This is a genomic window from Streptococcus oralis (assembly GCF_023611505.1).
GTDB classification, from domain to species: Bacteria; Bacillota; Bacilli; order Lactobacillales; family Streptococcaceae; genus Streptococcus; species Streptococcus oralis_CT.
Genome location: NZ_CP097843.1, coordinates 1,612,582 through 1,670,252, shown reverse-complemented (window position 1 = coordinate 1,670,252; position 57,671 = coordinate 1,612,582). Strand labels below are relative to the sequence as shown.

Annotated in this window: 40 protein-coding genes (2 of these 40 only partly in view); 35 read left to right on the top strand and 5 right to left on the bottom strand. The window is 40.1% G+C overall.

The genetic code is table 11. The features are described 5' to 3' along the window. Both M9H69_RS08445 and M9H69_RS08440 read left to right on the top strand, forming a co-directional pair. A protein-coding gene (locus tag M9H69_RS08445; protein ID WP_250315385.1) for a DUF2207 domain-containing protein crosses the window boundary here: on the top strand, positions 1-227 show its 3' portion. Its footprint begins 1,663 nt before the window's first position; 227 of the gene's 1,890 nt are visible here — the last part of the coding sequence; the start codon falls outside the window, past its left edge; the stop codon is at positions 225-227. 59 nt (positions 228-286) lie between these two features. Further along, positions 287-1,132, top strand: a complete 846-nt coding sequence (locus M9H69_RS08440) for an undecaprenyl-diphosphate phosphatase (RefSeq protein ID WP_250315384.1) — start codon at positions 287-289, stop codon at positions 1,130-1,132. Between the two features lie 33 nt (positions 1,133-1,165). Here the strand turns inward: M9H69_RS08440 and dinB are convergent, their stop codons facing one another. Further along, positions 1,166-2,227, bottom strand: coding sequence for a DNA polymerase IV (gene dinB, locus M9H69_RS08435; protein ID WP_195216119.1), 1,062 nt, complete (start codon positions 2,225-2,227; stop codon positions 1,166-1,168). A gap of 236 nt (positions 2,228-2,463) precedes the next feature. Here dinB and pflB point away from each other — a divergent pair, with 236 nt between their 5' ends. Both pflB and M9H69_RS08425 read left to right on the top strand, forming a co-directional pair. Then, positions 2,464-4,779 (top strand): formate C-acetyltransferase, encoded by a 2,316-nt coding sequence (gene pflB, locus M9H69_RS08430; RefSeq protein WP_000260614.1) that lies wholly within the window; start codon positions 2,464-2,466, stop codon positions 4,777-4,779. Between the two features lie 392 nt (positions 4,780-5,171). Next, entirely contained in the window at positions 5,172-7,277 is a 2,106-nt protein-coding gene (locus tag M9H69_RS08425) for an ATP-dependent Clp protease ATP-binding subunit (RefSeq protein WP_250315383.1), read from the top strand. Between the two features lie 59 nt (positions 7,278-7,336). On the opposite strand, the gene M9H69_RS08420 is transcribed toward M9H69_RS08425, so the two are convergent. Continuing rightward, a complete protein-coding gene (locus tag M9H69_RS08420) occupies positions 7,337-7,819 on the bottom strand; it encodes an S-ribosylhomocysteine lyase (RefSeq protein WP_250315382.1) in 483 nt (160 codons plus the stop codon). A 296-nt stretch (positions 7,820-8,115) separates the two neighbouring features. Here M9H69_RS08420 and M9H69_RS08415 point away from each other — a divergent pair, with 296 nt between their 5' ends. From M9H69_RS08415 to M9H69_RS08395, 5 genes are read left to right on the top strand one after another with little or no spacing between them, the layout of a single operon-like run. Beyond that, positions 8,116-8,823 (top strand): ABC transporter ATP-binding protein, encoded by a 708-nt coding sequence (locus M9H69_RS08415; RefSeq protein ID WP_084872489.1) that lies wholly within the window; start codon positions 8,116-8,118, stop codon positions 8,821-8,823. Between the two features lies 1 nt (position 8,824). Beyond that, the gene (locus M9H69_RS08410) at positions 8,825-9,613 is read left to right on the top strand and encodes an ABC transporter permease (protein WP_250315381.1); all 789 of its coding nucleotides are present in this window, start codon (positions 8,825-8,827) and stop codon (positions 9,611-9,613) included. Next, positions 9,613-10,335, top strand: coding sequence for a lantibiotic ABC transporter permease (locus tag M9H69_RS08405; protein ID WP_250315380.1), 723 nt, complete (start codon positions 9,613-9,615; stop codon positions 10,333-10,335). Before M9H69_RS08410 ends, M9H69_RS08405 begins: the two co-directional genes overlap by 1 nt. Positions 10,336-10,347: 12 nt before the next feature. Next, complete coding sequence (locus tag M9H69_RS08400) at positions 10,348-11,046, top strand: response regulator transcription factor (protein ID WP_250315379.1); 699 nt, start codon at positions 10,348-10,350, stop codon at positions 11,044-11,046. Beyond that, positions 11,013-12,044, top strand: a complete 1,032-nt coding sequence (locus M9H69_RS08395; RefSeq protein ID WP_250315378.1) for a sensor histidine kinase — start codon at positions 11,013-11,015, stop codon at positions 12,042-12,044. The genes M9H69_RS08400 and M9H69_RS08395 overlap by 34 nt, the downstream gene beginning before the upstream one ends. 134 nt (positions 12,045-12,178) lie before the next feature. On the opposite strand, the gene M9H69_RS08390 is transcribed toward M9H69_RS08395, so the two are convergent. After that, on the bottom strand, positions 12,179-13,663 hold the full coding sequence (locus M9H69_RS08390) for a DUF1846 domain-containing protein (RefSeq protein ID WP_250315377.1): 1,485 nt from the start codon (positions 13,661-13,663) through the stop codon (positions 12,179-12,181). 152 nt (positions 13,664-13,815) lie between these two features. Between M9H69_RS08390 and M9H69_RS08385 the strand changes: the two genes are divergently transcribed. From M9H69_RS08385 to rfbB, 23 genes are all read left to right on the top strand, one after another. After that, a complete protein-coding gene (locus tag M9H69_RS08385) occupies positions 13,816-15,426 on the top strand; it encodes a glycoside hydrolase family 13 protein (RefSeq protein WP_250315376.1) in 1,611 nt (536 codons plus the stop codon). A gap of 169 nt (positions 15,427-15,595) precedes the next feature. Further along, positions 15,596-17,563 carry a peptide ABC transporter substrate-binding protein gene (locus M9H69_RS08380; RefSeq protein WP_250315375.1) on the top strand — a complete coding sequence of 656 codons (1,968 nt, stop codon included), beginning with the start codon at positions 15,596-15,598 and terminating at the stop codon, positions 17,561-17,563. Between the two features lie 149 nt (positions 17,564-17,712). After that, entirely contained in the window at positions 17,713-19,674 is a 1,962-nt protein-coding gene (locus tag M9H69_RS08375; protein ID WP_250315374.1) for a peptide ABC transporter substrate-binding protein, read from the top strand. A gap of 191 nt (positions 19,675-19,865) precedes the next feature. Beyond that, on the top strand, positions 19,866-21,311 hold the full coding sequence (locus M9H69_RS08370) for an LCP family protein (RefSeq protein ID WP_250315373.1): 1,446 nt from the start codon (positions 19,866-19,868) through the stop codon (positions 21,309-21,311). Position 21,312: 1 nt separating this feature from the next. Next, positions 21,313-22,044, top strand: coding sequence for a capsular polysaccharide biosynthesis protein Cps4B (cps4B, locus tag M9H69_RS08365; protein ID WP_250315372.1), 732 nt, complete (start codon positions 21,313-21,315; stop codon positions 22,042-22,044). An 8-nt stretch (positions 22,045-22,052) separates the two neighbouring features. Beyond that, positions 22,053-22,745 (top strand): capsular polysaccharide biosynthesis protein CpsC, encoded by a 693-nt coding sequence (cpsC, locus tag M9H69_RS08360; protein WP_000664131.1) that lies wholly within the window; start codon positions 22,053-22,055, stop codon positions 22,743-22,745. A gap of 9 nt (positions 22,746-22,754) precedes the next feature. Further along, positions 22,755-23,438, top strand: a complete 684-nt coding sequence (locus M9H69_RS08355) for a tyrosine-protein kinase (RefSeq protein WP_250315371.1) — start codon at positions 22,755-22,757, stop codon at positions 23,436-23,438. Between the two features lie 22 nt (positions 23,439-23,460). Continuing rightward, complete coding sequence (locus M9H69_RS08350) at positions 23,461-24,828, top strand: sugar transferase (RefSeq protein WP_250315370.1); 1,368 nt, start codon at positions 23,461-23,463, stop codon at positions 24,826-24,828. Between the two features lie 3 nt (positions 24,829-24,831). Further along, a complete protein-coding gene (gene tagD / locus M9H69_RS08345; RefSeq protein ID WP_000756020.1) occupies positions 24,832-25,233 on the top strand; it encodes a glycerol-3-phosphate cytidylyltransferase in 402 nt (133 codons plus the stop codon). 22 nt (positions 25,234-25,255) lie between these two features. Further along, on the top strand, positions 25,256-26,077 hold the full coding sequence (locus M9H69_RS08340; RefSeq protein ID WP_000129020.1) for a LicD family protein: 822 nt from the start codon (positions 25,256-25,258) through the stop codon (positions 26,075-26,077). Positions 26,078-26,106: 29 nt separating this feature from the next. Then, on the top strand, positions 26,107-26,556 hold the full coding sequence (gene pssD, locus M9H69_RS08335) for a PssD/Cps14F family polysaccharide biosynthesis glycosyltransferase (protein WP_025172328.1): 450 nt from the start codon (positions 26,107-26,109) through the stop codon (positions 26,554-26,556). Beyond that, positions 26,556-27,035: a glycosyltransferase gene (locus M9H69_RS08330; protein WP_000578431.1), complete on the top strand. Its 480-nt coding sequence runs from the start codon at positions 26,556-26,558 to the stop codon at positions 27,033-27,035. Before pssD ends, M9H69_RS08330 begins: the two co-directional genes overlap by 1 nt. A 31-nt stretch (positions 27,036-27,066) precedes the next feature. Beyond that, positions 27,067-28,158 (top strand): glycosyltransferase family 1 protein, encoded by a 1,092-nt coding sequence (locus M9H69_RS08325; protein WP_049479870.1) that lies wholly within the window; start codon positions 27,067-27,069, stop codon positions 28,156-28,158. A 7-nt stretch (positions 28,159-28,165) separates the two neighbouring features. Further along, on the top strand, positions 28,166-29,092 hold the full coding sequence (locus M9H69_RS08320; protein ID WP_049479869.1) for a glycosyltransferase: 927 nt from the start codon (positions 28,166-28,168) through the stop codon (positions 29,090-29,092). A 24-nt stretch (positions 29,093-29,116) separates the two neighbouring features. Beyond that, positions 29,117-30,316: a hypothetical protein gene (locus tag M9H69_RS08315; protein WP_033583824.1), complete on the top strand. Its 1,200-nt coding sequence runs from the start codon at positions 29,117-29,119 to the stop codon at positions 30,314-30,316. Further along, entirely contained in the window at positions 30,288-31,016 is a 729-nt protein-coding gene (locus M9H69_RS08310; protein WP_250315369.1) for a glycosyltransferase family 2 protein, read from the top strand. Before M9H69_RS08315 ends, M9H69_RS08310 begins: the two co-directional genes overlap by 29 nt. Further along, positions 31,016-31,771, top strand: a complete 756-nt coding sequence (locus tag M9H69_RS08305; protein WP_250315368.1) for a DUF4422 domain-containing protein — start codon at positions 31,016-31,018, stop codon at positions 31,769-31,771. Before M9H69_RS08310 ends, M9H69_RS08305 begins: the two co-directional genes overlap by 1 nt. 119 nt (positions 31,772-31,890) lie before the next feature. Continuing rightward, on the top strand, positions 31,891-33,306 hold the full coding sequence (locus M9H69_RS08300) for a flippase (RefSeq protein ID WP_250315367.1): 1,416 nt from the start codon (positions 31,891-31,893) through the stop codon (positions 33,304-33,306). A 1-nt stretch (position 33,307) separates the two neighbouring features. Further along, complete coding sequence (locus M9H69_RS08295) at positions 33,308-34,306, top strand: acyltransferase (protein ID WP_250315366.1); 999 nt, start codon at positions 33,308-33,310, stop codon at positions 34,304-34,306. Between the two features lie 13 nt (positions 34,307-34,319). Then, positions 34,320-35,420 carry a UDP-galactopyranose mutase gene (glf, locus tag M9H69_RS08290; protein WP_250315365.1) on the top strand — a complete coding sequence of 367 codons (1,101 nt, stop codon included), beginning with the start codon at positions 34,320-34,322 and terminating at the stop codon, positions 35,418-35,420. Positions 35,421-35,447: 27 nt separating this feature from the next. Beyond that, positions 35,448-36,317, top strand: a complete 870-nt coding sequence (rfbA, locus tag M9H69_RS08285; protein ID WP_000676129.1) for a glucose-1-phosphate thymidylyltransferase RfbA — start codon at positions 35,448-35,450, stop codon at positions 36,315-36,317. Beyond that, entirely contained in the window at positions 36,318-36,911 is a 594-nt protein-coding gene (locus M9H69_RS08280; RefSeq protein ID WP_000131474.1) for a dTDP-4-dehydrorhamnose 3,5-epimerase family protein, read from the top strand. Between the two features lie 18 nt (positions 36,912-36,929). Next, positions 36,930-37,976, top strand: coding sequence for a dTDP-glucose 4,6-dehydratase (rfbB, locus tag M9H69_RS08275; RefSeq protein ID WP_250315364.1), 1,047 nt, complete (start codon positions 36,930-36,932; stop codon positions 37,974-37,976). Between the two features lie 60 nt (positions 37,977-38,036). Here the strand turns inward: rfbB and rfbD are convergent, their stop codons facing one another. After that, positions 38,037-38,891, bottom strand: a complete 855-nt coding sequence (gene rfbD, locus M9H69_RS08270; protein WP_250315363.1) for a dTDP-4-dehydrorhamnose reductase — start codon at positions 38,889-38,891, stop codon at positions 38,037-38,039. A gap of 249 nt (positions 38,892-39,140) precedes the next feature. Between rfbD and M9H69_RS08265 the strand changes: the two genes are divergently transcribed. From M9H69_RS08265 to M9H69_RS08255, 3 genes are all read left to right on the top strand, one after another. Next, entirely contained in the window at positions 39,141-41,123 is a 1,983-nt protein-coding gene (locus tag M9H69_RS08265) for a peptide ABC transporter substrate-binding protein (RefSeq protein WP_250315362.1), read from the top strand. A 267-nt stretch (positions 41,124-41,390) separates the two neighbouring features. Continuing rightward, positions 41,391-47,858 (top strand): SpGH101 family endo-alpha-N-acetylgalactosaminidase, encoded by a 6,468-nt coding sequence (locus M9H69_RS08260; RefSeq protein ID WP_250315361.1) that lies wholly within the window; start codon positions 41,391-41,393, stop codon positions 47,856-47,858. A 140-nt stretch (positions 47,859-47,998) separates the two neighbouring features. Further along, positions 47,999-56,248 carry an SIALI-17 repeat-containing surface protein gene (locus M9H69_RS08255; RefSeq protein ID WP_250315360.1) on the top strand — a complete coding sequence of 2,750 codons (8,250 nt, stop codon included), beginning with the start codon at positions 47,999-48,001 and terminating at the stop codon, positions 56,246-56,248. 167 nt (positions 56,249-56,415) lie between these two features. Here the strand turns inward: M9H69_RS08255 and pbp1a are convergent, their stop codons facing one another. After that, positions 56,416-57,671 carry the 3' portion of a penicillin-binding protein PBP1A gene (gene pbp1a / locus M9H69_RS08250; RefSeq protein ID WP_250315359.1) on the bottom strand. 919 nt of this gene lie beyond the right edge of the window, so only the last 1,256 of its 2,175 coding nucleotides appear in the window; its start codon lies beyond the right edge, outside the window; it ends in the stop codon at positions 56,416-56,418.

The following is a 57,671-nucleotide window of genomic DNA, read 5'->3' as shown; positions in this document are numbered from 1 at the left end:
AGGTGAGTCATTTGATGAAATCTTATCAGATTCAAGTTGAGAATCCAGATATCAATCTTTATGTAGCTTATGGCTGGCACAGCATGTTTTATCATTCAACTGCTCAAATGAGTCACTATGCTAGTATTGCAAACACAGCAAGCAACTACTCCGTATCTTCTGGAAGTGGTTCTTCAGGTGGAGGATTCTCAGGAGGCGGAGGTGGTGGTAGCATCGGTGCCTTCTAAAAAACCTATCGCAGAATCCGAAATTATGCTATAATAGAGGACAGAAAAAGGAGTAATACATGTATCTTATTGAAATTTTGAAGTCGATCTTTTTTGGGATTGTTGAAGGAATTACAGAATGGTTGCCCATTTCAAGTACGGGTCACTTGATCTTGGTTGAAGAATTTGTACAATACAAGGACCAAAATGAAGCCTTCATGTCCATGTTTAATGTTGTCATTCAGCTCGGTGCTATCTTAGCGGTTATGGTGATTTACTTTAACAAGCTCAATCCCTTCAAACCTGGTAAAACTAAGGTCGAAGTTCGTAGAACTTGGCAATTATGGTCGAAAGTCTTGGTTGCGACCTTGCCATTGCTATTGGTCTTTAAATTAGATGATTGGTTTGATGCCAACTTCCATAACATGGTTTCGGTTGCGATTATGTTGATTATCTATGGTGTTGCCTTTATCTATCTTGAAAAACGAAATAAGGCGCAAGCCATTGAACCAACAGTAACAGAGCTAGACAAGTTGCCTTATAAAACAGCTCTTTACATCGGGCTATTCCAAGTCCTCGCCCTCTTCCCAGGAACGAGCCGTTCAGGTGCGACTATCGTTGGTGGTTTGTTGAATGGAACAAGTCGATCTGTCGTAACAGAGTTTACCTTCTACCTCGGAATTCCTGTTATGTTTGGGGCTAGTGCTTTAAAGATTTTCAAATTTATAAAAGCAGGTCAACTCTTGAGTTTTGGACAACTGTTCTTGCTTTTGGTTGCTATGGGAATAGCCTTCGCGGTCAGCATGGTTGCTATTCGCTTCTTGACTGGCTATGTGAAGAAGCACGACTTTACCCTCTTTGGTAAATACCGTATCGTACTCGGTAGTGTCTTGTTGCTCTATAGTTTTGTGCGTTTATTTGTATAAGAAAAAGCTTGAGGGAATCTTCCTTCAAGCTTTTTAAAATCCTGTTACTGTGACTCCTAGCAAACGAATGCCTTTTTCTTTTTCAGCTAGTTCTTCGTAGAGTTGAAGGGCAGTTTGAGAAATCTGACTAGCATCCTGTGTTGCTTGTGGGAGGCTTTTTCGTCTAGTTAGAGTAGAGAAGTCAGCATATCGTATTTTTAGGATAATGATTTTTCCAGCTTTGCCTTGTTGGCTGAGATTGTGAGCTACCTTTTCTGAGAGAAGAGTCAGCTCTTTTCTGATGTCTTCTTCTACTTGCAGGATTTTTCCGTAGGTTTTTTCCTTGCCAATGGACTTGCGAATACGATTGGCCTTGACCGGTGAATTATGAATGCCCCTAGCCTTTCGATAAAGATCAAAACCGAGTCTGCCAAACCGATCGATTAAAGTGACTTCTGAGACATCCAATAAGTCTGCGCCAGTATAAATGCCCATTTCATGAAGGCGTTCAACTGTTTTTTTGCCTACGCCATGGAATTTAGCAATGTCCATTTGTTTGAGAAAGTCTTGGGCCTGATCTGGGAGGATAACTGTTAAACCATGTGGTTTTTGATAGTCACTAGCCATTTTAGCTAAGAATTTGTTATAAGAGATGCCTGCAGAAGCAGTCAGGCGTAGTTCCTGCCAGATATCCTGTTGGATGAGGCGGGCTATTTTGACTGCCGATTTGATACCAAGTTTATTTTCGGTTACATCCAAGTAGGCTTCGTCAATACTCATAGGTTCAATCAAATCAGTATAGCGTTTAAAAATAGCTCGAATCTGAAGTCCCACAGTTTTGTATTTTTCATAATTTCCGGAGATAAAGATGGCTTGAGGACAACGCTCATAAGCTTCTTTAGAACTCATGGCAGAGTGAATGCCAAAGGCTCGCGCCTCGTAGCTACAGGTAGAAACGACACCACGCCCACCTGTTTGTCTGGGGTCGCTCCCAATGATGACAGGTTTTCCTTTTAACTTAGGATTGTCTCTTATTTCCACCGCAGCAAAAAAGGCATCCATGTCGATATGGATGATTTTTCTGGACAAATCATTTATCAATGGAAATATGAGCATTCCAATCCCTTTCTAGAGTCATTTTCTATTTATTATACCCTTTTTTCTGAAAAAATGGGAAAGTTCAACCTGACTTTCAAAAATATAATACAGATTAGAGCAAAAAAGAGGCTGTAGTATAAAAGAAAGCGCCTAAAATGCCGGTTTTCTCTTGTTGAAATCGGTTACTGTGTGGTATACTTGATTTATGAATGTAACAGATAGTTGTTACTAGAAAGAAAAATGAGGACATTAACATGGTTGTTAAGACAGTTGTTGAAGCGCAAGATATTTTTGATAAAGCTTGGGAAGGCTTCAAAGGCGTAGATTGGAAAGAAAAAGCAAGTATTTCTCGCTTCGTTCAAGCTAACTACACACCTTACGATGGAGATGAAAGTTTCCTTGCTGGCCCAACAGAACGTTCGCTTCACATCAAAAAAATCGTAGAAGAAACGAAGGCTCACTACGAAGAAACTCGTTTCCCAATGGACACTCGTCCAACATCTATTGCTGATATTCCTGCTGGATTTATTGACAAAGAAAACGAATTGATCTTCGGTATCCAAAACGATGAACTCTTCAAATTGAATTTCATGCCAAAAGGTGGTATCCGTATGGCTGAAACTACTTTGAAAGAAAATGGATACGAACCAGATCCAGCTGTTCATGAAATCTTCACAAAATACGTAACAACAGTTAACGACGGTATCTTCCGTGCTTACACTTCAAACATCCGTCGTGCTCGTCACGCTCACACTGTAACTGGCCTTCCAGATGCTTACTCACGTGGACGTATCATCGGTGTTTACGCACGTCTTGCTCTTTACGGTGCAGACTACTTGATGCAAGAAAAAGTAAACGACTGGAATGCAATTAAAGAAATTGATGAAGAAACAATCCGTCTTCGCGAAGAAGTAAACCTTCAATACCAAGCATTGCAACAAGTTGTTCGCTTGGGTGACCTTTACGGTGTTGACGTTCGCAAACCAGCGATGAACGTCAAAGAAGCTATCCAATGGGTGAACATCGCCTTCATGGCTGTCTGCCGTGTTATCAACGGTGCTGCAACATCACTAGGACGTGTGCCAATCGTATTGGATATCTTTGCAGAACGTGACCTTGCTCGTGGTACATTTACTGAATCAGAAATCCAAGAGTTTGTTGATGATTTCGTTATGAAACTTCGTACAGTTAAATTTGCTCGTACAAAAGCTTATGACCAATTGTACTCAGGTGACCCAACTTTCATCACAACTTCTATGGCTGGTATGGGTAACGACGGTCGTCACCGTGTTACTAAGATGGACTACCGTTTCTTGAACACTCTTGACAACATCGGTAACTCTCCAGAGCCAAACTTGACAGTTCTTTGGACTGACAAATTACCATACAACTTCCGTCGCTACTGTATGCATATGAGCCACAAACACTCTTCTATCCAATATGAAGGTGTAACAACAATGGCTAAAGACGGATACGGAGAAATGAGCTGTATCTCATGCTGTGTGTCACCACTTGACCCAGAAAACGAAGATCAACGCCACAACATCCAGTACTTCGGTGCTCGTGTAAATGTTCTTAAAGCCCTTCTTACTGGTTTGAACGGTGGTTACGACGATGTTCACAAAGACTACAAAGTATTTGATATTGATCCTATCCGTGACGAAGTTCTTGAATTCGAATCAGTTAAAGCCAACTTTGAAAAATCTCTTGACTGGTTGACTGACACTTACGTAGATGCTTTGAACATCATCCACTACATGACTGACAAGTACAACTACGAAGCTGTTCAAATGGCCTTCTTGCCAACTAAACAACGTGCCAACATGGGATTCGGTATCTGTGGATTTGCTAACACTGTTGATACATTGTCAGCGATTAAATACGCTACCGTTAAACCAATCCGTGATGAAGATGGCTACATCTACGATTACGAAACAATCGGTGAATACCCACGTTGGGGTGAAGATGACCCACGTTCAAACGAATTGGCAGAATGGTTGATCGAAGCTTACACAACTCGTTTACGTAGCCACAAACTTTACAAAGACGCAGAAGCTACAGTATCACTTTTGACAATCACATCTAACGTTGCTTACTCTAAACAAACTGGTAACTCACCAGTCCACAAAGGTGTATACCTCAACGAAGATGGTTCTGTGAACTTGTCTAAACTTGAATTCTTCTCACCAGGTGCTAACCCTTCTAACAAAGCTAAAGGTGGATGGTTGCAAAACTTGAACTCACTTGCTAGCCTAGACTTTGGTTACGCAGCTGACGGTATCTCATTGACAACTCAAGTTTCTCCACGTGCTCTTGGTAAGACTCGTGATGAGCAAGTTGATAACTTGGTAACAATCCTTGATGGTTACTTCGAAAACGGTGGACAACACGTTAACTTGAACGTTATGGACTTGAACGATGTTTACGAAAAGATCATGTCAGGTGAAGATGTTATCGTGCGTATCTCTGGATACTGTGTAAACACTAAATACCTCACTCCAGAACAAAAAACTGAATTGACACAACGTGTCTTCCACGAAGTTCTTTCAATGGATGACGCATTGAGCTAAGATTTTAAATTAAATAGAAAAGGCCAGTTGGAAACGACTGGCTTTTTGCGTCCTTGAAAAATTTTTAAAAATAGTCAAATTTGGTCAAAAAGTTATTGACTTTTACTGACTAAAGTGATATAGTAGAAACATAAGGAAAATGAATTCCTTAAAAAGCTCATTTTCAACGAATTAGTCTTTGAGAATGAGGTATAGAATCCCGAGAAAGGGGTGAGGCCTATGTTGAATCTAACAGAATTTGAAAAGAAGATTATAAAAGGCTTATTTAAAAAAGAAAAACCAGAAATTATACGTAGAGTAGCGATTTAGCTAGTCTAAATTTTTTAAAAAAAAGGTCAAAGATAGTCAATATCAGAGATCGCATATAATTAAGAATAAACGAGGTAAAGAATATGAACAACAACTTTAATAACTTTAACAACATGGATGATTTATTTAACCAATTGATGGGTGGTATGCGAGGATACAGTTCTGAAAACCGTCGCTACTTGATTAATGGACGTGAAGTGACACCTGAGGAATTTGCTCACTATCGTGCAACTGGTCAATTGCCAGGAAATGCAGAAGTTGATGGACAAATGCAACAACAAGCTTCAGGTATGAAACAAGACGGTGTCCTTGCTAAACTAGGTCGTAACTTGACCGCAGAAGCTCGTGAGGGCAAGTTGGATCCTGTTATCGGACGAAACAAGGAAATTCAAGAAACATCTGAAATCCTCTCACGTCGTACGAAAAATAATCCTGTTCTGGTCGGAGATGCAGGTGTTGGTAAGACAGCCGTTGTCGAAGGCTTAGCACAAGCTATTGTGAATGGAGATGTTCCAGCTGCCATCAAGAATAAGGAAATTATTTCTATTGATATCTCAGGTCTTGAAGCTGGTACTCAATACCGTGGCAGCTTTGAAGAAAACGTTCAAAACCTAGTCAATGAAGTGAAAGAAGCAGGGAATATTATCCTCTTCTTTGATGAAATTCACCAAATCCTTGGTGCTGGTTCAATCGGTGGAGACAGTGGTTCTAAAGGTCTTGCAGATATTCTCAAGCCAGCTCTCTCTCGTGGTGAATTGACCGTTATTGGAGCGACAACTCAAGACGAATACCGTAACACCATCTTGAAAAATGCAGCTCTTGCTCGTCGTTTCAACGAAGTGAAGGTCAATGCTCCTTCAGCAGAGGATACCTTTAAAATCCTTCAAGGGATTCGTGACCTCTATCAACAACACCACAATGTCATCTTGCCAGACGAAGTCTTGAAAGCAGCAGTGGATTATTCTGTCCAATACATTCCTCAACGCAGCTTGCCAGATAAGGCTATTGACCTTGTCGATGTAACGGCAGCTCACTTGGCAGCTCAACATCCAGTAACAGATGTTCATGCTGTCGAACGGGAAATCGAGGCAGAAAAGGACAAGCAAGAAAAAGCAGTTGAGGCAGAAGATTTCGAAGCAGCTCTTAATGCTAAAACACGCATTGCAGAATTAGAAAAGAAAATCGAAAACCACACAGAAGATATGAAGGTGACTGCGAGTGTCAACGATGTGGCTGAATCTGTAGAACGTATGACTGGTATTCCGGTATCACAAATGGGAGCATCAGACATCGAACGTTTGAAAGATATGGCTCATCGTTTGGAACACAAGGTTATCGGCCAAGATAAGGCAGTAGAAGCAGTGGCTCGTGCTATCCGTCGTAACCGTGCAGGATTTGATGAAGGCAATCGCCCAATCGGTAGCTTCCTCTTTGTAGGGCCTACTGGGGTTGGGAAGACCGAGCTTGCTAAGCAATTGGCGCTCGATATGTTTGGAACCAAGGATGCGATCATCCGCTTGGATATGTCTGAATACAGTGACCGCACAGCCGTTTCTAAGTTAATCGGTACAACAGCAGGTTATGTGGGTTATGATGACAATAGCAATACCTTGACAGAACGTGTTCGTCGCAATCCTTACTCTATCATTCTCTTGGACGAAATTGAAAAGGCTGATCCTCAAGTCATTACCCTTCTCCTCCAAGTCTTGGATGACGGCCGTTTAACTGATGGTCAAGGAAATACCGTGAACTTCAAAAACACTGTCATTATCGCAACATCAAATGCTGGATTTGGCTATGAAGCTAACTTGACGGAAGATGCAGACAAACCAGAATTGATGGATCGTTTGAAACCATACTTCCGTCCAGAATTCCTCAATCGCTTTAATGCAGTTATCGAGTTCTCACACTTGAATAAGGAAGACCTTTCTAAGATTGTGGACTTGATGTTGGCTGAAGTCAACCAAACCTTGGCTAAGAAAGGAATCGACCTTGAAGTTAGCCAAGCAGCTAAGGACTTTATCACAGAAGAAGGCTATGACGAAGTTATGGGTGTTCGTCCTCTCCGTCGCGTGGTTGAACAACAAATTCGTGATAAGGTGACAGACTTCCACTTGGATCATCTAGATGCCAAACATCTGGAAGCAGATATGGAAGATGGCGTTTTGGTCATTCGTGAAAAAGCCTAACTCGCGATTTTGAGAATAAAAAAAGAAGGAACTAGCTAAAAAGCTGGTTCCTTTTGTGTTTAGATGACATGACGCTCAAAGGCATCATCTGAGATTCCTTGTTCCAGGATGAGCTTCGCCCATTCCTTAGCAGAAAAGAGGCTGTGGTCCTTGTAGTTTCCGCAAGATTCGATGGTTGTTCCTGGGACATCTTCCCAAGTAGTAGTTTCAGCGATTTCCTTGAGCGAATCCTTGATAACAGCTGCAATCTCGGCGCTAGCATGGCGTCCCCACATAATCATGTGGAAGCCTGTACGGCAACCAAATGGTGAACAGTCAATCATTCCGTCAATGCGGGTACGGATAAGTTTGGCCAAGAGGTGCTCGATAGTGTGAAGGCCAGCAGTAGGGATAGAGTCTTCGTTTGGCTGCACCAAGCGAATATCAAAGTTGGAGATGATATCTCCCTTTGGCCCTGTTTCTTCCCCAATCAAGCGAACATAGGGTGCTTTAACGATAGTGTGGTCAAGCTCAAAACTTTCAACAATAACTTCTTTTGACATGGTAAATCCTTTCAGTTTTCTTCTTTCATTATATCATAAAGGGTGCTGTTGATGGAGTTTGATAAATAACTTTTTGAGACTAGAATGATAATAAAGTCTCTATACATAAACCTCAGAATTATAAAGAAAGAATGAAGAGAAGAATACCTTGTGAAAGAAAAGTTTAGTTTTTTCTAGTGGAACTAAGGTGATTTTTGAAAAGTGGATCAACTTTTTCTGAAATTTCTGTTTAATCTCTGAACTAATTCTGAACTAGATTGGGTATACTGGAGAAAATAAAGATAAAGGAGTTCAGTATGGAACATATGGTGAAAATAGAAGGCGTCTGCAAAAAGCATGGCAGCAAGCAGATTTTAGAAGATATTTCTTTTACAGCTAGAAGCGGTCGGATTACAGCTTTTCTAGGCCCAAATGGTGCAGGAAAAAGTTCGACCTTGAGGATTCTCTTGGGATTAGATTGGGCGACAGCAGGGACTGCAACTTTTGATGGGCAAACCTATCAATCAATGACCTATCCGCTCAGAACGGTAGGTGCAGCCTTTGATGGCATTGGCGGTCTGCCAAATCGAAAGGTCTATGACCACTTGAGGATTATTGCGGCGAGTAATGCTATTCCCAAGTCTCGGATCGATGAGGTTTTGGAGATGACGGGAATCGCTCATAAGAGGAAGGACCTCTTGTCAAGTCTGTCTCTGGGGGAAGGTCAACGCTTGGGTTTGGCAGCAGCTTTGCTGGGTGATCCTCAGTTTCTTATATTAGATGAGCCGACTAATGGGCTGGATCCAAGTGGGATTAAGTGGTTTAGAAAGTTTATCCGTCAGCAGGCTGATTTAGGGAAAACGGTACTTCTATCTTCCCATATCCTATCAGAGGTGCAAATGGTGACAGATGATGTAGTCTTGATTCATCATGGGCGAATTATTGAGCAAGGACGATTGGAAGAGGTGCTGCAAGATTCAGACAGTCTAGAAGATCTCTTCTTTGATTTGACAGAGGAGGTTTAAGATGAAAGAAACGATGTCTTTATTGCATTCAGAATGGTTGAAAATCCGATCAATCAAGGCTTTCAAAGTGAGTGTGGCCTTCATGCTACTATTGGTGCCTGTCGTATCCTGGTTGGAGGGCCGACAGTATCTGTCTATCGGCTTGGATGCTACACCTGAGACGGTTCCTAATCTGATAAACGCCATTGATCCGCTGGAATATCTAGGTCTCAACGGGGCTTCTATGGCGGTCATGGTTTTGGTCATTTTAGCTGGAATTTTGGGAGCTATGGAATTTCAGTCTCATAGCTTGAGAACCAGTCTCTTGACCTGTAATAACCGCCTGAAGTTGCTTGTGGGGAAACTCATGACCTTTGCTTGCTTTTCTCTTGCCACTAGCTTTTTATCAATCTACTTTAGTTATATGGTCATGCATCTGGCTTTAGGAAAGGAAGGGCTTGATCCGATTTTGCTCAATCAGGCAGCTTGGAGTTTGATTTTGTGGAAAACCTTATCTCTAACCTTATTAGGAATCCTTTCATTTTTGTTAGGTTTATTGGCTCGGACCATGCTAGTTCCTCTGCTTTTTCTCGTACCCCAAATCTATAATTTAGGAAACTACCTAGCTGCTCACACGAGTTGGGGAGCTTATTTGCCACAGCCAGCAGGAGAGTTGTTTGCTGCAACGCCAACTTCCCAATATGCTAACAATCCCTTGCAAGGGCTGTTGATACTTGGTGCATGGTTGCTAGTCATCGGCGGTATGGCTTCTCTGCGCTTTTTGAAGACGGATTTAGGAGGGCACTACTGATGATAAAAGCTCTGCTTAGAAGTGAATGGATTAAGTTCCGTTCTTACTATCTCGCTCTTGGTGCAGCCTTAGTGGCTCTGGTAGCTGTTCCATTTTTTCTGATGAATCTTGACTACAGTCAGACAGCAGTTGGTCAGACGAAGGCTCTGAGCGAGGTTTTGCATGCCCTCTATCTGGCGCAGCCTGTCATCGTCATCTTTACTTCTCTCTATTTTGCCCAGGAGTTTGTCAAGTCTGGGATGCGAACGAATTTTCTAACCGTATCAAATAGAAAGGCTTGGTTGGCTGGGAAATTCCTTTTTCTGGACTTGCTGCTCTTGGTTCTCTACAGTGTCATGATAGGCAGCTGTTTCCTTGTTATGCTGGCTCGTTTTGACCTAAGCTTTAGCTGGTCCTTACTAGAGAAATTCCTCTATTACAGCTCTTTTGGTCTTCTCAGCAATATTTTTCTGGCTTTTTTAACTGCTGGCCTCGCTTTGCTATTTCAATCTTGGGTTGTGCCGGTGTCGGTGCTCTTTCCTCTCTTGGTTGGCCTCAGCCGTTTATTGGCGACTTTCATCAAAGAAGCAAAATACCTGCCCGATCTGGCTACGCTAAATCTTTTTGAGTATGAAGGACTTCAGCATTCAATAGATCTCTCAGGGCTGGGAATACAGCTGTTATGGTTAGCTTTGGTTTGGAGCTCTGCTATATTCTTAACCTTGAAACGAGATGTTCGCTAGAGGTATGCTATAATGGAAATCATGAGACAGTATCGTATTTTGGTGGTTGATGACGACCAGAGCATTTTGAAGCTGGTGAAAAACGTCCTAGAGCTAGATGCTTATGATGTGACGACGCTTGATCGGATAGAAGACCTAGAGCTGACGTATTTTGTCGGATATGACTTGATTCTGCTGGATGTGATGATGGAGCCTGTTAATGGTTTTGAGCTGTGTTCCTACATTCGTCCTCATCTTTCGTGTCCAATCATCTTTCTGACGGCTAAGGAATTGGAGGCGGACAAAGTGGAAGGGCTCTTTCGCGGAGCAGATGACTATATTGTCAAGCCTTTTGGAACCAAAGAATTGCTGGCGCGCGTCAGAGCTCATCTTCGGCGGGAGGAAAGACGTGAGGAGCGATATTCTGAAATTGTTTCTTGCCAATTTTATCCAGAGCGCTACGAAGTTGCCTGTTTTAGTAAAGTCTTGAAATTTTCAGAGCGGGAGTTTAAGCTGCTACATTTACTAGCTAGCAATCCCAAGCAGACCTTTTCAGCTGAACGTCTTCATACCTTGCTTTATCCAGAAAGCTCAGAAACACAGCTTCGTTCCATCTCAGAATACGTATATCAGATTCGTCAAAAATGCAAACAAGAAGGGCTGCAAGCAATCGCAACTGTGAGAGGAGTAGGCTATAGATGGCAATTAGAACCCGTAATTTCAAAAGCCTAGTCTGGACAACCAGTTTAAAAATCGTCTTTTTCCATGTTTTGATTTTTGTGCTTATAGGTTATGAATTTACGCAAGGAAGTAATCACGTTCTTTTCACCTTGTTCTTTTGGGCAGGGAGCTTGCTGCTGATTACTTTTTATCATATTTTGAAATTGCTCCGAAAAATCGACAGGGAAATAAAAATGCTAACGAGCAAGAAGCTTTTAGAAGAAAATCAAAGCCAGCTTTTTAGGATCGAGGAAATGCTCGAAGTCTATAGCGATTTACGGAGCAGCCACCAAGAAAATGCTCGTCTTCTAGAAAAAGAGCAGCAGCATAATCAGGAGTTAATTTTACAGCTATCAGCGACATCGCACGATTTGAAGACGCCCCTAACTGTAATTAAGGGTAATGCTGAGCTCTTGGAAATGGCGCAGTTAGGCCAGCCACAGGCAGACTATGCTGCTGAGATTTTGCAGGCTAGTTACAAGATGGAAGAATATTGTGGCTCTCTTATTGATTACGCTAAGGCTTTTCAGATTGATTCTAATCAGTTCAGTCAGCTTTCCTTAGAGGACTTTTTGGCCTATCTCCAGGACGATTGGGCACTGTTCAGTAAACAGGAAAGCTATCGTTTTTATCTCCAAGAAGATTGTGATCTTAGTCTGATTTTGTCGATTCATTTGGACTATCTTAAACGGGCTTTGCTCAATATTTTACTGAATGCGCTTGAACATGCAGACCAGGATCAAAAGGAAGTCAAGCTAACGGTATCAGTGCAGCAGGACCAGTTGGTTTTTGCTATCTGGAACAACGGCCCTTCATTTTCAGAGGAGATGCTGCTGGGAGCGGAACGGCTCTTTTACCAGAGTGACCAAAGCCGCAATTCAGCTAATCCCCATCATGGTATCGGCTTAGCCTTTTCTAAGCAGGTCGCTCTCTTGCATGGTGGTTGTCTAACCCTGCTCAATCCAGAGCAAGGAGGAGCTTGTGTTGAGTTGACAATTTCATTGAAATAAATGAGAATGGAAAACCATAAAAACGCATAATACCAAATGTCCAAAAGACTTGATATTATGCGTTTGATTTTTTTATTATGTAAAGATTTACTGGATTTTTCTCTCAAATTGAGTTTTTGTCCAGCCTTGTTTATTTACTTCCGATACAAGCGGTCGTATTGGTAGTATGGGTCAAAGGTTACGTTGATGCCTAGTTTGCGAAGGACATTCTTGTCTTCATCGGTCAAGATGATGGTAGAGTGTGCTTCGCTACCTTTGAGGTTACCAAGTTCTTCCATGGCACGCGCAGCATCAGGATTTTCCATAGCTGTGATTGCAAGGGCAATCAGGATTTCATTTGAATGCAGGCGTGGATTGCGACTACCGAGATGGTTGATTTTAAGGCCTTGGATTGGTTTGACAACTTCAGGCTCGATTAGTTTTACTTCTTTAGCGATATCAGCTGATTTCTTAATCGCATTGATCAAGGCAGCGGCTGTAGGACCAAAGAGCTCTGAGTTTTTACCAGTGACAATGTCACCAGATGGCAATTCGAGAGCAAGGGCAGGCCCGCCGGTTTCTTCAGCTTTTTGACGTGCAGCGACAGCAACCTGACGGTCTGCAGGTGTGATACCGAGGTCGTTCATGAGCAACTCGATTTTCTTGACAGCAGATTCCCCGACTTTTTCAGCCTTGAAGTCAAGAACTGTTTGATAGTAACGGCGGATGATTTCTTGTTTAGAAGCTTCGACAGCAGCTTCATCATCTGTAATAGCGAAGCCAACCATGTTGACACCCATGTCTGTTGGTGAAGCGTATGGAGATTCACCGAGAATACGTTCCAACATACGTTTGAGTACTGGGAAGATTTCGATATCACGGTTGTAATTGACAGTGGTTTCTCCGTAGGTTTGGAGATGGAAGGGGTCAATCATGTTGACATCGTCAAGGTCTGCTGTGGCAGCCTCATAGGCCAAGTTGACCGGATGATGAAGGGGAAGGTTCCAAACTGGGAAGGTTTCAAATTTAGCGTAACCAGACTTGATGCCATTGAGTTGGTCATGGTACATGTTTGACATACAAGTTGCCAATTTTCCAGAACCAGGTCCAGGAGCGGTTACGACAATCAAGTTGCGACTGGTTTTGATGTAGTCGTTTTTCCCCATACCCTCTGGAGAAATGATGTGGTCCATATCAGTCGGGTATCCTTTGATCGGATAATGAAGATAGGAATCAATCCCGTTTTTATCTAACTGGTTGCGGAAGGCATCTGCAGCGGGTTGGCCAGCGTATTGTGTGATGACAACCGAACCAACAAAAATTCCCAGCTCATTGAATTTGTCAATCAAACGAAGAACTTCTTGGTCATAAGAAATGCCTAGGTCGCCACGTGCTTTGGAATGTTCGATGTTGCTAGCATTAATGGCAATAACAACCTCAACCTGCTCTTTCAATTCTTGCAAGAGCTTGATTTTATTGTCAGGCTCATAACCAGGAAGTACACGAGCAGCGTGGAAATCTTCTAACATTTTGCCACCAAACTCCAAATAGAGCTTGCCGTCAAATTGGTTAATGCGCTCCAAAATGTGGTCGCGCTGTAGATTCAGATATTGTTCAGAACTAAAAGCTTGTTTTTTCATTTTTTTACCTCTGACCTCTATTATAATAAAAAATTGGAAGTTAGGAAACTACGGAGCTAAAAAAGAAATTAAAAAGATTAAGCAAACGCTTGCACAAAATTTTAAAAAGCGCTATCATAGACTATAGATTATTAAAATAATGAGGTAAACAGATGCAAGAAAAATGGTGGCACAATGCCGTAGTCTATCAAGTCTATCCAAAGAGTTTCATGGACAGTAACGGAGATGGAATTGGCGATTTGCCAGGAATTACTAGTAAGTTAGACTACCTAGCTAAGTTAGGAATTACAGCGATTTGGCTTTCTCCCGTTTATGATAGTCCTATGGATGATAATGGCTATGATATTGCCGATTATCAAGCAATTGCAGCTATTTTCGGGACTATGGAGGACATGGACCAACTCATCGCAGAAGCTAAGAAGCGGGATATTCGAATTATCATGGACTTGGTGGTCAATCATACCTCGGATGAACACGCCTGGTTTGTTGAGGCCTGTGAAAATCCTGACAGCCCTGAGCGAGACTACTATATCTGGCGAGATGAGCCCAATGATTTGGAGTCTATCTTTAGTGGGTCTGCTTGGGAATACGATGAAAAATCAGATCAACACTATCTTCACTTTTTCAGCAAGAAACAGCCCGATCTCAACTGGGAGAATGAAAAACTGCGCCAGAAAATTTACGAGATGATGAACTTCTGGATTGATAAAGGTATTGGTGGTTTCCGTATGGATGTCATTGACATGATTGGGAAAATTCCTGACGAGAAAGTAGTCAATAATGGTCCTATGCTCCATCCCTATCTCAAGGAAATGAATCAGGCGACCTTTGGAGATAAGGATCTCTTGACAGTAGGGGAGACCTGGGGAGCAACGCCAGAGATTGCTAAGCTCCACTCGGATCCAAAGGGGCAAGAATTGTCTATGGTCTTCCAGTTTGAACACATCTGTCTTCAGTATCAGGAAGGGCAACCTAAGTGGCACTACCAAAAAGAGTTAAATGTAGGGAAGTTGAAAGAAATCTTCAACAAATGGCAGATAGAGTTAGGAGTTGAGGATGGCTGGAATTCCCTCTTCTGGAACAACCATGACCTCCCTCGTATTGTCTCAATCTGGGGAAATGACCAAGAATACCGCGAAAAATCTGCCAAAGCCTTTGCAATCCTACTTCATCTTATGAGAGGGACTCCTTATATCTACCAAGGTGAGGAGATTGGGATGACCAACTATCCATTCGAAACACTGGATCAAGTAGAAGATATTGAATCCCTCAACTATGCGCGTGAGGCTCTTGAAAAAGGTGTTTCGCTAGAGGAAATTATGGACAGCATCCGTGTCATTGGTCGTGATAATGCACGTACTCCGATGCAATGGGATGAAAGCAAAAATGCTGGCTTCTCAACAGGTCAACCTTGGTTGGCAGTTAATCCAAACTACGAAGAAATCAACGTTCAAGAAGCACTGGCAAATCCAGATTCTATTTTCTATACCTATCAGAAGTTGGTTCAAATCCGTAAGGAGAACAGCTGGCTGATTCGAGCTGACTTTGAATTGCTTGATACAGGTGACAAGATCTTTGCTTATATCCGTAAGGACGGTGAGCGCCGCTTCCTAGTTGTGGCTAACTTGTCCAATGAAAAACAAAACTTTTCAGTAGAAGGAAAAGTTAAATCTGTCTTGATTGAAAACACTGTGACTCAAGAAACAGTTGAAAAACAAACCTTGGCTCCATGGGATGCCTTCTGTGTGGAACTAACGGATTAAAATAAGTGAACCTCAAGCCTTTGATGCTTGAGGTTCTTTTACTAAAAAATATGTAGAAAAGTCTTTAAAAAATATTTGTTAGAATTTTCTAAAAAATCTGTCGAAAGCCCTTGCTTTTATGAAAAAATAGGGTATAATGGTGAAAATACTATCTTAAAGGAGATTACTTATGAGATCGAAAAAGTGGCTCTTAGGAGCAGGTGCCGTCCTGAGCACAGCCCTTCTGTTAACTGCTTGTGGGAAAAGTGAAAAGAAGGCTGATGCACCCAAGACATTCTCTTATGTCTATGCTATGGATCCATCGTCTTTGGACTACAGTGTGACGAGCAAGAGTTCAACTTCTGATGTTATAGCGAACGTTGTCGATGGCCTTTTGGAAAATGATAAGTATGGAAACTTAATTCCATCGCTTGCAGAAGACTGGTCCGTTTCTAAAGATGGCTTGACCTATACCTACAAACTTCGTAAGGGTGTAAAATGGTATACTTCTGAGGGAGAAGAGTACGCTGAAGTCAAGGCTCAGGATTTTGTTACTGGTCTAAAACACGCAGCTGATGGGAAATCAGATGGTCTTACTTTGATTCAAGATTCTATCAAAGGATTAGCTGCCTACATCAGTGGAGAAAGCAATGACTTTTCTACAGTAGGAGTCAAAGCTGTTGACGATTACACGGTAGAATATACGCTCAACAAGCCAGAAAGTTTCTGGAACTCTAAAGTCACAACTGCGACCATGCTTCCAGTAAATGAAGAGTTTTTGAATTCTAAAGGGGGCGACTACGGTGCGCCAACTCCATCAAGCATCCTTTATAACGGTCCTTATTTCTTGAAATCATTGACTTCAAAATCAGCCATTGAATATGAAAAGAATCCAAATTACTGGGATAAGGACAATGTTAAGATTGACAATGTCAAATTAACTTTCTACGATGGATCTGACCAAGAATCTTTGATTCGTAGCTTTACACAAGGTGCCTATACAACAGCTCGTCTCTTCCCAACAAGCTCAAACTTTGAGTCAACTAAAAAAGAGTATGGCGATAAGATTGTCTACAGTCCACAAGAAGCGACAAGCTACTATCTTACTGTTAACGTAAACCGTCAATCTTACAATAAAACAGCCAAAACAGACGAAGCTCAAAAAACTTCAACAAAAGAAGCTCTTCTCAACAAGAACTTCCGCCAGGCGCTGAACTTTGCTCTTGACCGTCATTCTTATACTGCTCAGTTGAATGGTGAAGAAGGTGCAGACAAGATTATCCGTAACAGCCTAGTGCCTCATGACTACGTTCAAGTGGGCGAAAAAACCTTTGGAGAGTTGGCGCAGGCAGAGCTCGTTTCATATGGAGACCAGTGGAAAGATGTAGCCCTTACAGATGGCAAGGATACGATTTACAGCCCTGAAAAAGCCAAGGCAGCCTTTGCTAAAGCCAAGGAAGAATTGCAGGGCAAGGGGGTTACTTTCCCAATCCATTTGGATATCCCAGTTGAACAAACAGATGTAATCGCGGTTCAGCAAACTAACTCACTCAAGCAGTCTATCGAATCATCACTTGGTACTGAAAATGTCATTGTCGATGTCCTTCAAATGACTGATAATGAAAAAATGAGCATTACGTCTCAAGCCAAGGTTCCATCCCAAAAAGACTATGACTTGAACGGAACTGGTTGGGGCCCTGATTATCAAGACCCAGCTACCTACCTCAACATTCTTGATGCCAAGAAGGGTTCTGCCCTTAAACACTTGGGTATCACTCGTGGAAAAGATCCAGAAGTGATGGCTCAAGTTGGACTGGACGAATACAAGAAACTCTTGGATGATGCTGCAGCTGAAACCAGCGACCTCAACAAACGCTATGAAAAATACGCTAAAGCTCAAGCTTGGGTGTCTGATAGCTCACTCTTAATCCCAGTTGCTTCTTCAGGTGGTTCTCCAACTGTTAGCCGAACTGTACCATTCACAAAAGCCTACTCTCAAGTCGGAATCAAGGGAGACCCATTTGTGTTCAAAGGATTGGAGTTGCAAAATGATGTTGTGACTGCAAAAGAATACGAAGAAGCCTTCAAGAAATGGCAACAAGAAAAAATCGAAACAAATGCCAAATACCAAAAAGAACTTGAAAAACATGTCAAGTAATCTATAAACAGAAAAGGGAAGTTGCAGGAAACTGTGCTTCCTTTTTTTGTTTTGAGACACCAGTTGTCATAAAAGCAGTAACTTTACATTTTTGAATAAATTTGATAAAATATGGTTATGTTATAAAAGGTGACACAAAGGAGTGAATGATGATCAAAATGAAAAAAAGACTAATCGAGACAGGTCTTGTCTTAGCGACAGGGATTTTGCTTTCGGCGTGTGGACAGTTCAACACAAATACTAGCACTTATTCATCAACATTTAGTGCGAATCCAACAACTTTTAACTATCTTCTAGATTATTATGCAGATAATACTGCCGTTATTACCAATCTCGTAGATGGTTTGCTGGAAAATGATAGCTATGGCAACCTAACGCCAGCTCTAGCTGAGGATTGGTCTGTTTCAGCAGATGGTTTGACCTATACCTACAAGCTTAGAAAAGATGCAAAGTGGTATACGGCTGATGGTGAGGAATATGCTTCAGTCAAGGCTCAGGATTTTGTCACTGGGATCAAATATGCCGCTGACAACAAGGGGCAAGCCATGGATCTGATCCAAAATTCAATCAAGGGATTGAATGACTATGTGACGGGTGTGACCAATGACTTTTCGACTGTTGGTGTCAAAGCCTTGGATGATTACACAGTCGAGTACACTTTGACTCGACCAGAACCGTATTGGAATTCAAAGACAACCAATAGTATCCTTTTTCCAGTCAACGAAGAGTTCTTGAAATCAAAGGATAAAGACTTTGGTACCTTGACACCAGACAGCATCCTTTATAACGGTCCATATCTGTTAAAAGATTTCACATCAAAATCTTCGATCGAATATGTGAAGAATCCACACTATTATGACCATGATAAAGTAACCATTGAAAAAGTTAAGTTAGCCTACTTTGATGGGTCAGATCAGGAGATGACCATTCGAAACTTTGAAAATGGCGCCTACTCGATTGCGGGAGTCTATCCAAATAGTTCGAACTATGCCAAGACAAAAGAAAAATACCAAGACAATATCGTTTATAGCTTGCAAGACAAGACATCTTGGTACTTTAACTTTAACGTCAACCGCAAAACCTATAATCATACCGCTAAAACAACGGACGAACAAAAGAAATCAGTTCAAACAGCTATCTTAAATAAAAATTTCCGTCAGGCTATCAACTTTGGTATTGATCGAACAGCCTACTCTGCTCAATCTAACGGTGAAGAGGCAGCGAGCAAAACCCTTCGTAATACTTTGGTTCCACCAACATTTGTTCAGGTGGGAGATAAGACCTTTGGAGAAGTGACAGCTTCTAAGCTTGTGAACTACGGAACTGAGTGGTCAGGTATCAATTTGGCAGACGCTCAAGATGCTTACTTTAACAAGGAAAAGGCCCAAGCAAAATTTGCGGAAGCTAAAAAGGAATTGGAAGCCCAAGGCGTGACTTTCCCAATCCATTTGGATGTCCCTGTTGATCAGACAAATAAAAATGCGGTTTCTGGTATGAACTCGGTTAAACAAACCCTTGAAACAGTACTAGGTTCTGACAATATCGTCATTGATGTTCAACAGCTTTCTACAGATGACTTTGGAAATGTTGCCTTCCTAGCGCCAAATCCAGCAGCTCGTGACTACGACTTAAACTTTGATGGTTGGGTTGGTGATTACCAGGATCCATCAACTTATCTAGATCCCTTCAATGCTGAAACCGGCTTCTATCTCAAGATTTTTGGCCTTGATGCCAAGGAAGACCAAGAGCTCATCAAGAGTCTGGGGCTCGATACCTATACACAACTCCTGAAAGAAGCAGATGCCGAGAATAAAGATGTCGCTAAGCGTTATGAAAAATACGCTGAAGCCCAAGCTTGGATGATTGACAATTCTCTAATCATGTCTGCTATGTCAAATGGTGGGACAGCCTCTGTAACTAAAGTAACTCCGTTTACACGTGCCTACTCCCTAGTGGGTATCAAGGGTGACGGAAATAATTATAAGTACATGAGATTGCAAAAGGACCCTGTTACCAAGAAACAATTCGACGAAGCCAAGGCTAAGTGGGAAGCAGAAAGTAAAAAGGCTATTGAAAAGAGCCAAAAAGAGTTTGAAAATCATATCAAATAAAAACAGAAATGGGGCCCCATAATAAGGGGTCTTGTTTTTGTTTTATCAAGGATTCTGTTAATGGAAGTCATAAATTCAAAATATATCTAAGAAAAAATGAATGAAAACGCTGATAATAGCAGGAATGGATGGAATTTCTTTCATGATTGTGATATAATAATTATAATTATTAACGTGTATAGGGGATTACCATGAGTAGACGTTCAAAGAGAAATCGTTCAGGAAATGTGAAACGAAATATTAATATAGTTTTATTAGCCATTTATTTATTATTGAGTGGCTCTTTGTTGTTCTTAATTTTTAGACATAACATCCTAGCCTTTAGACATCTCAATATCTTAGCTACAGTTCTAGTTTTACTATCTGCTGTCGCAGCTCTACTTTTAATAGTATATAAGAAAGCCGAAAAGTTCACGATCTTCTTTTTGGTACTTGCGGTGTTGACTAGTTCGGTTTCGCTATTTGCTTTGCACCAATTTGTGGGCTTGACTAATCACATCAATGCGACATCAAACTACTCAGAGTATTCGATGAGTGTTGTGGTTTTAAAAGATAGTGAAATCAACAACGTTACCCAGTTAGAGAGTGTAACAGGTCCGACTGAAACGGATAATGACAATATCCAAAAATTGATAGCGGATATTAAGACGACTCAGAGCAAAGACTTGGCGGTTGAACAAAGTGCATCTTACTTAGCAGCCTATAAGAGCTTGATTTCAGGTGATGCGAAAGCGATTGTCTTGAACAGTGTCTTTGAAAACATCATTGAAGCGGAGTATCCAGATTATGCTTCGAAGATTAAGAAAATCTATACGAAAAAACTAACCAAAGATGTTGCGGCACCAAAGGTATCTAAGAATCAATCCTTTAATATTTATATCAGTGGTATTGATACCTACGGACCTATCAGTTCAGTTTCGCGTTCAGACGTCAACATCTTGATGACTATAAATCGAGATACTAAGAAAATCCTTCTCACCACAACACCTCGAGATTCTTATGTTCCGATTGCGGACGGAGGAAATAATCAAAAGGATAAATTGACTCACGCGGGGATTTATGGAGTGGACTCATCAATTCATACCTTGGAAAACCTATATGGAGTTGATATTAACTACTATGTTCGTTTGAATTTCACCTCTTTCTTGAAATTGATTGACCTTCTAGGTGGTGTGGATGTTTATAATGACCAAGATTTCACTTCTTTGCATGGGCAGTACCATTTTCCTGTCGGGAATGTCCATCTAGACTCTGAAAAAGCCCTTGGTTTTGTCCGCGAACGCTACTCTCTAGCGGATGGAGACCGCGACCGCGGTCGGAACCAGCAAAAAGTCATTGTTGCCATCATTCAGAAGCTAACCTCGACAGAGGCTTTAAAGAATTATGACAACATTATTCAAGGATTGCAAGATTCTCTTCAAACCAATATGCCTTTGGAAACCATGATGGACTTGGTTAATACACAGTTGGATAGTGGTGGTCAGTATAAGGTCAATTCCCAAGACTTAAAAGGAACTGGTAGAATGGATCTTCCATCCTACGCTATGCCAGATAGCAGCCTCTATATGATGGAAATTGATGAAAGTAGCTTGGCTGCAGCCAAGGCAGCTATCAAAGATGTGATGGAGGGTAAGTAGCATGATAGACATCCATTCACACATCGTTTTTGATGTGGATGATGGTCCAAAGTCGATAGAGGAGAGTAAAAACCTTTTAAGAGAAGCCTATAGTCAAGGGGTCAGGACCATTGTTTCCACGTCTCATCGTCGGAAAGGGATGTTTGAGACGCCAGAAGAGAAAATAGCAACTAACTTTTTGAAAGTTCGCGAAATGGCCAAAGAGGTGGCAGATGATCTTGTCATCGCTTATGGTGCAGAAATATACTATACGCCAGATGTTGTCGAAAAATTGGAAAAGAAATTGATTCCAACCCTCAATGATAGTCACTATGCTTTGATTGAGTTTAGTATGAATACACCCTATCGAGATATACATAAAGGCCTGAGCGATATTCTCATGTTAGGGATCACACCAGTTATTGCCCATATTGAGCGTTATGATGCTCTAGAAAATAATGAAAAGCGAGTTCGGGAGCTGATTGATATGGGGTGCTATACCCAGGTCAATAGTTCTCATGTCTTGAAACCAAAACTCTTTGGAGAAACCTACAAATTCATGAAAAAGAGAGCTCAGTATTTCTTGGAACGTGATCTAGTTCATGTCATTGCTAGCGATATGCATAATTTGGATCGTAGACCACCTCATATGGAAGAAGCCTATGATATCATTGCTAAAAAGTATGGCGAAGATAAGGCGAAGGAACTTTTCAAAGATAACCCACGAAAAATAATAATGGATCAATTGATTTAGGAGAAACAATGAAAGAACAAAATATGATGGAAATTGATGTATTTCAATTGCTTAAAATTCTTTGGAAACGGAAATTTCTAATTGCACTGGTAGCAATCGTAACTGGGGTAGTAGCTTTTGCCTACAGTAGCTTTATCGTAAAACCTGAATATACCAGTACGACACGTATCTATGTAGTTAATCGTAATCAGGGAGATAAGCCTGGATTGACAAACCAAGATTTGCAGGCAGGGTCTTACTTGGTTAAAGACTATCGCGAAATTATTCTTTCGCAAGACGTTTTGGAGAAGGTCGCAACGGATTTGAAACTGGATCTTCCTTCAAAAGGTTTGGCTAGTAAAATTAAGGTGACCGTACCGGCTGATACACGTATCGTATCTATCTCCGTTACAGATCGTGCGCCTGAAGAAGCAAGTCGTATCGCCAACTCATTGAGAGAGGTTGCAGCTCAAAAGATTATTAGTGTTACACGGGTTTCAGATGTGACGACACTCGAAGAGGCTCGCCCAGCAACCTCACCATCTTCACCAAACATTCGTCGTAATACCATGATTGGATTTCTAGCTGGAGCGGTTGTGATGATTGTCACGGTTCTCCTTATTGAACTCCTAGACACACGCGTTAAACGACCAGAAGAAGTTGAAGATGTTATGCAAATTGCATTATTAGGAGTTGTTCCAAATTTGGATAAATTAAAATAGGAGAGAAAAATGCCAACGTTAGAAATCGCACATAAAAAATTGGATAAGGCAAGAAAAGCAGAGGAGTATTACAATGCGATTCGTACCAATATACAATTGAGCGGAGATAACTTAAAAGTTATCTCCATTACATCAGTGAAACCAGAGGAAGGGAAGTCAACTACTTCTACCAATATTGCTTGGGCCTTTGCGCGTGCTGGATATAAGACGCTTTTAATAGATGCCGATATTCGTAATTCTGTCATGTCAGGTGTTTTTAAATCACGTGAAAAGATTACAGGATTAACAGAGTTCTTATCTGGAACAACAGATTTATCACAAGGGTTATGTGATTCGAATATTGAGAATTTGTTTGTCATTCAAGCCGGCTCCGTTTCCCCAAATCCAACAGCTTTGTTACAAAGTGAGAATTTTGCGACAATGATTGATACCTTGCGCAAGTACTTTGATTACATCATCGTTGATACCGCTCCGATTGGAGTAGTTATTGATGCAGCGATTATCACGCAACAGTGTGATGGCTCTATATTGATAACTGCTGCTGGTGAAACAAATCGTCGTGACGTCCAAAAAGCTAAAGAACAATTGGAACAAACAGGTAAACCATTCTTAGGGATTGTATTAAATAAATTGAATACCTTAGTTGAGAAATATGGGGCATATGGAGCTTATGGCTCTTACGGGAAAAAATAAGAGATAGCTTAGGGAAGGTATTATGGAAGAAAAGGGATTGAAGATTACTTTGGCGGCAATCCAGAGTTTTCTTGTCATTATATTAGCTTATTTACTTAGTTTTGTAAGAGAAACAGAGATTGCGAACACCTCTGTTATCATCTTGTTCATTCTGCATTTTGTTGTTTTTAACATTAGTGATTATGAGCGTGATTTTTTAAAAAGGGGTTATTTAGCTGAGTTTATCAGCACTATAAAATATATCGTTTTCTTTGCTTTAGCCATCAGTATTTCAAACTTCTTTTTAGAAGATCGTTTTAGTATCTCTAGACGAGGCATGATTTATTTTTTGACAATACATTCTATTTTGTTGTATTTGTTGAATCTGTGCATTAAACGCTATAGGAGACGTATCTTTCCAAATTTCAAGGGGAGTAAAAAGATATTCTTGATAACAGCTACTTCCAGAGTTGAGAAAGTTGTAGATAGACTGATAGAGTCGGGAGAGATTTTTTGGGAATTGGTGGCGGTCAGTGTTTTGGATCAGCCTAATTTTCAGCATGCATCCGTAACCGTTGTACCTGCGGAGAACATCTTAGACTTTGCTACCCATGAAGTTGTTGATGAAGTTTTTATCAATTTACCAAGTGAAGAGTATGACATCGGGGAGTTCATCTCTCTTTTTGAAACAATGGGAATTGACGTGACAGTCAACCTGAATGCTTTCAATAACTATCTAGGTAGCGATAAAAAGATTCGCGGAATGGCAGGCTTGAATGTCATTACGTTTTCTACAAAATTTTATAAGACAAGCCACGTCATTGCTAAACGTTTCATTGATATCATAGGTTCGATTATCGGACTACTTATTTGTGGATTGGTGAGTATTGTTTTGGTTCCGGTGATTCGAAAAGATGGCGGACCCGCTATTTTTTCTCAAACTCGTATCGGAAAAAATGGTCGACATTTCACTTTTTATAAATTTAGATCTATGTGCGTGGATGCTGAGAAAAAGAAACAAGAGCTCCTTGCACAAAATACCATGCAAGGTGGTATGTTTAAAGTCGATGATGATCCTCGTATAACAAAGATAGGGAGATTTATCCGTAAGACTAGTCTAGATGAACTCCCTCAGTTTTGGAATGTTTTAATGGGAGATATGAGTTTGGTTGGGACACGTCCCCCAACAGTTGATGAGTATGAAAAATATACTCCTGAACAGAAACGTCGTCTTAGTTTTAAGCCTGGAATTACTGGTCTATGGCAGGTGAGTGGTCGTAGTAAAATCACGGACTTTGATGATGTTGTCAAGCTGGACGTAGCTTATATTGATGATTGGACCATCTGGAAAGATATTGAAATATTGTTAAAGACCGTTAAAGTGGTATTTATGAGAGAAGGGGCGAAGTAAGAAATGAAAAAAGTCATAACATATGGAACATTTGATTTGTTGCACTATGGCCATATTAATCTTCTTAAAAGGGCTAAATCGTTAGGCGATTATTTAATTGTTGTGATTTCAACTGATGAATTCAACTGGAATGAAAAACAAAAAAAATGTTATTTTACATATGAACAAAGAAAAACACTCGTAGAGGCTGTTAGATATGTTGATTTAGTAATACCCGAAGAATCCTGGGAACAAAAGGTGACAGATGTCCATGAATATCACATAGATACCTTTGTTATGGGAGATGATTGGAAGGGGAAATTTGATTTTTTGGAGAAGGAAGGAGTTGAAGTGGTCTATTTACCACGAACTCCTGAAATCAGTACAACTGAAATCAAGAATTCATTGGCAACTAGAGAATATTAAAAACGGAGTTTGAGATAACTATATGACAGATGAATTAGAACAGTTACATAACTTAGAACTTTTGCTAGCTTCAGAAGTGTTAAAAATATGTGAAAAATATAATTTAAAAATCGTGATGCTAGCAGGAACTTTTCTAGGGGCTATACGCCATAATGGATTCATCCCGTGGGACGATGATATGGATTTTGGTATGCCAAGAGAGGATTTTGAAAGATTTAAAGAATTATGTGTTTCGGATTTGGACAGGGAAAAATATTTTCTACAGACAGATCAAACAGATTTGAATTATCCATTTAATTTTGTGAAACTACGTCTCAATAACACACATGTTTCTGAGGAATTTTCTTTAGATGCAAATGTTCATGATGGAATTTATATTGATATTTTTCCGATTGATGATATCTGTCCCAAGCCTTTTAGACGATTCATTCAACTTAAAGGATTTTGGTTATTCCGAAATCTATTATGGATAAAATGTGGATATGGGGACAACGATAGAAAAAAACGATTAGCGTATAAGCTAGCTAAGCTTGCCACACATGTGTTCTCAATATCTTTTTTGAAAAAGATGAAGGAGAAGTGTATATTACTAGGGCAGAGTACCAATGCTGATAATGTAGTGGTTAGTGATGGTAGTTATGGAATAAAGAAAGAAACTTTTCCAAAAGTGTGGTTAGACGAAGTTGAAAGTTATTCCTTTGATGATATAAAATTATGGGGAATGAAGAATTATAGAGCATACTTAAAACATATGTATGGTGACTATATGCAGCTTCCACCTGAGAATCAACGAAATCATCACAAACGAATTAAAATTGATTTTGGCCCATACGTAGAAAAATAGGAGAATTCATAACTTTGTCTAAAAAAGAGATAAAACTTTGTCTAGTAGGATCTAGCGGTGGACATTTAAATCATCTCTATCTATTGAAACCATTTTGGCAGGATAAAGATAGACTATGGGTTACTTTTGATAAAGAAGATGCTCGAAGTATTTTATCAAATGAAAAATGTCATTATTGCTATTATCCGACTAATCGTAATATAAAAAATCTAATAAAAAATACATTTCTTGCTTTAAGAATATTATATAAAGAAAGGCCAGATGTTATCATTTCATCCGGAGCAGCGGTTGCAATACCGTTCTTTTATTTAGGTAAAATATTTGGTGCTAAAACTGTTTATATAGAAGTATTTGATCGTGTAGACGCTCCGACAATGACTGGCAAAATAGTATACCCTGTTACAGATAGATTCATTGTCCAATGGGAAGAAATGAAAAAAATCTATCCCAAGGCAATCAATTTGGGAGGAATTTTCTAATGATTTTTGTAACTGTCGGTACGCATGAGCAACAATTTAATAGACTAATAAAAGAGATTGATGAATTGAAAGCAGAGGGAGTTATTACGTCGGATGTATTTATCCAAGTTGGTTTTTCAGACTATCAACCTCGATTTTGCAGATGGGAACGTTTTCTTTCGTATGATGAGATGAATAACCTAATGGAAGAAGCGGATATAGTTATCACTCATGGTGGTCCTGCTACATTTATGAATGTTATTGCTAATGGGAAAAGACCAGTAGTTGTTCCGAGAAGAAAAAAATTTGGAGAACATGTGAATGACCATCAGTTAGATTTTTGTAATAGGATTGTTCAGGAGGGATATGATTTAGTAGTCATAGAGGATATTAAAAAAATCCGAGAATACCTGAATCCATCTAGTAGTATTGCCGTTAAATCTAATAATGAATGCTTTGTACAACATTTTTCAAATTTGATTGCAGAATTAGTTGAGTAAAAATGACGAAGATCATAGAAGGAGACACTTGATGAAAATTTTGCATATTCCAACAGGAGGTTTGTTTTCTGATGGGATTGGAACATTTATATATTCATACCTCGAATACATGGACTTGAGTGAAATTGAAGTGACGATTCTAGCTACCAATAAACCGTTGTTAGAAGATAAATTAAAATTTCAAGTATTAGGTGTTCAGATTGTAGAAATTGAAAGAAAGAAATCCTCAATACTGGCATATATGAGAGAATTCCTTGAACTCTTAAAAGTAGGAAAATACGATGTTGTACACGTTCACGGGAGTAGTGCTCTTATGTCAATTGAATTGTTTATAGCAAAAATTATGGGAGTTCCTGTAAGAATAGCGCATAGTCATAATACAACGTGTAATCATATTCTACTAGACAGAATGCTACGTCCTTTTTTTTACACTTTATATACTCAATCTTGGGCGTGTGGTGAAAAGGCAGGAGAATGGCTTTTTAAGGATAAACGATTTAAAGTTATACATAATGCCAGGGATGTAGAAAAATATAGTTTTAATCCTCATCTTCGCCGAGTATTTCGGACAACGCATTCATTAAAAGAAAATACACTTGCATTAGGACATGTAGGTAGATTCAATATTCAAAAAAATCATACATTTCTTCTGGATTTAATGGATGAAATGAAATGTAAGCAGAAGGATGTAAAATTGTTTTTGGTCGGTGAAGGAGAAAAAGTAGAGGATGTTAAGAGATATGTAAAAGAACGAAAATTGGAAAATTCAATTGTTTTTTTGAATCGGTATTCGGATATGCAATCGTTTATCTCTGCTATGGATATAATGCTATTACCGAGTTTATACGAGGGGTTGCCTTTAGTTGCTATTGAGTGGCAAATTAATGGAATTCAATCTATTCTTTCAACGACAATTTCTGATGAGTGCATCTTCACAAATAGTATCCAACAATTACCAATTGACAACGTAAGTACTTGGATAAAAGCTATTGAAGATTTTTCATATATAAACAGATTGGAAAAATCTAGAGAAAATATTGACCTAGCTCAAAAATCAAACTATGATATCAGAATTGAGGCTAAAAAATTAGAGAATGAGTATAAAAAGTTGATTGGGGAGTAAGAATACAATGAATATATCAATTGTATTATCAACATTTAATGGTGATGAATATATTGTTGAACAGTTAGATACTCTAAGAAATCAAACCCGCCTTGCTGAGGAAGTCTTGATTAGTGATGATGCATCTACAGATGATACTGTTCAAATAATTGAAGATTATATTGCTAAATATAAGTTGGATAATTGGTCTATAAAAAAAAATAAAGAAAATCAAGGATGGAAGAATAATTTTGCCATGTTATTAGAGGAGGCGAAAGGAGATATCGTTTTTCTTTGTGATCAAGATGATATTTGGCATTTAGATAAAATTCAAAAAATGTCTAAGATTATGGAGAATAATGATAAGATTTTGTTGTTAGCCTCTAATTACACACCTTTTTATGTTGGTGATGGTGTCAAGATTAAATTGGATAAAAGTGATTTGGATAATAGTGAGGCAGTGTATCAACCAAATTTTTTAGATAACTTCTTTCATATTAGAAGGCCAGGGTGTGTTTATGCGGTGAACAAAAAGATTATTCCATATTTTTTAGAAATCCGAAGTAACGAAGATGCACATGATGCCTTGTTATGGAGGCTAGCTTCGCTTCTTAATGGGTTATACATTTACTCCTACTCTACTATCGATTTTAGAAGACACGATAGCAACGCGACTGGTAGCAGAGAAAGAAGTTTCCTAAGGAGAAAAGAGCAGGTTATTTATTATGATGATTTGCTTCAGAGATTAGATAAATTTAGTAAACAACATGATTTATCACTTTCAAATGAACAAATTAGTGTTTTGAACGACTACATTCTATGGGGAAAAAATCGAAGAGAATTATTTATGAAAAAGAATGTATTTATATTTTTTAAATTATTTAAATATCATAAGTTGTATTGGTCGTTCAGGTCATATATTACTGATTTTATAGTGTTATATATGAAGGAGTAATTCTAGTAATGTTAAAGAGTATTAGTGAAAGAAAAGGGGGGATTCAAAGTGAGTCCATCAAGAGTTAAAACTGATGTAAAATTGAATGAGTTTCTTTTTGGATTAGCTTTTTATCCTTGGCTAATAGCATGGCTGTTTACTTCGACCTTTTATAAAGATTTTATACATCCCTATGGAATAATAAAAATTTGGGAGTATGTGGGGTTGTTTTTTCTGTTACTTAAATTTATGTTAGGTAAATCTAAGATAAAATCGATAATCATTACTCCAATTATACTTCTTATAGGTTTTATTGTAAGTTATGATAATGGTAACGCCTCCTTTGTAGCATATACTTTGACTCTTATATATTCTTCAAGGGATATTAATTTTCGTAATTTGGTAAGGAATACAATGTTTTGCCAGATTGGAGTTGTAGGAACTGTTGTAGTAAGCTCTTTACTTGGTATTATTCCAAACGAGCTAACCTTAACATATTCAGGAGGTGTGATCCGCTCACGGTATGGGCTAGGTTTTAATTACACATCATTTACTCCGAATTATTTCCTGAGTATATTGCTGGAATATGTGTATTTAAAAGGTGAAAAATATTGGACAATAAAAGAGCTTTTTATTTGTGTACTATTAAATATAGTTATTTATAAATACACAGATACCCGTCTTACTTTTATTATGGTATTTATCCTTCTTTTGATATCGTTTTCGAGAAGATTTATATCAATCAATATGAATTTTAAATTTCTGAAATATTTACTTACTCTTATTTATCCAATTATGGCGTATATGACTTATTGGCTGACAGCAAAATTTGATAGTAGAAATAGTTTATTATCTTTAATAAATAACTTATTGAGTCAAAGGTTGAGATTCGGTCAAGAAGGTTTAAGGAGATACCCTCTAAGATTATTTGGAACTCATGTTCAATGGGATACTTCGGCAAATTCTTATTTTTATGTAGATTCGTCGTACATCAATATACTTATAAGCTATGGAACAATAATTTTTTTCCTTATGTTAATAAGCTATTCAATTATAATGAGAAAAGTTATAATTAATCAAAATAAAACTTTATTGATTGTGTTAATTTTTTGGTCAGTAAGAGCTTGTATTGACCCACAATTATTTTTATTGTGGTTTAATCCATTTTTGTTTTTAATTGCGAGAACGTTTTTAGATGAAAGAGAGGGAATTGGAGATGATATCACTTATATGCGTATCGAATAATTACGATAAGTTAAATACAATTCTTAAATCATCTTTATCTAGACAAAAAGATGTTAAATATGAACTTATTATAGTGGATTCCAATAAATATGGATTTAATTCTGCTGCTGAGGCTTTGAATTTTGGAGGCAAACAAGCAAAAGGTGATTATCTATTTTTTGTTCATCAAGATATTAGTTTTCAAGATGACTTTGAGTTAGCAAAACTAGAATCTTATTGTAGAAATTTCATATTTGGAGTAGCAGGAGTAGCAGGGGTAAAGAATATTGAGGGAAAGGTCGTCAGTTTTTCAAATATCTTCCATGGGGACCCGAAAACAAAGGCGGCTAGTAAATCTATAAGTAGCCCTGTTGAAGTTGATGCAATTGATGAGTGTTTGATTATTATTCCGAAAAAAGTTTTTAGTACGAATCAATTTAGTATAATCGGTCCTACCTGGCATTTATATGGAACAGACTATGCATTACAGATGAAGTTAATTAATTTGCCAGTATTAGTTTTTCCAAGTGAGTTATGGCATGTGTCAGATGGGAAATCTTTAAACCTTAATTATTTTGATGCGATACAATGGTTATTGAAAAAATACTCTAAAAATTATTCAGCAATATACACTTTTTTTGGAGTTTGGCCAAGTAATCCTATTCTATTAAAATTTAAATGTCTTTATAGAAAATTAAGGTTTTATATTAAGGGAGTGTAATGGAAGTGAAGCTATACGTCGCAACACATAAATCTTATAATCAAGTTCAAGACCAGGACCTATATATCCCTATATTGGTGGGCGCGAATAAGAATATTGGAGAAAAGAATTATTTAAGAGATAATCAGGGAGATAATAATATTTCTGATAGAAACTTTACATTTTGTGAATTAACAGGATTGTATTGGATTTGGAAAAATTCTAAAGATGATATTGTTGGTTTATGCCATTATAGACGTTATTTTGGGAAAAACAAGCGTTTTTTTAAACAGAATTCTATTTTAACAAAGAATGATATTCTAAAACAATTAAATGATTATGATGTGATATTACCATCAAAGGGTATGAACGAGTATAACGGGTATACTGCTGAAGAGTTTTTTAACAAGAATCACGATCATAAAGTTTGGGAAATGTGTAGACAGATTATTTCAGAAAACAATAAAGATTACCTTGATGCTTTTAATTGGTTTTCTAAAGAAAAAACAGGATACTGTTATAATATGTTTATAATGTCTAGAGAAATGATGGATGAATATTGCAGTTGGTTATTTCCGATTCTTTTTGAACTAGATAAGAAGATTGATTATTCAAGATATGATAGTTACAATACTCGTATGATTGGTTTTGTTGCCGAACGTTTAATTAACGTATGGGTACATAAGAAACAACTAACTGTAAAAGAGTTTCCAGTTTTTTCAACAGAAGAACCAGGATTCGTACAAAGAATTCAGAAGAAATTATTTAATAAGTAGTAGTTTATTTATAAAAGTAGATTGTTAATAAATCTTTCAAGGTGCTATTTCCTCTTTTCTAATTAAGTTTTATTGCACTGTCTTTATAAATACTCCTAGAAAGACTAAGTTAATTAAAGATGAAGATTTTAAAGAATTATGTTTATAATTTGTCATATCAGATACTAGTAGTTGTTCTCCCAATAATAACTACACCCTATATTACTAGAATCTTTAGTTCTCAAGAGTTAGGTGATTATGGATATTATAGTTCTATAGTAACTTACTTTATATTGCTCGCTACTTTAGGTGTCGCCAACTATGGGACTAAGGTGATTTCTGGACATCGTAATGAGATTAATAAAAACTTTTGGGGTATCTACTCTTTACAATTAGGTGCTACAATCCTTTCAATCTCCTTATATTGTATTTTTTGCGTTAACCTTCCTTCAATGCAAAACCCAGTAGCCTATATTTTGGGATTGAGTTTAGTTTCTAAAGGTTTAGATATTTCCTGGCTTTTTCAAGGGTTAGAGGATTTTCGTAAAATTACTGTTCGAAATATTACGGTAAAACTCGTTGGGGTAATCTCGATTTTCCTGTTTGTCAAATCTACTAACGATCTTTACCTTTATGTGTTCTTATTAACAATATTTGAGCTATTGGGACAATTAAGTATGTGGTTGCCGGCCCGAGAGTTTATTGGTAAGCCCCATGTTGATTTAGAATACGCTAGGTACCATTTGAAACCAATTATTTTATTATTTCTTCCTCAGATAGCAATCTCTTTATACGTTACTTTAGATCGTACGATGCTTGGAGTTTTAGCCTCTACAAAAGATGTAGGAATCTATGATCAGGCACTTAAATTGGTGAATATTTTATTAACCTTGGTAACATCATTGGGGAGCGTCATGTTGCCTCGAGTTGCTAATTTATTAGCAACAAACAATCATGAAGAAGTCAATAAGATGCATGAGATTTCATTCCTAGTTTATAATTTGATTATTTTTCCGATTATGGCAGGTATGTTGATTGTTAATGACGATTTTGTTCAATTTTTCCTTGGTCAAGATTTTCAAGATGCACGTTTCGCGATAGCAATCATGATCTTTAGGATGTTCTTTATCGGCTGGACCAATATTATGGGAATCCAGATTTTAATTCCACATAATAAAAATAAAGAATTTATGATTTCAACAACGGTTCCCGCAATTACCAGTGTGGGATTAAATTTGTTGTTTCTTCCCAAACTTGGTTATATGGGGGCTGCAATTGTCTCGGTCTTGACTGAAGCCTTTGTTTGGGCAATTCAACTGTTCTTTACTCGCAAATATATAAAAGATGTTCCGATTATCGGATCGATGATGAAGATTATTCTAGCATCAGCTATTATGTATGGCCTCTTGCTAGCTTCAAAAACAGTCATACATTTTTCGCCAACCATAAATGTTTTAGCATTTGCTGTCATTGGTGGAATCATTTACCTTTTTGCGATTCTATCTCTAAAAGTGGTAGATATGAAAGAATTAAAACAAATAATTAGGAAAAATTAGAATGCGCAAATATCGAAATATTAACTTAGATTTACTAAAAGTACTTGCATGTGTTGGGGTTGTTCTACTCCATACAGCGATGGGTGGATTTAAAGAGACAGGTTCATGGAATTTTTCGACATATTTATACTACTTAGGAACCTATTCTATCCCTTTATTTTTTATGGTTAATGGTTATTTATTGTTAGGAAAGAGAGAGATTACCTATTCCTATATACTGCAGAAAGTAAAATGGATTCTAATAACAGTATCGTCATGGTCCGTAATCATTTGGCTTTTTAAACGAGATTTTACAGTTAATCCAATTAAAAAAATTGTAGGTTCTTTGATACAAAAGGGGTATTTCTTCCAGTTTTGGTTTTTTGGTGCACTCATAATTATTTATATATGTTTGCCTGTTTTGAAAAAATTCCTTAATTCAAAAAGAAGTTATTTATACATCCTATCTGTATTGCTAGTTGTTGGTTTGATTTTTGAGTTAACAAATATTGTACTTCAAATGCCAATACAAACATATGTTATACAAACCTTTAGGTTATGGACTTGGTTTTTCTATTATCTTTTAGGTGGCTTTATAGCTCAATTTGACAAAGATATTATCAAAAATAGGTTTAAGAGATGGATGAAAATAATCGTAGTACTTTTGTTCCTGGTTTCGCCTTTAATATTATTTTTCTTAGCAAGAACCACTTACCATAATTCTTTTGCTGAATATTTTTATGATCTTCTATTTGTAAAAGTTGTAAGTTTAGGAATTTTTCTAACTATATTCTCACTTGCATTGAATCAAGATAACAACAAATGGATTGTTTTTCTTTCTAATCAAACCATGGGAGTTTTTATAATACACACTTACATTATGAAGTTGTGGGGAAAACTATTTGGTTTTAGTTTTGTAGGAGCATATTTACTTTTTGCTATATTTACCTTATGTGTTAGTTTTATTATTGTTGGAATGTTAATGAAAATCCCTTATTTCAGTCGAATTGTTAAATTATAAAAAGGAGAACAAAATGTACGACTATCTAATCGTTGGTGCTGGTTTGTCGGGAGCAATTTTTGCTTATGAAGCGACCAAGCGTGGGAAAAAAGTAAAAGTGATTGATAAGCGTAATCATATTGGTGGTAATATCTACTGTGAGGACGTTGAAGGTATCAACGTTCACAAGTACGGTGCCCATATTTTCCATACTTCAAACAAAAAAGTCTGGGATTATGTAAGTCAATTTGCTGAATTTAACAACTATATCAACTCGCCTATAGCCAATTACAAGGGCAGTCTTTACAATCTTCCTTTTAACATGAATACTTTCTATGCTATGTGGGGAACCAAGACTCCTCAAGAAGTGAAAGATAAGATAGCTGAACAAACGGCTCATATGAAAGATGTTGAGCCTAAAAACTTGGAAGAACAAGCTATTAAGTTGATTGGTCCGGATATCTATGAAAAGTTGATTAAGGGATATACTGAAAAACAATGGGGACGTTCTGCGACAGACCTCCCACCATTTATTATTAAACGTCTACCAGTTCGTTTAACCTTTGATAATAATTATTTTAATGACCGTTATCAAGGGATTCCAATTGGGGGTTACAACGTTATCATCGAAAATATGCTGAAGGATGTAGAAGTAGAACTTGGCGTTGACTTTTTTGCCAATCGTCAAGAATTAGAGGCTTCAGCTGAAAAAGTTGTCTTTACAGGAATGATTGACCAATACTTCGATTATAAGCATGGTGAGTTAGAATACCGTAGTCTTCGTTTTGAGCATGAAGTTCTAGATGAGGAAAACTATCAAGGAAATGCAGTTGTTAACTATACAGAGCGTGAAATTCCTTATACTCGCATCATTGAACATAAGCACTTCGAATACGGAACGCAACCAAAGACAGTTATTACGCGTGAATATCCTGCTGACTGGAAGCGAGGTGATGAGCCTTATTATCCAATCAATGATGAGAGAAATAATGCTATCTTTGCTAAATATCAAGAAGAAGCAGCACAGAATGATAAGGTGATTTTCTGTGGACGTTTAGCAGATTATAAATACTATGATATGCATGTGGTAATCGAGCGTGCTCTGAATGTGGTAGAGGAAGAGTTTAGTAATTGAAAAATAACGAAGAGAGGTTATTCTATTATGAAAGGTATTATTCTTGCGGGTGGTTCAGGTACCCGATTGTACCCACTTACTCGAGCTGCGTCAAAACAGCTGATGCCAGTTTATGATAAACCCATGATTTACTATCCTTTGTCAACCTTGATGTTGGCTGGGATTAAGGACATTTTGATCATCTCAACACCACAGGATTTGCCCCGCTTTAAGGACTTGCTCTTGGATGGTTCCGAATTTGGGATTAAACTTTCTTATGCGGAACAGCCAAGTCCAGATGGACTTGCTCAGGCTTTTCTTATCGGTGAAGAATTTATCGGTGACGATAGTGTTGCTTTGATCTTGGGAGATAATATCTATCATGGACCTGGTTTGAGCAGAATGCTTCAAAAGGCAGCCCAGAAAGAGAAGGGTGCGACTGTTTTTGGTTATCAAGTGAAGGACCCAGAGCGTTTTGGTGTGGTCGAGTTTGATGAAAACATGAATGCCATTTCCATAGAAGAAAAACCGGAGCATCCTCGCTCTAACTATGCAGTGACAGGTCTTTATTTCTATGATAATGATGTTGTGGATATTGCCAAACAGATCAAACCAAGCGCACGTGGTGAGTTGGAAATCACAGATGTCAATAATGCTTATTTGAAGCGTGGGGATTTGTCTGTTGAGGTGATGGGGCGTGGTTTTGCCTGGTTGGATACAGGGACGCATGAGAGCTTGTTAGAGGCTTCCCAATATATCGAAACGGTTCAACGAATGCAAAATGTTCAGGTTGCCAATCTGGAAGAAATTGCCTATCGTATGGGTTATATCAGTCGTGAAGATGTACTGGAATTGGCGCAACCTCTCAAGAAGAATGAATACGGGCAATACTTGCTCCGTTTGATTGGAGAAATCTAGATGACTGATAATTTTTTCGGCAAGACACTTGCAGTGCGCAAGATTGATGCCATTCCAGGTATGTTAGAGTTTGATATTCCAGTTCATGGTGACAATCGTGGCTGGTTTAAGGAAAATTTCCAGAAGGAAAAGATGGTGCCACTTGGCTTTCCTGAAAGCTTCTTTGCTGAAGGGAAACTGCAAAATAACGTCAGCTTTTCTCGCAAAAATGTTCTTCGAGGCCTCCATGCTGAGCCTTGGGACAAGTACATCTCTGTTGCAGATAATGGGAAGGTTCTAGGATCTTGGGTGGACTTGCGTGAGGGTGAGACTTTTGGAAATGTTTATCAGACCGAGATTGATGCAAGTAAGGGAATCTTTGTCCCTCGTGGCGTAGCCAATGGTTTCCAAGTCCTCTCGGATACAGTTGCTTATAGCTATCTTGTCAATGACTACTGGGCACTTGAACTCAAGCCTAAATATGCCTTTGTCAACTATGCAGACCCAGCCTTGGGAATCGAGTGGGAAAACCTAGAAGCAGCAGAAGTCTCAGAAGCTGATAAACATCATCCATTACTTAAGGATGTAAAACCACTAAGAAAAGAAGATTTGTAAAAAAGTTAAGGAATAAAAATGACTGAATACAAGAATATTATCGTGACAGGTGGGGCTGGTTTTATCGGTTCTAACTTTGTTCATTATGTTTATAATAACTTTCCAGATGTGCATGTAACAGTGCTGGACAAGCTGACTTATGCGGGTAATCGTGCCAATATTGAAGAAATTTTAGGTGATCGTGTTGAGTTGGTTGTTGGAGATATTGCAGATGCAGTCTTGGTAGACAAGCTGGCAGCTCAAGCAGATGCTATCGTTCATTACGCTGCAGAAAGCCATAATGACAACTCTCTCAATGACCCGAGCCCCTTTATCTACACTAACTTCATCGGGACCTACACTCTATTGGAAGCAGCTCGTAAATATAACCTTCGTTTCCACCATGTGTCGACTGACGAAGTCTATGGTGATCTGCCTCTGCGTGAAGATTTGCCAGGTCATGGAGAAGGCCCAGGTGAGAAATTTACAGCTGAAACCAAGTACAATCCAAGCTCGCCTTACTCATCAACCAAGGCAGCTTCAGACTTGATTGTCAAAGCTTGGGTTCGCTCATTTGGTGTCAAAGCGACTATTTCTAACTGTTCAAACAACTATGGCCCTTACCAGCATATCGAGAAGTTCATTCCGCGCCAAATCACCAATATCCTGAGCGGTATCAAGCCAAAACTCTATGGTGAGGGTAAGAATGTCCGTGACTGGATTCACACCAATGACCATTCATCAGGTGTTTGGACGATTCTGACCAAAGGTCAAATCGGTGAAACCTACTTGATTGGTGCGGATGGCGAGAAGAACAACAAGGAAGTGCTGGAACTCATCCTCAAGGAGATGGGGCAACCAGCTGATGCTTATGATCATGTGACGGACCGAGCTGGTCACGACCTTCGCTATGCCATTGACGCTAGCAAGCTTCGTGATGAACTAGGGTGGGAGCCAGAGTTTACCAATTTTGAAGCAGGTCTCAAAGAGACCATCAAATGGTACACAGACAACCAAGACTGGTGGAAATCTGAAAAAGAAGCGGTAGAGGCTAACTATGCCAAGACGCAAAAAGTAATTAACTAATCAGATACTAAAAAGCAAGAGACCTCATGGTCTCTTGCTTTTTATGTATGTCGTAATCTTTTATTTTCTTACTTCTTGTTTATAAAATTCTTTGAGGGCATCTTGCCATGTTGGAATGACGAAACCTGTCGCCTTCGCTTTGGCTAAACTCATGGTTGAGTTGAGGGGACGTTTAGCCTTAGCAGGGAACTTGCTGGAGTCTACTGGTACTACTTCAACATCACTGTCCTTAAGAATTTCAACAGCAAAGTCATACCAAGTGGTGTCTTCAGTTGAGTCATTTGATAAGTGGTAGTAGCCAAATTCTTTTTGATTTTCAGTCAAGTAGTTCATGAACTCAGCCAAGGTACGTGTCCAGGTTGGGCGACCGTGTTGGTCGTTGACCACTGTGAGTGTTTTATGGGATTTGGCTAGATTTTGCATGGTAAAGACAAAGTTCTTGCCATAATTTCCAAAGACCCAAGCAGTGCGGATGATATAATGCTGTGACGTAAGGTTTTCAACGAGTTCCTCACCCATTCGCTTGGTACGCCCGTACTCTGTCTGCGGATCAGGTAGGTCATCGACTTCCCATTCTTGTCCTACTGGTTTTTTCCCATCAAAGACATAGTCTGTCGAGATATAGACCAGAGTAGCTCCGTATTTCTCAGAGGCCTTGGCTACATTTTCAGTTCCAGTTACGTTGATGGCAAAATCCAGTTCTTTCCCCTCGTCTTCAGCCGCATCCACAGCAGTGTAGGCTGCACAATGATAGACCAGAGTTGGTTTAACCTCAGCAAATACCTTCTCAACCATTTCAGAATTAGTGATATCCATTTCGGCCACATCCACTGCAACATAGTCCACATTTCGTTCATCTAGTAAATAACGTAGTTCGGTACCGAGTTGACCATTTGCACCTGTAATTAATATCATTGTCTCCTCCTTAGCTTTTCTTCTATCTAATCATAGCAAAAAAATGAAAAAAAATCTGATTTTTACCTTTGGTTTGACTGTTTGTATTTTGGAAATCGTAAGTTATACAAATTAGAATTTAATACTATGGATATCTATCAAAGAAATATTTTTCAGAAAATGCTAAAATCATTCAAAAATTCTGAAAATTCTGTTGACAACTTTTTGAAAAGAGTCTATAATGGGATGTAAATTTTAAAGGAGAAAATGATGAAAAGTTCAAAATTACTTGCCCTTGCGGGTGTGACATTATTGGCAGCTGGTACTCTGGCTGCGTGCTCTGGATCAGGTTCAAGTGCTAAAGGTGAGAAGACATTCTCATACATTTATGAAACGGATCCTGATAACTTAAACTATTTGACAACTAATAAAGCAGCTACAGCAAATATTACGAGCAACGTTATCGATGGCTTGCTCGAAAATGACCGCTATGGTAACTTTGTGCCATCTATGGCTGAGGATTGGTCTGTATCTAAGGATGGATTGACTTACACGTATACACTCCGAAAGGATGCAAAATGGTATACATCTGAAGGTGAGGAATATGCAGAAGTTAAAGCTCAAGACTTTGTAACAGGACTTAAATATGCTGCTGATAAAAAATCTGATGGTCTTTATTTAGTTCAAGAATCAATCAAAGGATTGGACGCCTATGTTAAAGGAGAAATTACAGACTTCTCTCAAGTAGGAATCAAGGCCCTTGATGATTATACAGTTCAGTACACATTGAACAAGCCAGAAAGCTTCTGGAATTCTAAGACAACGATGGGAGTTTTGGCCCCAGTAAATGAAGAGTTCTTGAACTCCAAAGGGGATGACTTCGCTAAGGGAACTGATTCAAGCAGTATTCTCTACAATGGTCCATTCTTACTCAAATCAATTGTTGCTAAATCTTCTGTCGAATTTGCGAAAAATCCTAACTACTGGGATAAGGACAATGTCCATATCGATAAGGTTAAATTATCATTCTGGGATGGACAAGATACCAACAAACCAACTGAAGCTTTCAAAGACGGCAGCTTTACAATGGCTCGTCTCTTCCCAACAAGCGCTAGCTACACAGAGACTGAAAAAGCATTTAAAGACAATATTGTTTATACACAACAAGACTCTACTACTTATTTAGTCGGTACGAATATTGATCGTCAGTCTTATAAGTACACTTCTAAGACAACGGATGAAGAAAAAACATCAACCAAGAAAGCTCTTCTAAACAAAGACTTCCGTCAAGCTCTTGCTTTTGGTTTCGATAGAACAGCCTATGCTTCTCAAGTAAATGGTGCAAGCGGGGCAACTAAACTGCTTCGTAACTTGTTTGTTCCTCCTACATTTGTACAGGCAGATGGAAAGAACTTTGGCGAAATGGTTAAAGACAAATTGGTGACTTATGGTGATGAGTGGAGCAACGTGAACTTGGATGATGCTCAAGATGGACTCTACAACCCAGATAAGGCCAAAGCAGAGTTTGCTAAAGCTAAGACAGCTCTCCAAGCGGAAGGTGTGAAATTCCCAATCCACTTGGATATGCCTGTAGACCAAACCAATACAACAAAAGTTCAACGTGTCCAATCTTTTAAACAGTCAGTTGAAGAAAACTTAGGATCTGATAATGTGGTTGTCGATATTCAACAACTTCAAAAAGACGATGTCTTGAACATCACTTACTTTGCTGAAACTGCGGCTGGAGAAGACTGGGATATCTCAGATAACGTGGGTTGGTCTCCAGACTTTGCAGACCCTTCTACCTACCTTGATATTATCAAACCATCTGTAGGGGAAAATACAAAGACTTACCTAGGATTTGACTCAGGAACAAACAACGCTGCTGCCAAGCAAGTTGGTTTGGAAGACTACGAAAAAATGGTTGTGGAAGCTGGGGAAGAAACTACTGACGTTTCAAAACGTTATGAAAAATATGCTGCTGCCCAAGCTTGGTTGACAGATAGTGCCTTGATCATCCCAACAACTTCTCAAACTGGTCGTCCAATGTTGTCTAAGATGGTACCATTTACACTTCCGTTTGCATACTCTGGTAACAAGGGTATGAGCGAAGCCCTCTTGTATAAATACCTAGATGTACAAGATAAGGCGGTAACAACAGAAGAGTATCAAAAAGCTCAAGAAAACTGGTTGAAAGAAAAAGAAGAGTCTAATAAGAAGGCTCAAGAAGACCTCGCAAACCATGTGAAATAATTTTACAGGATATGAGAAAGGATTTAGTATTCCTCTTGGATGCTAAGTCCTTTTTATATCTTTAAAGCGAGCTTTTAAATTTGGGGTGTCTTGAGAAATTTTTGCTAATTTTCCTTTTTCCTATTGCTTTCTTAGATATTATTTGTTATATTAAAAGCATAATTATTTTTTATTTATGACAGTTAAGCACGGTACTTTCAGAGAAAGGAGTATTTTTAAAAAAAGAAATGTAAACGCTTACTGTGAAGTGAAAGGATTAAGGAGTTTATGGATAAACAATTTTTTGAAAAACGCTGTAAGTTTAGTATTCGTAAGTTTACGCTTGGAGTAGCTTCGGTGATGATTGGAGCGACTTTCTTTGCTACTGCCCCAGTGTTGGCTGATCAAGCAAGGGTTGGTTCAACAACTAATTTACCGAGTGAACTAGCTGATTTGGATAAGAAGGCTAGTGATGAGGGGCACGATTTTGACAAGGAAGTTGCCGCTCAGAATCCTGGCTCAGCTGAAACTACTGAAGGCCCTCAAACAGAAGAAGAGTTGTTGGCTCAAGAAAAAGAAAAGTCTGAAAAGCCAAGCAATCTGCCAAAAGAATTAGAAGATAAGTTGGAGAAAGCCGAAGACAATGGGCGTGAAGTTGACAAAGATCAATTGGCCCAAGATACTGGGAAGCTCGTCCCAGAAGATGTGGCTAAGACTACCAATGGGGAATTAAACTACGGCGCAACTGTTAAGATCAAGACGCCATCAGGAGAAGGTAGTGGTATTGTCGTTGCAAAAGACCTTGTCTTAACGGTTTCTCATAACTTTATCAAGGATAGTCAAGACGGCAATATCCGTAAGGTTGTGGACAATGACCAAGGGGATGGAGATATCTATAGTATCTCATATCCAGGATTGCCAGATGTCAAGTTTAGCAAGAAAGATATCATTCATTGGGATCGTGAAGGCTACCTGAAGGGCTTCAAGAATGATTTGGCCCTTGTGAGATTGCGTACAGTTCTCGAAAACACGCCTGTTGAAGTAACCAAAAAGCCAGTAGTTAAGAAAATCGGAGATAAACTTCATGTCTTTGGTTATCCAGAAGGGAAATTGAATCCGATTGTCAATACTACAGTTGATTTTGCGGAACCATACGGAGAAGGTGTCCAAGGGATTGGTTACCAAGGAGGAAAACCGGGTGCTAGTGGCGGCGGTATCTTTGATACAGAAGGCAAATTAGTCGGTGTACACCAAAATGGTGTAGTTGGAAAACGGAGCGGCGGTATTCTCTTCTCACCAGCTCAACTAAAATGGATCCAAGACCACATACAGGGAATTTCAAGTGTGAAACCAGCAGACTTGGAAGAGAAAGAAAAACCGGCTGAAGAAAAACCAAAAGAGGATAAACCTGCAGCTGCTAAACCTGAAACACCTAAGACAGTAACCCCTGAATGGCAAACAGTAGTGAATAAAGAACAACAGGGAGCAGTTACGGTTCGTGAAGAAAAAGGTGTCCGCTACAATCAATTGTCCTCAACTGCACAGAACGACAATGGCGATAAACCAGCCTTGTTTGAAAAACAAGGATTGACAGTTGACGCTAATGGAAATGCGACGGTTGATTTAACCTTCAAAGATGATTCTGAAAAGGGCAAATCACGCTTCGGTGTCTTCTTGAAATTTAAAGACACCAAGAACAATGTTTTTGTTGGTTATGACAAGGACGGCTGGTTCTGGGAGTATAAATCTCCAACCGATAGCACCTGGTATAAGGGCAACCGTGTAGCAGCACCAGAACCAGGTTCTGTAAACCGTCTTTCTATCACTCTCAAGTCAGATGGACAACTCAATGCAACGAATAATGATGAGAAACTCTTTGATACGGTCACTTTGCCAGCAGCTGTTAATGAAACTCTCAAAAATGAGAAGAAAATCGTCCTAAAAGCTGGTTCCTATGGCAATGAGCGTACAGTTGTCAGCGTTAAAACAGACAATCAGGAAGGCGTAAAAGCGGATGATACTCCCGCTGAAAAAGAAACAGGTCCTGCCGTTGATGATAGTAAGGTGACTTATGATACGATCCAGTCTAAGGTTCTCAAGGCAGTGATTGACCAAGCCTTCCCACGTATTAAAGAATACAGTTTGAACGGGCATACCTTGCCAGGACAAGTCCAACAATTCAATAAAGTATTTATCAACAAACACGAAGTCACACCTGAAGTTACTTACAAAAAAATCAATGAGACAACTGCAGAATACTTGATGAAGCTTCGCGATGATGATCACTTAATCAATGCAGAAATGACGGTCCGTCTGCAAGTTGTTGATAATCAGTTGCACTTTGATGTGACCAAGATTGTCAACCACAATCAAGTTACTCCAGGTCAAAAGATTGATGACGAAAGAAAACTACTTTCTTCTATTAGTTTCCTTGGTAATGCTTTAGTCTCTGTTTCGAGTGATCAAGCTGGTGCTAAGTTTGATGGGGCAACCATGTCAAACAATACCCATGTCAGCGGAGATGATCATATCGATGTAACCAATCCAATGAAAGACTTGGCCAAGGGTTACATGTATGGATTTGTTTCTACAGATAAGCTTGCTGCAGGTGTTTGGAGCAACTCTCAAAACAGCTACGGTGGAGGTTCTTATGACTGGACTCGTTTGACAGCTTACAAGGAAACAGTCGGAAATGCCAACTATGTTGGAATTCATAGCTCTGAATGGCAATGGGAAAAAGCTTATAAGGGCATTGTCTTCCCAGAGTATACTAAGGAACTTCCAAGTGCCAAGGTTGTTATCACTGAAGATGCTAATGCGGACAAGAAAGTCGACTGGCAGGATGGTGCCATTGCTTATCGTAGCATCATGAACAACCCTCAAGGTTGGGAAAAAGTTAAGGATATTACAGCTTATCGTATCGCGATGAACTTTGGCTCACAAGCACAAAACCCATTCCTCATGACTCTAGATGGTATCAAGAAAATCAATCTCCACACAGATGGTCTTGGGCAAGGTGTTCTCCTTAAAGGTTATGGTAGTGAAGGTCATGACTCAGGCCACTTGAACTATGCTGATATTGGTAAACGTATTGGTGGTGTTGAAGACTTTAAGACCTTGATTGAGAAAGCTAAGAAGTACGGTGCCCACATTGGTATCCACGTTAACGCTTCTGAAACTTACCCAGAATCTAAATACTTCAATGAAAAAATCCTTCGTAAGAATCCAGATGGTAGCTATAGCTATGGTTGGAACTGGCTAGACCAAGGTATCAACATTGATGCGGCTTATGACTTGGCACATGGTCGTTTGGCTCGCTGGGAAGATTTGAAGAAAAAACTTGGTGACGGACTCGACTTTATCTATGTGGACGTTTGGGGCAATGGTCAATCAGGTGACAACGGTGCCTGGGCTACCCACGTTCTCGCTAAAGAGATAAACAAACAAGGCTGGCGCTTTGCGATTGAGTGGGGCCATGGTGGTGAGTACGACTCTACCTTCCATCACTGGGCAGCTGACTTGACCTATGGTGGCTACACTAATAAAGGTATCAACAGTGCCATCACCCGCTTTATCCGTAACCACCAAAAAGATGCTTGGGTAGGGGACTACAGAAGTTACGGAGGCGCAGCAGATTACCCACTTCTAGGTGGCTACAGCATGAAGGACTTTGAAGGATGGCAAGGACGAAGCGACTACAATGGCTATGTAACCAACCTATTTGCCCATGACGTCATGACTAAGTACTTCCAACACTTCACTGTAAGTAAATGGGAAAATGGTACACCAGTTACCATGACTGACAACGGTAGCACCTATAAATGGACTCCAGAAATGCGAGTGGAATTGGTAGATGCTGACAATAATAAAGTAGTTGTAACTCGTAAGTCAAACGATGTCAATAGCCCACAATACCGCGAACGTACAGTAACGCTCAACGGACGTGTTATCCAAGATGGTTCAGCTTACTTGACTCCTTGGAACTGGGATGCGAATGGTAAGAAACTTCCTACTGATAAGGAAAAAATGTACTACTTCAATACGCAGGCCGGTGCAACAACTTGGACACTTCCTAGCGATTGGGCAAAGAGCAAGGTTTACCTTTACAAGCTAACTGACCAAGGTAAGACAGAAGAGCAAGAACTAACTGTAACAGATGGTAAGATTACTCTAGACCTTCTAGCAAATCAACCATACGTTCTTTACCGTTCAAAACAAACCAATCCTGAAATGTCATGGAGCGAAGGCATGCATATCTATGACCAAGGATTTAACAGCGGAACCTTGAAACACTGGACCATTTCTGGTGATGCTTCTAAAGCAGAAATCGTTAAGTCTCAAGGTGCAAACGATATGCTTCGTATTCAAGGAAACAAAGAAAAAGTTAGTCTCACTCAGAAATTAACTGGCTTGAAACCAAATACCAAGTATGCCGTTTATGTCGGTGTTGATAACCGTAGTAATGCCAAGGCTAGCATTACTGTAAACACTGGTGAAAAAGAAGTGACTACCTATACCAATAAGTCACTCGCTCTCAACTATATCAAAGCTTATGCTCATAATAATCGTCGTGACAATGCTACAGTTGATGATACAAGTTACTTCCAAAACATGTATGCCTTCTTTACAACAGGATCTGACGTATCAAATGTCACTCTTACTTTGAGTCGTGAAGCTGGTGATGAAGCAACTTACTTTGATGAAATTCGTACCTTTGAAAACAATTCAAGCATGTACGGAGAAAACCATGATACAGGTCAAGGAACCTTCAAACAAGACTTTGAAAATGTTGCTCAAGGTATCTTCCCATTCGTAGTGGGCGGAGTCGAAGGTGTTGAAGACAACCGCACTCACTTGTCTGAAAAGCACGATCCATATACACAACGTGGTTGGAACGGTAAGAAAGTTGATGATGTTATCGATGGAAATTGGTCACTCAAGACCAATGGACTAGTTAGCCGTCGTAACTTGGTTTACCAAACCATCCCACAAAACTTCCGCTTTGAAGCTGGTAAGACCTACCGTGTAACCTTTGAATATGAAGCAGGCTCTGACAATACCTACGCCTTTGTAGTCGGTAAGGGAGAATTCCAATCAGGACGTCGCGGTAATCAAGCAAGCAATTTGGAAATGCATGAATTACCAAATACTTGGACAGATTCTAAGAAAGCCAAGAAGGCAACCTTCCTCGTGACAGGTGCAGAAACAGGCGATACTTGGGTAGGTATCTACTCAACTGGAAATGCAAGCAATACTCGTGGTGATTCTGGCGGAAATGCCAACTTCCGTGGTTATAACGACTTCATGATGGATAATCTTCACATCGAAGAAATCACCCTGACAGGTAAGATGTTGACAGAAAATGCTCTGAAGAACTACTTGCCAACTGTAGCCATGACTAACTACACCAAAGAGTCTATGGACGCATTGAAAGAAGCAGTCTTTAATCTCAGCCAAGCAGATGATGACATTAGCGTAGAAGATGCGCGTGCAGAGATTGCCAAGATTGAAGCCTTGAAGAATGCTTTGGTTCAGAAGAAAACAGCCTTGGTAGCAGAAGACTTTGAAAGTTTGGATGCGCCAGCTCAACCAGGTGAAGGCCTAGAGAATGCTTTTGATGGTAATGTATCTAGCCTATGGCATACATCTTGGAATGGAGGAGATGTAGGCAAGCCTGCAACTATGGTCTTGAAAGAACCTACTGAAATCACAGGACTTCGTTATGTACCACGTGGTTCAGGTTCAAATGGGAACTTGCGAGATGTAAAACTGGTTGTCACAGATGAGTCTGGCAAGGAGTATACCTTTACTGCAACTGATTGGCCAGATAACAACAAGCCAAAAGACATTGATTTTGGTAAGACAATCAAGGCTAAGAAAATTGTCCTTACTGGTACCAAGACATACGGAGATGGTGGCGATAAATACCAATCTGCAGCGGAACTCATCTTTACCCGTCCACAAGTAGCAGAAACACCGCTTGACTTGTCAGGATATGAAGCAGCTTTAGCTAAGGCTCAAAAATTGACAGATAAAGAAAATCAAGAGGAAGTGGCTAGCGTTCAGGCGAGCATGAAATATGCGACGGATAACCATCTCTTGACGGAAAGAATGGTAGAATACTTTGCAGACTATCTCAACCAATTACAAGATTCTGCTACGAAACCAGACGCTCCAACAAGTAGCAAGGGGGAAGAACAACCACCAGTTCTTGATGTACCTGAGTTCAAAGGCGGCGTCAATGCAGCAGAAGCAGCTGTACATGAAGTCCCTGAGTTCAAAGGCGGTGTCAATGCAGCAGAAGCAGCTGTACATGAGATCCCTGAGTTCAAGGGTGGAGTCAATGCAGCAGAAGCAGCTGTACATGAAGTCCCTGAGTTCAAGGGTGGTGTCAATGCAGTAGAAGCAGCTGCAAATGAAGTCCCTGAGTTTAATGGTGGAGTCAATGCAGTAGAAGCAGCTGCAAATGAAGTCCCTGAGTTTAAGGGTGGCGTCAATGCGGTCCAAGCCTTGGTAAACGAGAAACCAGCCTACACAGGTGTATTGGCTACTGCTGGAGATCAAGTAGCTCCAACAGTTGAAAAATCTGAGTACCCGCTCACTCCAAGCCCAGTAGCTGATGCCAAAACTCTGGAAGATAAAGAAGAGAAACTTCCTGCTACAGGAGAACATGGTTCAGAAGCAGCCTTCTTCTTAGCAAGTGTGAGCATCGCTTTATCTGCCGCAGTCCTTGCGACAAAACGTAAAGAAGATTAATGAGATTTGATTTCAACAGTTCAAAGCAACTCGAATCAAAAAAAACAAACAGCCGGAGAGGACCTCTAGGTTCTCTCCTTTTTTCAAAGGAGAAATGATACCGCTTACTCATGTATGCGGATGAAAGGAATAGGAGAAAGATGGATAGACATTTTTTTGAGAAACGCTGTCACTATAGTATAAGAAAATTTGCAATCGGTGCAGCCTCCGTTATGATTGGTGCTAGTATCTTTGGCGCCAATATGGTTCAGGCGGCAGAAACAGCAGCGCCTTCAGAAACAGAGGGAAGCATTACCCATGTTCAAGCACTGGATAAGTTACCCGATGATTTATCCGATGTGCTTAAAAAGGCGGATGCAGAAGCTGCAACAGAAGCAAGTCGTGAGGAGACTCCAGCGACTGACGAAGGAAGCAATCCTACATCAAATGAAGAGGCAAAACCAGATATAAGTCCTGCAAGTCCCAAGCCTGCAGAAACGCCGAAACCGGTTGAAACACCAAAGGCAGACAATAAACCAGCTGAAACTGCTACGCCAGCAGCAAAACCAGCTGAAAAGCAAATTGAAGATAGAGAAGATGTCAACCATCTCGAAGGTGCTACTGCCCAGGCAAGCAACCATGAGACTGGAACCAACTTTACTGCAGATAAGGCTATTGATGGAGATGACAATACCCGTTGGGCTACGGACAAAGATGTACCAAAACCAACTTTTGAACTAACTCTGCCAAAGACTACCTTGATCAAACATGTAGAAATTGACTGGGATCGTCGTCTTCGTAATGGGCAAAATGACCCCAATATCAAATCTTGGAGTCTCTATTACGCAGGCCAAGAAGATGTGGGCGCTAATGGAGAAAAGCAATGGAAACTCGCTCATACTAAAACTGGAGATCCTGTTTTAGATGAGAAAGTAGATCTAGCTGAAAGTATCAAAGCTAAGTACCTCAAATTGGAGGTCAATGATTACCAAGCGGGAACAATGAACTGGAGAAACGTTGGAATCCAAGAAATTCGAGCTTATTCTAACGTTCCGGACCATAGTAAGGTAACGGATATCCGCCAAGTAACCGAACTAACAGTAGCAGAAGATGGACAGTCTCTTGTCTTACCAACTTTACCAGGGAAAGTTAGCCTTATCGGTAGCAACAAGCAAGGTGTGATTGACCTTCAAAATCACATCTATAAGCCTTTGACAGATCAACGCGTCAAGGTCATGGTGCAGCAAATCAGAGACAGTCATACCTTTACCAAAGAGTTTGAAGTAGTCATCAAGGGGCTACATCAGGACGAAGGTGTGGGCGTGAAGCCAAAAGTAGCACCAGCTGTTCAACAATGGTATGGGAAAGAAGGCCAATCTTCTATCACTTCAGATACAGTCCTTGCGACGGGCGATTCTGGCTTTGATCAGGCTGCAACCTTCTATCAGTCAGACCTTGCCAGCCGTGGATTGGAACTAGCAACAGGTGACAAGCAAGCTCAAAAACGAATCGAATTTAAAAAGGTTGAAAACAAGGGTTACGGTAAGGAAGGCTACGGCATCACTATCCAAAATGATGTGATTACCATCGAAGCTGCCACAAACACAGGAGCCTTCTACGCCACTCGGACCCTTCTTCAAATGGGAGAAAGTAACCTCCAAAATGGCGAAATTCGTGATTTCCCAAGTTTCAGCCACCGTGGCTTTATGCTAGATACAGGTCGTAAATTTATCCCTTACGACACTCTTGTAGACATCATGCTCAACATGGCCTACTACAAGATGAACGACTTGCAGTTGCACCTCAACGATAACTATATCTTCCTAAAGGAACACTTGGCAGGTAAGAATTTAAGTCCAGAAGAACAACTCAAGTATGTCCTTGAACATGCCAAGACTGGTTTCCGTGTGGAGACAGACATTGTCGGTAAGAATGGTCAAAAATTGACATCAGATGAGCATTATACCAAGGAAGAAATGCAAAATCTGATTAAACTTGCCAAGGCCTTGCATATCAATCTAGTGCCAGAAATTGACACACCAGGTCACGCCTTGTCCTTTGTCAAAGTCCGCCCAGACCTCATGTATCAAGGTAGTTTGAGTGATTATGCTGGCAAACACAATGTTGAACGTGTTGCCATGCTAGACCTAGATAATAAATATGATGAAACGCTAGCTTTTGTCAAATCAGTTTATGATAAACTCCTCGATGGTCCAGATGCACCGCTTCATGGCGTGTCCACTGTTCATATCGGAACGGATGAATACTATGGCAGCAGAGAAAGTTATCGTCGCTATGTCAATGACCTTATCAAATACATTAAAGGAAAAGGTTATACCCCTCGTATCTGGGGCTCGCTCAGTGCGAAACGAGGTAAAACAGCGGTTGATTGGAACGGAGTAGAAGTTGATATCTGGAGTATTGGATGGCAACGACCAAATGAAGCCATTGCTCAGGGAGCTAAGATTATCAACATCACAGATGTGCCGACTTATAGTGTCCCAAGTGGAAGCAATAGTCAAGCAGCCTACGGGGACTATGCAAACTACGAACGCCAGTACAACAGCTGGACACCAAATGATTTTAGAACAGGTGGAGGTCCACTTCTACCAGCTTCTCATCCAAGTATCCTTGGTGGTGGTCACGCAGTTTGGAATGATAATATCGACCTTCATGAGACCGGTTTGACCTCTTATGATATCTTTAAACGCTTCTTCAAGAGCATGCAAACCACTGCAGAACGCACTTGGGGATCTGACCGTGCAGCTGCGACCTTTGCAGAACGCACCCTACCAACGAGTCCTTATGCGCCACAGTCAAATCCTGATAAAGAGATTGATCAAAGCGACTTGTTTACCATCAATTCTGAAACAGTCAAGAACTATGCAAGTAAGAAAGTGAAGACAAGTGAGCAGGGATTGGCTTTTGAGAAAGATAGCAGTATCGAAGGCTTGGCTGGTGATGTTGGTCCAAGTCATGTCTTGAAGTTTGATGTAACTGTCACTGGAGACGGGGAACAAACCTTCTCAACAAGTGGGGACAATCGTATCTATCTAGCTGATAAAGACGGCTACCTTGCTTACCAGTTTGAACAGTTCCATATCCAATTTAATAAAAAACTTGAAAAGAACAAACGTTATCAAATCTCCATCGTGACTAAACCACAGTCAACCGAAGTCTATGTGGATGGTGAAAAGATTGAGCGTATTGCAAATCCAGCCCACCCTCGCTTTGCCCACAATAGCTTGGTTCTACCGCTTGAAAGCATCGGTGGTTTCAAAGGAATCTTGCATAGTGCAGAGTTGTCAGATAAACCATTTGTAAATCCTCGCTTGATTTCAAATGATAAGATTACTGCAACCGCAAGCAGTCAGCAACTTCCAGGAAACGCGACTGAAGGCGCTGTTGAAAAGGCCTTTGACAATGATTCAAATACCTTCTGGCATACTAAATGGACTGGTGACACTGCGCCATACACCCTTACTATGACCTTGAAAGAAGCAGAAAAAGTCAATGGTTTGACCTATCTCCCACGCCCAGGTGGTGGAAATGGTGTCGTGACGCGCTACGAAATCTACGCACAAAAAGATGGCCAAATGGTCAAGGTTTCAGAAGGAAACTGGGACAACAACGCCCAAGAAAAAACAGTCAACTTTGCGGCGGTGCATACCAACAAGATTGAGTTGAAAGTATTGGAAGGCGTTGGTGGCTTTGCAAGTGCAGCTGAAGTTCATCTATTGAAACCTGTTAAAGAAGAGCAAGAAACGCCTGTACCAAGTCAACCAGAAAAACCAACTACACCAGAAAAACCAAAAGTAGAGCAAACAGGCGATGGAACAGTTGAATTGGCAGATCAATTCACTGCAAGTAAACCAGCTAGCGAAGACAGCATTGCAGCTGCCAGCAAGAGCGCAGACTATCTTAAGAAAGAGTACAAGGTCTTCCCAACGCCACAAAAAGTGACTTATGGCGAAGGTGTCACAGCTCTTCGCAAGCAAGTCAATCTGGTCATGGGCGATCAACTTGATATTTATACTCGCAATCGCTTGAAGAGTGTCTTGCAGGACAATCAAGTATCTTATACAACTGGTAAGGCAGCAATCGCTGGCGCAACCAATATCTATCTTGGAGTGCATGGACAAGGTTCACAAGCAGAGCAAAACTTGTCTAAGGTTTCAGCAGGTCTCTTTGACAAGATCGACGCCTATGTCTTGAGCATCAAGGATAATTCGATTTCCATCGTCGGAAAAGACACAGATGCAGTCTTCTATGGTTTAACAACCTTGAAACACATGCTCAAGGAAAGCCAAGTACCAGTCCTTCGCAATGTGACAGTAGAAGATTACGCAGAGCTCAAGAACCGTGGTTTCATCGAAGGTTACTATGGAAATCCATGGTCGAATGCCGATCGTGCAGAGCTCATGCGTTTTGGTGGCGATTTGAAATTGAACCAATACTTCTTTGCACCAAAAGATGATCCATACCACAACAAGAAATGGCGTGAACTCTATCCAGAAGAAAAACTAGCTGAAATCCGTGAACTTGCTCGTGTCGGAAATCAAAGTAAAACACGCTATGTCTGGACTATCCATCCATTCATGAACAACCGCATCCGCTTTGGCAATGAAGCGCATTACCAAGAAGATTTGGCAACCATCAAGGCCAAATTTACCCAGCTGATGAAAGTGGGTGTCCGCGAATTTGGCATCCTTGCAGATGATGCTCCAAGCCCTGTCGGAGGCTACAATAGCTACAACCGCTTGATGCAAGATATGACCAAGTGGTTGACTGAAATGCAGGGAACCTACAGCGGTCTTCGCAAAGAAATGATCTTTGTTCCTGGCCAGTATTGGGGTAATGGACGTGAGGATGAGTTGAAATCCCTCAATGAAAATCTCCCAAGTTCAACATCCATGACCTTGACGGGTGGTAAGATTTGGGGCGAAGTCTCTGAAAACTTCCTTTCAACTCTCAAAAACAATCTAACTGCAGGTGGCAAGACCTATCGCCCAGTTTCACTTTGGATTAACTGGCCTGTAACAGATAACTCTAAACAACACTTGATTCTAGGTGGTGGTGAGAAATTCCTTCATCCAAATGTGGATCCAAGCTTGCTATCTGGTATCATGTTGAACCCAATGCAACAGTCTGAGCCATCTAAGATTGCCCTCTTTTCAGGAGCTCAATACTCATGGAAACAGTGGAAATCAGAAGAAGAAGCTAAGAAAATCAATGACATTGCCTTCAACTTTGTTGAAAATGGTCATTTTGAAGATAGCAAGGTATCAGCAGCCTTCCGCGAACTTGGTAAACATATGATCAACCAAAACATGGATGGCCGTGTCGTTAAATTAGAAGAATCTGTAGACTTAGCTCCAAAATTGACAGACTTCATGACCAAGCTCAAAGCAGGTCAGGATGTGACTGCTGAACGTGCAGCCTTGCGAGCTGAATTTGCCAAAATTAAAGAAGCAGCCGAACTTTACAAAGCATCAGGCGATAAAAAAATGGTCGCTCAAATCCACTATTGGTTGGATAATGCAATCGACCAAATGAATGCCCTCGATGCCTTCCTTACAGGAACAGAAGCCATGGCTACAAACGATGCTGCTAAGCTTTGGGACAGCTATTATAAAGGCTTGAAGTTCTACGAACAGTCTCAAACTCATACCTTCCATTATGTAGACCATATGGAAAAGGCTGAATTGGGTGTTCAACACATTCGTCCATTTATCCTATCCCTGAAAGAAGTTCTAGCTTCTGAAGTTCAAAAAGTCTTGCACCCAGATCAAATCATCAGCACCTTTATTACTAATCGAACAGGTGTAGAAGGTGGTTTGGCAGAAGTAACGGATGGTGACTTGGCAACCCATGCGATTATTAAATCACCAAATAGCATCAAGACAGGTGATTATATTGGTATGAAGTTCAACAAGCCAATAGCAATCCAAACCTTGACCTTTGCTATGGGAACGCAGGCTAATCCACGTGATACCTTTAGTAAGGCAGAAGTGCAGTATCAAGATGAAAATGACAACTGGGTAACCTTGAAAGAGCCAAGCTATGTCGGAAATGAATCCCTTCTTAAGTTTGAAAATCTTAATATCAAGGCTAAAGCAGTTCGTATGATTGCGACAGAAGACCGAGGGAACACTTGGTTTGCAGTTCAGGAAATTGCAGTTAATCGTCCAGTTGAAAAAGCTCGTAGCCAACAAGCAACGACAGTTAGTCTGAGCCCAAACTTAGTCTACAAACTAAATACCTCAGCCCGTCAAATCACTGATGGCAAGGACAATACAGAAGCCATGATGGCAAACGCTGATGGTAGCAATACCACTCCAGTAGATGCCTGGGCACAACTTGACCTCGGTGAAGTCAAGTCAGTCACTAAAGTTCGCCTTCGTCAAGGAACAGGTGATAAACTTGCTGCAGGTGTGCTTGAGTATTCTACAGATGGAACTGCATGGCAAGAGTTGGATCGCCTATCAGGTGAGCAAACCAAGGAAGTGACTAGAGCTATCAATGCTCGTTATATCCGAGTACGCAATACTAAGGCACTCGACCTTTGGTGGCGTATCCAAGACTTCTCTGTTGAGACACGCTCTGGAAACAGTGAGTTAACGGACACAAACGTCGATGCCTTGAAGGAAACGCCGGTAGTGGATAGCTTGGGACATTATGAGCTTCAAATTCCAGCTGGAACCAAACTCCCTGCCCATAGCTATCTAGGTATGAAACTTGACCGTATCCATCAGGTCAAGAGCATCCAGCTCCAAGGTCAAGCCAACCCAGCTCTTAGCCTAGAGTATTCAGCAAATGCGCAAGAATGGACGCCAGCTAGCCAGTTGACTGATAGATCTGTAGCAAGCCACTTGGTACGTTATGTGCGTCTAGTCAACAAAACAGATCAGGAACAAGCTGTTACAGCTACTTCTCTCCTTGTGACGACTAAAGAAGTGCAACCAACCAAACTAGAATCTACAACTATGGGCATTCATCCAACATACGGAAGCAATGATGTTCGTAAACTGAACAACCTAGATCAATTATTTGATGGTGTTTATAACAACTTCGTTGAGTTTTCAGACTATGCTCGTAAAGATGGCCATGTGACCTTGAAACTTGGCAGCGAACGAACTATCAAGAAGATTAGAGCTTACATCCAAGACGGAACTCAAAACTATCTTCGTGATGGTAAGATTCAAGTCAGCCAAGACGGTAAAACTTGGACTGATGTCGTTACAGTAGGAGATGGTGTGGCCAATAGCCAACACGATGATTCATTGACAGATGGTTGGACACATGATTCTAAGATGCCAGGAAATCGCTACATCGAGGGTGAATTGACGACTCCAGTCAAAGCCAACTATCTCCGTGTCCTCTATACAGCGGATTATGATGCCCGTTTTGTAGGATTTACAGAATTGGTCATCAACGACGGTGAATTTGTCAAACCGATTAATGATCCAACAGTAGAAGGAAACGGTGGAGAAAGCCAAGGCAACCTTTATAATAATCTTGTAGACGGCAAAGTCTTGACCAGCTACAAGTCTGAAAAAGACAAGGGCGAATTGGTGTATCACTTGTCTGAACCAACCAAAGCTAACCATCTTCGTCTCGTTTCCAGTCTTCCTGAAGGAGCGAAAGCACGTATTCTTGCTAGAACACTCAAGGATGGTCAAGACAGCTGGACAGACCTCGGTGCCATTACATCTAGTCTCCAAACTTTTGCTATCCGAAATGGTGGCTCTCTTCTAGACGTCAAATTAGTCTGGGAAGGCGGCAAGGCTGAGTTTTATGAATTGGCGAGCTTCTATCAAGAATTAACAGAAGAATCGGTTCAATCAAGCAAGGGTGAAGAGCAACCACCAGTTCTGGAGGTTCCTGAATTCACAGGTGGTGTCAATGCGGTTGAAGCGGCAGTGCATGAGGTACCAGAATACACAGGCCCACTTGGAACAGTAGGAGATCAGCCAGCACCGACAGTTGAGCAACCAGAGTTTACAGGTGGTGTGAACGCGGTAGAAGCAGCAGTACATGAAGTACCAGAGTACACAGGTTCACTTAGTACAGTAGGAGATCAGCCAGCACCGACAGTTGAGCAACCAGAGTTTACAGGTGGTGTGAACGCGGTAGAAGCAGCAGTACATGAAGTACCAGAGTACACAGGACCATTATCGACAGTAGGCGATCAAGCCGCTCCAACTGTAGAGAAACCTGAGTTTAAACTTAGCTCTTTAGCTTCCGATCAAGGTAAGACGCCAGATTATAAGCAAGAAATAGCTAGACCAGAAACAGCTGAACAAATCTTGCCAGCAACTGGTGAGAGTCAATCTGATTCGGCCCTCTTCCTAGCAGGTGTTAGCCTAGCCCTATCCGCTCTCTTTGTAGCAAAAACAAAGAAAGACTAGTATTCAACAAAACCTCTTAACAAGATTACAAAATCAGTTTCTCATCTTTTCCAATGAGGTTTATAGTACGCAGAAAGCCTGAGAAGATTTCTTCTCAGGCTTTTGCTAATCATATAAATACGATACTGCTATGAAAAAATCACCCAGAATACTCTGGGTGATAAATGTTATGGTTGTGCTGGTTGCGGATTCTGGTTTTGTTGGCCAGGAGTTGTATTTGATTGTTGCGTATTATTGTTAGGATTGGTAGTCGTACTATTATTTGTGCTTGTATTTGTGCTTGGAGTAGTTGAGCTTGACTGAGAAGTCGAGCTCTCAGATGTTGAGCTAGAACTTTCAGGTGTTGGGGCTTGCTGTGGAGCAGGTGTAGTCCATGTAGAACGAGCACCATTTTTAAAGACAAATTCTCCACCTCTGTAGAGTCCTTCTGGCATAGTCCAGTCACCAGGATGATCATCTTCAGATAGATAAGTCATCATCGAACGGTAAACCTTAGCAGCAACATAGAAGCCATCACCAACGATAGGAGTAAGGCGGTTCGAGTAACCAGTCCAAACGGCCATTGAATATTTACGAGTATAACCAACGAACATTTCGTCCGGAGCTACATAACCCGTATTTTTAATGTAGTTTTCAATCTCATCATCTGTATAGTTTGACGTACCAGTTTTACCAGCTTGTGGTAGCCAAGGGAGGTAGGCTCCTCGACCAGTTCCGTATGCCAAAACGGTTTTCATCATATCTGTCATCATATAGGCTGTCGTTTCTTTCATAGCACGTGTACCAGAATCAGAGAATTCTTTTGAACTGCCATCACTAAAGACAATCTTATTGATATACATAGGTTTGCGGTAGATACCGCCATTGGCAAAAGCAGCATAAGCCGCAGCCATCTTCTCGCTGCTTGCTCCATACTTTTTGTCAGATTCGGTTGTATTACTTGAAATAGCATTAGCATAGTGTATGCTTGGGTAGTCAATACCGAGTCCATTTAGAAACGTCTTGGCACGATCAAGTCCTACTTTCTCTAGCGTTTCTACAGCCGGCACATTCCGTGATTGCTGGAGAGCATACTGGAGTGTTATGTTTCCAAAGTAACTCTTATCCCAGTTATAGACAGGGGTAGAGGTTCCAGGATAGTTGTAAGGAACATCATGTACAATCGAAGCAGTTGAGTCGTAGATGTCATACTCCAAGGCAGGAGCATAGTCTGTGATTGGCTTCATGGTAGAACCCCAGTCACGGTTGGTCTCAACAGCTTGGTTGATTCCGAAGGAAACATTGCTTGATTGGTGACGAGAACCTAACTGAGCAATGACTTTCCCGTTTGTGACATCAACGATAGTAGAGGCTACCTGTAACTCATCATCTGGATAGTTGACATACTCGTCCGTATTGTAAATATCCCAGAGACGTTGTTGAA

Excerpts from the sequence above, each read along its gene's own strand:
- M9H69_RS08440 (WP_250315384.1), top strand. The coding sequence starts at position 287 with ATGTATCTTATTGAAATTTTGAAGTCGATCTTTTTTGGGATTGTTGAA.
- dinB (WP_195216119.1), bottom strand. The coding sequence starts at position 2,227 with ATGCTCATATTTCCATTGATAAATGATTTGTCCAGAAAAATCATCCAT.
- pflB (WP_000260614.1), top strand. The coding sequence starts at position 2,464 with ATGGTTGTTAAGACAGTTGTTGAAGCGCAAGATATTTTTGATAAAGCT.
- M9H69_RS08425 (WP_250315383.1), top strand. The coding sequence starts at position 5,172 with ATGAACAACAACTTTAATAACTTTAACAACATGGATGATTTATTTAAC.
- M9H69_RS08420 (WP_250315382.1), bottom strand. The coding sequence starts at position 7,819 with ATGTCAAAAGAAGTTATTGTTGAAAGTTTTGAGCTTGACCACACTATC.
- M9H69_RS08415 (WP_084872489.1), top strand. The coding sequence starts at position 8,116 with ATGGAACATATGGTGAAAATAGAAGGCGTCTGCAAAAAGCATGGCAGC.
- M9H69_RS08410 (WP_250315381.1), top strand. The coding sequence starts at position 8,825 with ATGAAAGAAACGATGTCTTTATTGCATTCAGAATGGTTGAAAATCCGA.
- M9H69_RS08405 (WP_250315380.1), top strand. The coding sequence starts at position 9,613 with ATGATAAAAGCTCTGCTTAGAAGTGAATGGATTAAGTTCCGTTCTTAC.
- M9H69_RS08400 (WP_250315379.1), top strand. The coding sequence starts at position 10,348 with ATGGAAATCATGAGACAGTATCGTATTTTGGTGGTTGATGACGACCAG.
- M9H69_RS08395 (WP_250315378.1), top strand. The coding sequence starts at position 11,013 with ATGGCAATTAGAACCCGTAATTTCAAAAGCCTAGTCTGGACAACCAGT.
- M9H69_RS08390 (WP_250315377.1), bottom strand. The coding sequence starts at position 13,663 with ATGAAAAAACAAGCTTTTAGTTCTGAACAATATCTGAATCTACAGCGC.
- M9H69_RS08385 (WP_250315376.1), top strand. The coding sequence starts at position 13,816 with ATGCAAGAAAAATGGTGGCACAATGCCGTAGTCTATCAAGTCTATCCA.
- M9H69_RS08380 (WP_250315375.1), top strand. The coding sequence starts at position 15,596 with ATGAGATCGAAAAAGTGGCTCTTAGGAGCAGGTGCCGTCCTGAGCACA.
- M9H69_RS08375 (WP_250315374.1), top strand. The coding sequence starts at position 17,713 with ATGATCAAAATGAAAAAAAGACTAATCGAGACAGGTCTTGTCTTAGCG.
- M9H69_RS08370 (WP_250315373.1), top strand. The coding sequence starts at position 19,866 with ATGAGTAGACGTTCAAAGAGAAATCGTTCAGGAAATGTGAAACGAAAT.
- cps4B (WP_250315372.1), top strand. The coding sequence starts at position 21,313 with ATGATAGACATCCATTCACACATCGTTTTTGATGTGGATGATGGTCCA.
- cpsC (WP_000664131.1), top strand. The coding sequence starts at position 22,053 with ATGAAAGAACAAAATATGATGGAAATTGATGTATTTCAATTGCTTAAA.
- M9H69_RS08355 (WP_250315371.1), top strand. The coding sequence starts at position 22,755 with ATGCCAACGTTAGAAATCGCACATAAAAAATTGGATAAGGCAAGAAAA.
- M9H69_RS08350 (WP_250315370.1), top strand. The coding sequence starts at position 23,461 with ATGGAAGAAAAGGGATTGAAGATTACTTTGGCGGCAATCCAGAGTTTT.
- tagD (WP_000756020.1), top strand. The coding sequence starts at position 24,832 with ATGAAAAAAGTCATAACATATGGAACATTTGATTTGTTGCACTATGGC.
- M9H69_RS08340 (WP_000129020.1), top strand. The coding sequence starts at position 25,256 with ATGACAGATGAATTAGAACAGTTACATAACTTAGAACTTTTGCTAGCT.
- M9H69_RS08330 (WP_000578431.1), top strand. The coding sequence starts at position 26,556 with ATGATTTTTGTAACTGTCGGTACGCATGAGCAACAATTTAATAGACTA.
- M9H69_RS08325 (WP_049479870.1), top strand. The coding sequence starts at position 27,067 with ATGAAAATTTTGCATATTCCAACAGGAGGTTTGTTTTCTGATGGGATT.
- M9H69_RS08320 (WP_049479869.1), top strand. The coding sequence starts at position 28,166 with ATGAATATATCAATTGTATTATCAACATTTAATGGTGATGAATATATT.
- M9H69_RS08310 (WP_250315369.1), top strand. The coding sequence starts at position 30,288 with ATGATATCACTTATATGCGTATCGAATAATTACGATAAGTTAAATACA.
- M9H69_RS08305 (WP_250315368.1), top strand. The coding sequence starts at position 31,016 with ATGGAAGTGAAGCTATACGTCGCAACACATAAATCTTATAATCAAGTT.
- M9H69_RS08300 (WP_250315367.1), top strand. The coding sequence starts at position 31,891 with ATGAAGATTTTAAAGAATTATGTTTATAATTTGTCATATCAGATACTA.
- M9H69_RS08295 (WP_250315366.1), top strand. The coding sequence starts at position 33,308 with ATGCGCAAATATCGAAATATTAACTTAGATTTACTAAAAGTACTTGCA.
- glf (WP_250315365.1), top strand. The coding sequence starts at position 34,320 with ATGTACGACTATCTAATCGTTGGTGCTGGTTTGTCGGGAGCAATTTTT.
- rfbA (WP_000676129.1), top strand. The coding sequence starts at position 35,448 with ATGAAAGGTATTATTCTTGCGGGTGGTTCAGGTACCCGATTGTACCCA.
- M9H69_RS08280 (WP_000131474.1), top strand. The coding sequence starts at position 36,318 with ATGACTGATAATTTTTTCGGCAAGACACTTGCAGTGCGCAAGATTGAT.
- rfbB (WP_250315364.1), top strand. The coding sequence starts at position 36,930 with ATGACTGAATACAAGAATATTATCGTGACAGGTGGGGCTGGTTTTATC.
- rfbD (WP_250315363.1), bottom strand. The coding sequence starts at position 38,891 with ATGATATTAATTACAGGTGCAAATGGTCAACTCGGTACCGAACTACGT.
- M9H69_RS08265 (WP_250315362.1), top strand. The coding sequence starts at position 39,141 with ATGAAAAGTTCAAAATTACTTGCCCTTGCGGGTGTGACATTATTGGCA.
- M9H69_RS08260 (WP_250315361.1), top strand. The coding sequence starts at position 41,391 with ATGGATAAACAATTTTTTGAAAAACGCTGTAAGTTTAGTATTCGTAAG.
- M9H69_RS08255 (WP_250315360.1), top strand. The coding sequence starts at position 47,999 with ATGGATAGACATTTTTTTGAGAAACGCTGTCACTATAGTATAAGAAAA.